Origin of the sequence: Aquimarina hainanensis (assembly GCF_042684685.1) — a bacterium.
Taxonomy (GTDB): domain Bacteria; phylum Bacteroidota; class Bacteroidia; order Flavobacteriales; family Flavobacteriaceae; genus Aquimarina; species Aquimarina hainanensis.
In genome coordinates this window covers 115,343-173,013 of the sequence record NZ_JBHULX010000021.1, presented here as the reverse complement: position 1 = coordinate 173,013, position 57,671 = coordinate 115,343, and the positions used below count along the sequence as shown (strand labels likewise).

Here is a 57,671-nt window from a genome sequence, read left to right as displayed (position 1 = left end):
CTGGTCCTGAATGGACTGCTTTGGTACTAGAAGGATATGCTAATCGCTATGGGACAAACAGTAACCAATATCAAGATCAGCTAGCGTTTTTAGGGAACCCTTCAGATGCTCCTAATTATGATTGGCAAGACCTTTTATTTACTACAGCATTAGTAAGTAATTATCAGCTTTCAGTATCAGGTGGAGCTGAGAGAACAAGATATTTTGCATCAGGGTCATATAATAAAACAGAAGGACATGTAATTGGTACAGGTTTCGAACGTGGAACCTTACGATTTAATCTTGATAATGGTTTGGGAACTAAATTTAGAACTAGTTTGTCTACTAATTTTAGTTTAACTCAGAATCAAGCAACTAGAGATGATGGTTTTTTCTTTAATAATCCTGCAATAGCGTCTGCTTTTATTGTTCCTACAAATAACCCTTATGATGAAGACGGTACTATAAGAGAGCCTCTTTTTGGATTATATTCTGAAAATCCACTCGTAAATAAAGTTCCTAGTTTGTTTGATGAATCCTCAACTACTTATAAAATTTTGAGTTCTTTCTCTTCAGATTATGAATTCTCAAAAAATTTCATCTATACATCAAAATTTGGATTAGATTTTCTTACTAATAATTATAAATATTTTGCTAGTCCCAAAGCCAATGTAGGAGCAAGTTCAAACGGGGAAATAGTAACAAGCAATAATAGAAACCTCAATTGGCAGATCGACCAACTATTGACTTATGACAAGATGTTTAATGATGTGCATAAATTTGATGCACTTGTTGGTGTAAATTATCGGCAAGAAAAACGAAACTTCTTTTCGGCTACCGGAACTGAGTTTATAGTTTCATCATTGACTTCAGAAGGAAATGCTTCTGTTCAGCAAATAGATGGTTTCGATACAGAATGGAGAATGGCTAGTGTTTTTGGAAGAATAAACTATGTCTTCGATGATCGATATATTTTTTCAGGAACTATAAGAAGAGATGGAGTTTCAAGATTTGGAAAAGACAATCGATGGGGAACTTTTCCTGCAATTTCTCTAGGATGGCTTATCTCTTCTGAAAAATTTATGAGCAGATTTCAAGATGCTATTACCGAATTAAAAATTAGAGGTAGTTATGGAGTTACTGGTAATGCTAATGTAGACAATTTTGCTTCAAGAGGATTCTTTGCCACTAGTACGTTTGTAGGAAGAGGTGTTTTGCTACCTGATACAGTAGCAAACCCTAATTTGGCTTGGGAAGAGTCTGAAACTTTTAATATTGGGTTTGATGCAAAGTTATTTGATGGGCGGGTTGAAGCTTCTGCGGATTATTATACCCGAACTACAAATGACTTATTGTTAGAAAGACCATTAGCAACCACTAGTGGCTATAATCGTGTTTTTGATAATGTTGGTGAAATAGAAAATAAAGGTATTGAACTATCTCTGAATATGATAAATATTAAAACCAAAAACTTTAGATGGTCAACAGGTTTTAATTTGAGTATGGTTCATAATGAGGTAAAAGCTTTATCTGGGGAGGTAGAACAAATTAATGATGATGATTTTGGTTTAGTTCATAGGGTGGGGGAATCCTTAGGATCATGGTATGCTATACGATGGGCAGGCGTAAATCCTGCTGATGGAAGACCTATGTACTATGATAGAAATGGAGAGCTTACTTTTAACCCAACTGATGATGATCGTATTGTAGTAGGAGGAAGTATCCCTACGTATTATGGAGGATTCACAAATAATTTTTCCTATAAAGGACTCAGTCTTTCTGTATTATTTCAATATTCAGGAGGAAATTATATCAGAAATCGTTTGGCATTTTCTACAAGAGCTTCAGGAAGTTTTGCTGATCGAAATCAACAGCGAAGTGAATTAAATAGGTGGCAAAAACCAGGTGATATTACTGATGTACCTATAGCTTTAAATGGCTTTGTTTATGATGCACGACCAGGTAATGCCTATAGCTCCAAACATATTGAAAAAGGAGATTACATCCGCATGAAACAAATAAATATATCATATGATTTTCCAGAACTCTTACTAAAAAACTTGAACCTTCAGAGTATGACGGTTTATTTAAGTGGTAATAATCTTTTTACCTATACTCCATATTCGGGAAGAGATCCGGAGCTTTTAGGAGGAGATGATACGGGAGATTATCCTCAAGCCAAATCATACATATTGGGAGTTAATATTGGATTTTAAAAAAGAATAATTATGAACACTTTATACAAGAATATTATTTGGTCTTTTCTATTAATGTGTATTTTGATTGCATGTGATGATGTTTTGGAAACAGAACCAAATGATAGAGTATCTAATGAAAGAGCAGTTAGTGATTTTGAAAGTGCAGAGGCTACTTTACTAGGAGCCTATGATAGACTTCGAAGAGTTGATTATTACCAACGGGATTTCATTGTGATTGCAGATGGATTAGCAGATAATATTAGGCAGACTATAAACAATACTTCCCGGTTAAATGGAATATCCCAAAATCAACCCTACGCACATTTTACATTTTGGCAAAACGCATATGAAACCATTAATTCTGCCAATTTTGTAATAGAAGGAGTAGATAATCTACCAGATGCTACAGAAGATCAAAAAAAACAATTAAAAGGCGAAGCGCTATTTCTAAGAGCATTAGCTCATTTTGATCTGGTCAGAGCTTATGCCCGTAACCCAAATCATTTGGTAGGAGAGCCATTGGGAATCCCCATTATTACAAATCCTTCGGATATATTTGCACTACCAGCCCGTAATTCGATAGATCAAGTATATCAACACATAATAACAAGTCTTACCAATGCTTTTGATTTAATAGGAGTAACCACAGGAGTATCAAATAGAGCTTCTAAAGTAGCTGTACAAGGATTGCTTTCTAGAATATACCTTTATCAAAAAGATTGGGAAAATTCTATTATTGCAGCAAATTATGTTATTCAAAATGTAGGTTTCGATATTGAAACAGATGATTATTCTTCAATATTTTCGGAAGCTTCAGAAACAATTTTTGGATTGTCTTACAGTGATATAGAGAACCCTGGGTTAAATGGTTCATTACAAGGGCTTTTTTATATTGATACCAATACTGGTATTGGATATGGTGATTTTGTAGTAAGAGATGATTTATATAGCCTACATGAAACTGACGATATAAGACTAAACTTATACGTTCCTGCTATTAAATCAGGAGAAAATGTAAATTTTATTGGAAAATATTTGGGGTATCAAGGTGCATTTGGTTTGGACAATATCCCATTACTACGTCTCTCTGAAATTTTCTTGAATAGAGCAGAAGCTTTGGCAGAAAATAATGACTTATCTGGGGCAATAAATGATCTGAACAAAATAAGAAATAGAGCTGGATTGCCTAATGAATCGGTGGGTTCTAAAGAAGAAATCATTAATGCTGTTCTTAAAGAAAGGAGAATAGAATTGGCTTTTGAAGGTCATAGAATATTTGACCTTAAAAGAAGAGGACTCGATATTTCTAAAGGGATACTAAACATAGATTGTACACAAGAATGTAATATTTCTTATGAAGATTTTAGGGTATTGGCAAATATACCTGTCTCTGAAACTGATGTTAATGACAATCTTATTCAAAACCCGGGTTACTAATCCAAAAACAATATATTATGAAAAATATATGGGCAATACTTTTAATTTTTATAAGCATATGTTCTTGTGTTAAAGAAGAAAATTACCTATATAAAGGTAATTCAATACTTGCCTTTTCCATAGGAGAAGCTACAGAAGAGTTTGCTTATGATGAGGTTTTAGAGAAAACAATTACAGTTGATATTCAATTAATAGGACAACAACAAGAAAATGTAATCACTTCAGAGATTAAACTAGATGAAACAAACCTTACTTTACCAGAAGAAAAGATTAGCTTTCCTTCCTCAATCAATATCCCTACAAATAGTAGTAGTACTAGTTTTGAAATTACTATTTACCCTGATAAATTAGAAGAAGAAGAAAGAGCTACAGCTGTATTTCAGATAGAGGCTAATGGTATGAGTATGGAATCCAGTAACTTAAGTACGTTTGTTCTCAATATTAAAAAATTACCTGTTCCTGATTGTAATGAGGATTTGACCTCTTATTCAGGAAAGTATAGTATTACTACAGGCGATAGTTTTGGATATTCCTGGAATTGGGATAATAGAAATGATTTGTGGTTACAGTTGGATCCTAATATAACAAATAGAATGTCGAGTACTAATTTTTATGGGTGGACTGATTCTCAACCTGTTTTCTTCGAGTTTTCGTGTACAGATGCCACTATAACTGTAGTGCCGATTACCTCTTATAGCACTCCGGGAGGCTATACCTTTGATATTACAGGGGGTAGTGGAACCTATACACCTGGAGGAGAAATTACAGTGACTTATCAATGTTCGCATCCCACAGATGGGGATTTTACAATTACTGAAAAGTATATTAAATCTGTATTTTAAAACATAACATACTTATAGTATCAATTTACTATATAGACAAGAAATAACTTCGAGTATTTATGAATTGAAGTAATTCAATCCGAATAAAATAAATTATCAGAACATTTACTACAAGCTATCCAAAATTTAAATTTTGTCAGGTGGGGTGGACACCAATTTAACACTATTAAACAATTATATGTTTAGTGTTCATAAAAAAAAACTGCTCTAAAAAACAATTCATACAAAACTATTTTTAAAACAAACGTAATGAAAAAAGCAACATTTTTACTAGCCATGGTCATATCGACCAGTATTTTTGCAATTCAATCACATCACACACACAAATTATTAGAAAAGAAAAATGAATATCAAGACGATGGTGATCAAAGTAGAGTTTTCAATTCTTCAAAAAATAATCATTGTTTATTAAAATTTCGAATTCCAATAGAATTAAGATATTTACCATACGGGTATAACACTTTATATTTTATAACCAACTATGTTGACCAAGATCCTAGTATAAACTCTATCAAAGATTGGGGAGGTGGAGAATGGACGTATGATAGTCATAGAGGTACAGATTTTGCACTGTGGCCATACCCGTGGCTTACAATGGATATGGGATTAGCATTTGCAGTGGCGGCAGAAGATGGAATTATTATTGAAAAAGTAGATGGAAACTTTGATAGAAATTGCGGTGTATTAGCTGATATTGACGAGAATGCTCCCTGGAATGTAGTAAAAGTAAGGCATTACGATGGTACAATTACTATATATGCACATTTAGAGAAATATTCATTAACAAGAAAAGCAGTAGGGCAAACTGTAAAAAAAGGAGAGTTTCTAGGGAATATAGGTAGTGCCGGATATTCTGATGCTCCTCATTTACATTTTGAAATACAAAAAAACGGAGAAATATTAGACCCCTATCTTCATGATTTGTGGGAAACAAAACAAAGTTATTTAAATCCTATTGTAATAGGAGGAGGCGTACATCGTCATTACCCAAAGCTTAACCCAGTAACAGTAGGAGGAGGAATTCCAAATGGAGTAGAAACTGTAGATGAATGTAGTGATCCAGAGACAATTTACTCACATTATAGGTTTAAAAGTGGAGAACAGATATGGGTAACTTCTTATATCGCAAATCAAACACCAGAGCTAAAGTTTGAAAATGAAGTTAGAAAAGTAAAAAATAATGAGCTTCTTTTTGGATGGGATCCAAGTATAGTAACAGAACCTTTGAGAAACAGGAATTTTTGGGGGTATGTCTGGGCTACTGATGGAGGGTGGTACTATTATGAAGCAAAACTTGGAGATACAAGTATTTCTAAGACTTATTTTTATGTTGAGTACAGGAAGATATTAGGGTTAAAAATATTGGATTTTGATCCTAATGGAGATTTTTTTCATAATACCACAACTGAGAATAGAGATTTTAAGGAAGGAGAAGAAAGAACATTTGTAACATATTTTCATGATGCAAATGTAGGAGATCAAATCCAGGGAGAAATATACTCCCCTGATGGAACTTTATATAGAGAATGGGGAGGGACTATTGAGAATAAGGAATGGACTTTTTGGTCTGAAAAAGTAACTTTTGATAATGGTGATTTTGGACCAAATAAATATTGGGTATTTAAATCGCAATATAATGAAGATGAACCTGAATATACTTTTTTTACGGTTTCTAATGATATAACCAATAAATCAGATAATAGTCTCGATGAAGATCAAACATTAGAAAAAGAAAAATTAATTATCTCTCCGAATCCTGTTAAGGATATTGTTCATATAAAAATTCCTGATAATTTTTATAAAAATGATTTAGAGATCAGTATTCATGATCTAAGAGGAAGAAAAGTATATAACACTCATCTAAAGACTAAAGAAGAAGGAAATAATACAATGTTAGATTTAAGTTTTTTAAATGAAAATTTATATTTCCTCCTTATTAAAGACCCTAATTCAGGAGGAATTGTTTTCAAAGAAAAATTAGTAAAACTAAAATAAAATAGTATTAATATAGTTACAGTTGAGTTTGTTAGTTAGGATAAAACCCTTGTGTATATAGTTGTTTACAAGGGTTTTATTTTTTTTGTATACAGCGTTTCAATAAATTGTTCCATAAAATGGATCTCACCAGATTACCGAAGATGATCTCCATTTTTTATTTACTTTTTTAATAAATTATAAAGATCTATTTTTAATAGATTCAAAGTTTATATCCCACTACTATCTATATTTTGGGAGCTAAGGCATTAATTTTTTTGTATCTTTTATTAATAATTTTAAAAAATGTTAGGAGCTTTTTTAAAACAATATTTTGATCCCATTATTAATCTAAATCTTCAAGTTTGGGAAAATTTTGCAACCTTAGGAGAAGTAATAGAATTCCCGAAAGAGACTGTTCTAAAAGAGTCGAACAGTATAGAAAGGTATTTGGGATTTGTTCTTGAAGGAAGTGGAGGGAATCTTCTTTGGGATAAAAATAATTTTGTTTGTACAGACATTAGCTTTAGAAATGATGCGATAAATGACTTTATTTCTTTTACTTTACAAAAAGCATCCCCAATAGAAGTAAGACTGTTTGAGGATAGTAAGATTTTTAGAGTTTCATATCAAAGCTTCCAACGGGTATTTGAAAAAGGAAACTATGGGGAAGAAGTTTCAAGGCTGGCACTTGAATCAGCCTATATCGAAAAGCAACAGCAACAGATAGATCTTTTAACCAAAACAGCTAAAGAAAGATATCTCGAAATTATTAAGAAAAATGGAACTGATAAGCATATAAACTTAAAATACATTGCTTCTTATTTAGGGATTACACCACAAAGCCTTAGTAGAATTCGTTCAGAATTAATTTTATGACAATTAACAAATGGTAACTTTTGTTTAATCATTACAAATTACATTTGACAAGAGAAGTTATTTTTAAACACAGTAACCTGTTAATATAAAGCAGGTTAAAAACAGCTTTTAGTGTCATGAATAGAATAGTAAAAAATAGATCTGTTATTCCTAAATCCAGATTACTAGTAATTCTTTTGGGCTTTCCTATAATTTCTTCAATAATTTCATTGCTCCTTTTAAGAAGAGACCTTCTTACTTTTAAACAGGTAGATTTTTTTAGTGTTTTTTGGGGGATTATTATAGTTTGGTATTTAGTTCAAATTGTCATAATAAAAAGAATATTAAATTCTTCATGTTTAAGTTTCAATGATATTGGCTACAGATTTAATAAAAAAGAAACTTTATATTTTATTCTGGGGTATCTGATTTTTGCCTTTATATTATTTGGTGTAATAGAATATTTATTAGCTTCTATTGATATTACCAGCACTAAACTGAATTCACTATCTGATTTTTCGAACCTTACTCCTAAAACATCTCTACAACGATTCATATTTATAATAGCGGGATTAGTTGCGGGTATTTCAGAAGAGTTTGTATACAGAGGTTTTGCGATTAATGGACTAGAAAATCATAACATAAATAAATGGAGTGCCATTCTGATAGCTGCTATTCCATTCGTTTTTCAACATGGTTTAAAATCCTTAGATCAGTTTTGGTGGTTTTTTATAACAGGGATAATTATGGGACTCATTTACGTAGTTTCTAAAAGAAAATTATACATCAATATTATTATCCATTGGTTGGTCATTCTTTCTGCAATGCTAGCTATACTACAGGTTTTATAACAATAATTAATTAGTATATCAGCTTTTGCATAGATCGTTTAATCATTTATTTCTTGATACGATTATGTGATTACAGGTAGAAACCATCTAATTCATGTTTTGCCTCGATTTTAACCTACAAGTCATTATAGGAGATTAAAATATACTCTGAAAAATCTTTATATCCCCCCTAAAAAAGAAAGAATAGAAAATAAAGTAAATGTTTCACAAATAAATTCAAAATACTCATGAGAAATTCAATAAATACCGTTTCGTTTTTTATGTTAACCGTCTGTTTTTTTGTTGGTTATGGTCAAAATACATTTCCGTCAAATGGGAATATAGGCATCGGGACTTTAAACCCACAACAAAAATTACATATTCATGGCAGTACTCCCAATATTACTTTAATCTCAGGAGCTGCTCCGGGGATTATATTTTCTCCGATATCTACCAACAATTTAAGTCTGGCAGGTATCGGATTATCTACTATAAATGGGCATTATCATACTACTTCACTAATAGGAGATTTTAATATTAGAAGTGGAGGAGGTAAAGACATTGTATTTGGAACTCTGTCAACAGCAAGTGCTACTAATGGAAATGAATGTATGCGTATCAAAAACGATGGAACCTTGCAATTAAAAGGAAACAAAGGTGTTGTTTTTTCTGATTATGGTGGAGGTTTTAAAATGATTGATAACAGTTGGATTCGAACTTCAGGTAATAAGAGCTTCTACCATAATCGAGGAATTATGAGAACTGATGGGACATTTCAAGTAGGACGAGCAGGAAATCGTTTTATTGTAAAAACTAATGGTGAAGTCGGTATAGGAGTTAACAATACCAATGGTTATAAGCTTGCAGTAAAAGGAAATATTATCACCGAGGAACTAAAAATCAGAACATATGAAAGTTGGCCAGATTATGTATTCTCTCCTGATTATAGTCTTAAAACCTTAAAAGAAATAGAAAACCATATCAAAAAAGAAGGCCACTTACCTAATATTCCATCAGCAAAAGAAGTAAAAGAGAAAGGAATCAATATTGGTGAAATGAATGCCAAACTTTTGCAGAAAATAGAAGAGTTAACATTATATCTTATAGAAATTAACAAAAAAGTTTATGCTCTGGAAAGTGAAAATGTTCAGTTAAAGGGTTTGATAAATTCTTCTAAAATTTAAAATTATGAATAGGTTATATAATTTTTTAGGAGTAATTCTATTATTGATATATAATTACTCTTTTTCACAATCCTCGGATTGTCCAGAAAATCTAACTGTAACAACTGATGTATTATCAGGTCAAACAAGATTGTTTCAGTCCAGTAACTCAATTACAGGTGTGAACACTATACAAACTAATGCGAATGCTATATATAATGCAGGAGTGGAAATAACCCTGTCCGATGGTTTTGATGCGATAAAAGGAGCTGATTTTGATGCATTGATAGATGGTTGTATTTCCAACCCTAATAGTTTGCCCAATGACCCTTTGTTTACCCTACAGTGGGGACATCATAATTTGGGTAGTAATAGTCCAGAAAACCATCCGTATGCATTTTCGTTTCACACAGATTGTGCCACAGCAGAGATAACTCCTCCTATTGGGGTAAATGATATAGATACTAATATTCTGGACGTATGGAAGGATATAACGAAGGGATCAGAAGATATTACCATAGCGATATTGGATTCGGGACTGGATATACATCATCCTGATATAAACCCTAATAGAATTGTAGCCCCACAGAATTTTACAGAAACCGGAACCATTACAGATGTCACGGATACTGGTGGTCATGGAACCCATGTAGCCGGTTTGATTGCCGCAGAAGTAAACAATGGAATTGGTATTGCAGGTATAGATCAAAATTGCAAGATCATGCCAGTTAAGATAAATCCCAGTCCTGGAAAGTTTATTCAAATTTCTAAAGGGATACGATATGCTATTAGTCAAGACAGAGGGAGTAATAAAGCGAATATCATATCTATGAGTCTTGGCAAATCAACCGATTTCACTAAAGAAGAAGAAGTGAAAAATGCTGTAAGTGAAGCTATTGAAGCTGGGGCAATCTTAATAGCTGCAACAGGTAATGACAATACTAATAAAGTAGATTTTCCTGCCCAATATTCAGAGGTTATAGGAGTGGGAGCTTTAAGTCCTTGTAATACAAGAAAAAGTAGAACCTCTTGTGATCTGGATACTCGTAAAGAAGGACGTAATTTACTTTCATGGGGAAGTAATTATGGGGTGGGAATGGATATTCTGGCTCCCGGGACTTTAATCCCTAGTACAGACATTACAGGTATAAATCAAGGGTTATCAGGTTTTTGTAATTGTGCTCTTGGTAGTTGTTATACCAGTTGCATAAAGACAAGTAATTCCAACATATTTACCAATATTAATGGAGATTATGTAATCGATGGCTTTGGTACTTCGATTGCTACCCCTTATGTGGCAGGAATTGCTTCCCTCATGCTGGCAGCTAACAAGGATTTAAAGAACTACCAGGTGCAGTATATATTAAAAGAAAGTGCAAAAATCACTAGTGATGGTTTTAAAAGAGTGGATGCCCTATCAGCTGTAGAAATGGCAAAAAACTTTGATCCCAATATCGATTTTTTATTGCCTGATTTAAAAATAGAAGTTCTGTCAGAGATATCTGATGAAATTGATTTTACGGATACTTTTCCAATAGAAATTAAAATAACCAATAGAGGAGATAAAGTCATATCATCTTCCTCTTTGCAACTCAGTTTTAAAATAATTACTGATATCAATGATAATATTTCAAAATCTTTTGATATATCTAGTATTAGTGTTACCTCATTAGGAATAAATCAAAGTCAAATAAAGAATGTTTCCATTCGACCAATTTGTACTGATATTAGTGGGGAAATTAATGATATTTTAAATAGACCATCTTTTTTATCCATTTCAATAAACAATAATAACGATGAAATTAGCAAGCTTAATAACCAAATTGATATACCAATACAGTTCATAGAAAACCAAAAACCTGATTTGGTAATTGAAAACGTGACTTTGGCAAACACTTTATCGAATAGTTTTCTTGTTGAGTTTGATATAAAAAATTTAGGACAAGGACATTCTGAACTTGTAGCAAATACAAGTGTTCAAAATAATTTTTATAATTATTATCTATCGGAAGATATTTTTTTAGATAAAATTAAGGATAGAAAAATTTTCCCTAGGTTTAATCAAGTGAATCCAATATATGGAAATTTCTCTTTATGTCCTAAAACTTCGCAAACCTTAAGACCAAATCGTTTTAACCATAGTCCTGAAGGGTACCTTTTTATTGAGATAAATGCCAATAACATAATTAATGAAATAGATAGGACGAACAATATAATAATGATCAACCTCACCCAAAGTAATTCTGCGACTTTAATTTTAAGAAGTAAAAATCCTGTTTTAAATCCTGGAGCTATACTATCCATTTCTCCCAACCCGTCAAAAGATATGGTGTCAATACTAGTTCCCAAAAAAGGAATCATCCGGGTATTGGATATTACAGGAGTATTAATTTCGTCTTATCCTATTACTGATAGTCTATTAAACATAAATATAGGTTCTTATAAAAAAGGGCTTTATTTAGTAGAATATATAGATATAGGAGGTAATAGATCAATAAAGAAACTCATAAAAAAATAATAAACGATCAAAAAGTTTGAACCGTGAAAGTTCGGGTTCATTTTAATATTTAAAATCTTTGTAAGTAGTACTACTTACAAAGATTTTTTTACGATACAACTTAGTGAGCGATCAACGAATTTCTATTACAGAGTGAGTTACACCTGGTATATCAGATGTATCCTTGTTTTATTATTAGGGTATTTCCTCTTCGTACATTAAGGTATGTTCCCGCTTTTACGTTACCCATTTAATTTGGTACTAATCTTACTACCGAATTTTGGTATAGGAGAGTTTCCACAAGTAGAATTACGTCTATACTTCCTTTTAAGGTTGGAAAAAGGTAATCTCAGTGTGTTTTGTAAAGAAGTATTAATTCTGCAACATACTTTAGGCTTATTTAGATTAGAGCTGTACCTGAAAAAAATATAAAAATATATTAATAAGTCATATTGTTAAGTTAAATGAAGAAAATTACTGTCTGTAAGTGTATAGGAAAGATACATTTGCGCGCTTCATTTTAACCCAAAATCTATTATGAAAAAAATTACTATTTACTTTATTTTATTCGGGATCTTACAATCCTTTTCTCAAACAAAGGTTTGGAATGTAGCTGATAGGTATCCTGATTATACTCCACAACAGGGAACAGCCTTGTTAAAACAAATTATTACAGATGCTAAGCTTTATTTTAAAAGAAATAATGGGAAGTTACGTGTTTTGTTTGATGAAAAAACATACGTTTTTTCACATGAGTCATCTCCTGCAATAGCAATACATAACATTAAAAGAGGAACATTAGAGCTATCGGGAAAAGGCACAAATCATACTGTTTTTCAATTTAATCAATTTGATCAATTAGGGCTGGAAATTACAAAATCAGATAATATCCATATAAACAACATTCACTTTACAAGGAAAAAACTATACGCCTCGCAAGGAACGGTTATCAATACTGATATTAGATCAAATATTATTGAAATGAAGTTGCATAAAGGGTTTTATGATCCCATTAGATTAACAAACCCTAAAATTTTTCCTAATATAGCTAATAATCATGTAACAGTATTGGCTTATACGAGTAATGCTAATGATCCTCGGTTAAGTCATAAAACGGATCATTTAAAAATCAAAAAAATAACTCTAAAAGACAAAGACAAATCGATTTATCGAATCGAATTAGAAAATACTTCTTGTTGTCCATTGCGATCAACTCTGGTTGGAGAATATATAACAATAAAAGCGAAAATAGGGGTGCCTACTATTTTTATTAAAGATTCAGATAATATGCAAGTAGATAATGTTTTGATTACAAGAGCTACTGGGGTTGCTCTCAAGTTAAAAGGAGATTGTGATCGAACCGTTATTAACAATGTTGAAGTTGGAAGAAGAACGGATGATCAGTTTCATGGAAAAAAAGCGATATATTCCAATTTAGCCGGAGGAGTTATCGTGGAAAACGGAAAAATAGGAGCAAAAATCAGTAATTGTTTAATTTATGGAACAGCTGATGATGGGATAACCTATCATGCGGGAAATACGAATATTCTTCCTGATGGAGGACAAATTTATAACAACACTGTCAGAGATAATCATGGAAGAGGAATTATTGTAAGTCAATCAAAAGGAGGGATACTATATGGTAATACCCTAGAGCGAAATAGAGGTCAGGCATTATTGATAAAAACAGTTATAAAAGCTGATAATGCTTTGGGGAATGTAGCGGTTAAAAATTGGGATATATATAACAATACTTTTATAGAGAATTATATTAATGAAGTTATTTGGCTTACCACAGAAAGTTCCAATAACGGTAAGCATACCAATATCGTTATTAGAGATAATCACTTTTATAAAGTTCCTAAAAACAACTACCTGATTCGAATTGATCAAACAAATTCCGTAACGTTAAATAATAATATAGTTCACTCTTTTTCTAAAAAAAATGATGCTAGCAGGAGTAATGGAGCAGATCAATTTTTAATTAAAGTTGGACAAGCTAATGAAATATCAGGACGAAATAATAAAATTTTAGAGTGTACGGATAGAGGTATTTTTGATATAGATACTAATTTAAACGTGATTAGCAAGTGGAAAAAAGAATGTTCCGGTAAAAAAAGAAATTTACCTGGTATAGGAAAAAGCAAAGAACTATTCTATAAAAGAAACAATAATGTCTCTTATATAGGAAGCCTTTCTGATAACGCAAAAGCATATTTAATTTCTGTGTTTGATATTTATGGATTTGAAATAAAAACGCTTTCTCATCATAGCAACTCAGAAATAATTGAGTTAGATCAACTTCAAAAAGGAATATACTGTATAAAAGTAAATGCTATCGGCGAAGAAGAAACACTAATAAAAAAAATAATAGTTAATTAACCTCTTTTTTCCTTTTTTATAATACACAGAATCAATCAATACCTTATTGTTTAATAATGTTATACGATAAGGTGTTGATTGATTTCATTGAAAAAGTTTAAACCACTTCATTTATACAACTTCAGAATCTTACTTCTGAAATTTTTATCCTAAAGTCTTTTGTTGTGATTGTCTGATATTTATAGTATTGGAGTTGATTTCTTGTGTTTAGCTGTGATGGTGTGTTTTTGAGATTGAAGACTAAAGATGTAGTAAAAGGAAATAGGGATTTAAGTATTCCCAAAAAGCTAAAAGGCAAGATCAATATAAAGTTTCATGGGGTTCTACGACCTTTAGTAAAGATGGAAAGACGGGGCATTTTAGAGGAGAAAGAAGTTGAAGAAGGGGACGACTTAGCAAAATTACTTTCATTAGAAGAGATTTATTTTGATTTGGATACGTCAAAGATCCGACCAAATGCTGAAGTGGAATTACAAAAGATTATTGCAGCGATGAAAGAGTATCCTCAATTACGTTCCATGTGCTACCAAAAAACATCAGGAAAACAGAAGAAGTGAATTTAGTATTGTGAAATAATTACATATCCCGATAATTATAATTAAGTGATAAAGCCAGTATTTATTTTTATAAATACTGGCTTTTTACATATTTTTTATGTTGTTTCCCATTACTGTCTACATAGCTTTTTAGATATTATTTAGGAAATAACATGTATTATTATGTATCTAATTTTATGGTATACAAAACCCTGTCTATAGTTTTATCGGGGAAAAAGCTAATACTTTTCCTGTAGGGGCAATCGGAACTATAATAATATCATTTTCGGTTAAATAAACAATGTCTCCTGATCCTTGTTCGGTATCAATAATCTTTGTCGTTACTCCGTTTTCAAATGTGAATATTTTACCTTCTATCCAATCAGAAAGTAAAAAACCATTATTATAAGGATGAATACCATCTAGGTGACCAATATTATCTTTTCCTATTTGTTCAAAAGACTTATTAGCCATATTTATCTTTAACACCGTTCCTTTTGATGCTCCTAAAGGGTTTTGGTCATCAAAAGAACCCCAGGCTGAAATATACATGTAATTATCTTCAATCCATAGTCCATTCGGATTTTGAAGGTTTTCATCTTGTAGCCAAAGCTTAAAGTTACCTTGTTTATCTAATCTATAAATAGCAGAGGTAAACATATCAGAAACATAGACATTGCCCGTATTATCTTTGGCAACATCATTAAGAAATTGAGCCCCTTCTCCTTCATATTCATTAATTATTTCTGCTGAAGGAATATCAATCTCAATCAATACTGTTTTATCACTTACATACAGCTTGTCATCAATTATTAGAATTCCTTTTGGTTCATCCATCCCTGTTATCCATTCTTTTTCGATAATGGTACCATTAGGAGATAAAATTCCTATTGAGGCCTCCCCGTTTTCTCCCCCTAATTTTTGATTAGAAACATATAATACATTACGCTTCTTATCAAAGGCTACACTTTCAGGGTTTGGCAAATCGTTAATCTCCCAAACTAAATCCCATTGTACAACTCTTGGTTCATTGTCATCGTTACAAGAAATAAATAGAATAGAAATGACTAACAAATAAGTTGTTAATAAGTAAAATTTCATTTAGATAAATTTTAAAAATTGTTTTTAATAATAAATTTTGTCTGCTTATATTTTTATATATAAACATCTCTTTATTAGGAGTTTTAGTTTGTAAAATTATGATTAGAAAAAGCGTGATCAAAATACTAATTAACTATGTTTATCATAGTTTTTTGTAATGGATATAAAATTATTAAACCCCTTTATCCTTGGTGCACGAAGAAAATATTATTATTTCAAACTTATATCTGCTTAATTTTTTGATAAGGTTTTTCACGCTTTTTATTCTAGAGGTAATTAGATCAAAAGAATACAGTTTTTGATACATAATTTTCAAACCCCTTCAAACAATCAGGAAGTTGTTCTTTTGTCTTTTGGGATACAGGGGGAATATCTATACTTTTTTTTCAATTCTGTTATGTAAAAAAGTAAAAGAAAGATCGGCTAGTTTCTGGTCAATAAACTTACAAAAATTAGGTGGGTAGAATAAAAAATTCTCTGTTGTTATGTGTTGTAAATCTCTGATATCTTCTTGTAAGTTGTTTTTGAGGTACATGTCTTGATTTTAAATAATAATAAGATTGTAAGTTGCTTGTTAACAGTTGGTTTTGTGTTAATTGTTTAAATAGGATCAAATAAAAGAAAGATTTTTCTTGCAACAAAGTTGCATTATCATAATATTAGTGTTTTGTGCAGTATTTTTATTTCTCTTCATCGAAAAACTTTTTTCGTTACGAATAATTTAAGAAATTAGAGTGTTTTATTTGAATAATTCAAAAAAGATAAAATAACATTAACTCAAACTCAACAACAATGAAAACAACTAACAAAAGCCTTATTTTGTTGAGGGGTTTTAATGAGCAAGTATTGCCAAAATTAAATATAGTTATTGCTTCTGCAATACTATTTTTATCTGGTGGGCTTTTCGCTCAGACCCCTTCGCAAAAGGCAAAGATTATTCAACAAAGTAATCTGGTAAAATTAAATCAATTACAGTCTGAACTAGCAAGTAAGGCAGCATTACAGAAGAAAGAAGCTGTGGCAGCTGCCAAAAGAAATGGATGGCAGGTTAAAATAGCGAATACAGACGGAAGCTTTTCTGAATTACAAAGATTAGCAAAGGATGGAGCACCAATCTATTACACTACATTTAATGTAGATGCAGCAAAATCTACACGAACAAATCACTTAAACTCTGGAGGTTCCTTAGGACTAAACCTGGACGGGCAAAGTATGACGGCCCATGTTTGGGATGGAGGAGCGACAAGACCTAGTCATCAGGAATTTGATGGTGCAGGAGGGAATAACAGAGTTATTATTAATGATGGTGTTACAATACTTAATGGTAATAGTTTTCATGCTCAGCATGTTACAGGGACGATAGTAGCTTCTGGGGTACGAGCCAATGCAAAAGGAATGGCACCTCAGGCAAAAGCTAAAACACACGATTGGGAAAATGACAGCTCAGAAGCGACGACAGCTGCTGCCAATGGAATGATATTGTCAAATCATTCTTATGGTTTTAGAGCGGATCGAATTCCCGATCAATATTTTGGGGCCTATATTGAAGAAGCTAGAATATGGGATGAAATTATGTATAATGCTCCTTTTTACCTTATGGTAGTAGCAGCAGGAAATGATGGAAATGATAATAGTTCTAATGGACGACCATTAGATGGAAATTCTTCGTATGATAAATTATCAGGTCATTCTGTTTCAAAAAATAATCTGGTGGTTGCAAATGCTCAAGATGCTAACATTAGTAATGACGGAACTTTAAATAGTGTTACGATTAATAGTAGTAGTAGTGAAGGTCCTACTGATGATTATAGAATTAAACCAGATATTACGGGTAATGGTACAGGAGTATATTCAACTTTTGATAACAGTGATACTGCTTACAGGAGCATCACAGGAACCTCAATGGCAGCTCCTAATGTAACAGGAACACTTTTATTGCTACAGCAACATTACAATAATAATAATGGAAATTTGATGAAAGCAGCCACCTTAAAAGGGGTAGCACTTCATACTGCTGATGATATTGGTCCTTCTGGACCTGACGCCGTTCATGGATGGGGATTATTAAACGCTAAGGTTGCTGCAGAAGCTATTACTAATAAAGGAACTGCTTCGAAAATAGAAGAACTAACACTTACTAGTGGGCAGACGTATACTATCACTGTTGATTCCGATGGTAGTAGCCCATTACTTGCTTCTATTTCCTGGACGGATAGAGCAGGGACAGCTGTGTCTGCAACCAATTCTAATACAGCTGTATTAGTTAATGATTTAGACATTAGAGTGACTAAAGGTTCTGCTACATTTAGCCCATATAAACTTACTAGCATTACTACAAATGGTACAGGTGATAATACAGTGGATCCATTTGAGAGAGTGGATATAGCCAATGCATCAGGAACGTATACTATTACAGTTACTCATAAAGGAACATTAACAGGAGGAAGCCAAAACTTTTCTCTTATTGTTACTGGATTAACAGAAACAACTACTGTATGTACGGCAACCGTACCTGCCGGAGTATCTTCTTCGGCTGTAGGCGCAGATACTGCAACTATAGGATGGACAGCGGTAGCTAGTGCTACCTATGACCTTCGTTACAGACAAACCGGAACAACAAATTGGACAACTTCTGCCGAAAATGGAACCTCTAAAGTGATTTCTGGATTGAGTCCATCTACAACTTATGAAGTTCAGGTAAGAAGTAAATGTGCTGATGGAACTACTTCTGACTATAGCGCTTCAGTGAATTTTACAACGACAGATGTACAGCTTAATTACTGTAATTCTAATGGTCAAAGAGTAAGTGATGAATATATTAGTAATGTAAAACTAGGTTCGATTGATAAAACATCGACAGGAGCAAGTAGTGGGTATAGTGATTTTACTGCCGAATCTACTAACTTGTCTAAAGGAAATGCTAATACTATTACTATTACTCCTACATGGACTGGAACCAGGTATAATGAAGGGTACAGTGTATGGATTGATTATAATCAAGATGGGGATTTTGCTGATTCAGGAGAACAAGTATGGACAAAAGCAGCTTCACAAACAACCCCGGTAAGTGGTAGTTTTACAGTACCTGCAACAGCGAAAAACGGAAATACAAGAATGAGAGTATCTATGAAGTATAATGGAATACCAACTTCATGTGAATCTTTTACTTATGGAGAAGTAGAAGACTATACTGTGGCTATTGGAGGTTCTGATGCGGATACTCAGGCTCCTTCTGCTCCAACCGGATTAACAGCTTCTAATGTTACAGAAACAACCCTTACATTATCCTGGAATGCTGCTACTGATAATGTAGGTGTAGTAGGATATGATGTCTATCAAGGAGCTACTAATCTTGGATCAGTAACTGCAACCACGAGAAATATTACTGGATTGACAGCTAATACAGCCTACCAGTTTACGGTAAAAGCGAAAGATGCAGCAGGAAATGAATCTGCAGCAAGTAATACACTAAATGTAACTACCGCAGGAGCATCTTCTACATATGATGTAAAACTGCGTATTACTTTTGATAATTATCCCGAAGAAACCAGCTGGGAAATTAAAGATGCTAATAATCAGGTAGTGCATTCAGGAGGAACATATGGAGCGCAACCTGATGGCTCTACACTTACAATAACCAAAACACTGGATACAGGATGTTATACTTTGGTATTTAAAGACTCCTATGGAGATGGAATTTGCTGTAGTTACGGAAATGGTTCTTATGAACTGAGTAATAGTGCATCTGGTGAAGTATTAGCTTCTGGTGGATCATTTACTTCTGAAGATACTAAAAATTTCTGTGTAGGTACGACGCAATTAAATAGTATCAATAGTAGTAGTACTATTGCAAAAACAGATCTGAGAATTTCTGAATTTGTGCTTTCTCCAGTTCCTGCAAAAGACTATATCATGATTCGAATGAAGAATGCTAAAGATTCAAACTATAGAATTATAAATCATATTGGTCAAGTGGTAAGAAGTGGAAAAGTATCTGAAAACAAAGTAACTTTAAACGGTTTGCCAAATGGAATGTATTTCTTTTCAGTGATATCTAATGATAAAACACTAACGAAGAAGTTCATCATCAAACAGTAACACACTTTCAATATTTTTTAGAGACCCGAAGCAATTTGCTTCGGGTCTTTCTATTTGTAATACTGTTCAGGGATAACAATATAGTAAGTTGGTGTATTTTGAGTGTTTTTCGGGTTATGGATAATGAGTTTTTAGTTATAGAGATCGTTTTAGTAATCATTCTGTCGGGTTCACCAAAAAAGATATGTTGATAAAAAGGGGGACTCTTGTCCTGTTTTGTACACATAATATCTGTTAATTGTGTTGCTGTTTTTTGTTAATAAGAAAATACTTTAAAAATCACCTTTTTCTTTAAGTTGGATTTTTACTGTGATATATTGAATTCCTTTTATCTCTTTGACTTTGGAAATCCAACCGAATTTTCCTGTTTTTTTTGAGGCACTATGTTGCTTCTCTGTAAGCATTGGATCATCAGATAAGAATACTTTTGGAGCCCATTGCCTGCCAAATTCTTTGGATATCGTGGTGAAATGGATATGAGCCCCTTCACGCCCTAAATAATCAGGAGCAGGTCTAATTGTTTTAAACTCAAAATTTCCGTTTTTATCGGTTTTTGCCCATCCCTGCAATCTCCATGTTGTTAGCTCAACATCGTTTTTTCCAAAATCAAACCCATTACCATCTCTGTGGTAAGAGTGCACGATGATTCCTTCAGCGGGAGTAGTATCAGGATTATAGATTTTTCCCTTTATAATAAGAGGAATACCTTGTTCGTCTTTGGCAGCAATCCTACTGGCAGCAGGAATTTCTATAGGCTTTTTTTTATCGGCTTCGTTCCAGTGACGTAACCATCTTGGGTCTACCTGTCCCTGAATACTGAAACTAAGAGTAAAAGGTATGATTAACCATATAGTTTTATAAACCTCGACCCATTTTCTCAATGTTTTCATAAATGTAATGTTTTGCCTCAAAATTATTGTGAAGGAAAGCTTTTGTCAAGATTATCAGTGAGGTTAAATGCTTTGTGGAGTGAAAAATAAGCTTACTGGAGTAGATGTTGCCAGTTTGCTCTGTAATGTCGGCTCAAACGAACGGTTTCGCCATTGGAAAGCAAGGCATCGTAATCTCCGTTCTTTCTCGATACAAGTTCTTTGACTATATGTGTATTAATGATTGTAGAACGATTAACCCGCAAAAATGTCGAAGGATTTAAAAGAGTTTCGAATACTTTCATTGTTCGAGTATCAAAATAACGATTGGTGCTCGTAGTAATAACAGTATATGGCTTGTCTGTTGAAATAGTTTCAATAGACTGGGAGCTTATAGCGATGGTTTTAAGCCCGGTTTTTACTTTGAAATTTTGGGAATAAATAAGATTAGATGTAGTTTTTGGAAGCTTCTTTTCTAAAAAAAATACCACAAAAGGAGCGATAAAATAGTAGAGTATCAAAGCACTAAATTCATTGGATAAAGCATTAGTAAAGATGCGTACAAAACGATGTGAAGGAGAGAAAACAAAATAACTTACCGATACAAAAAAAGAGGTGAAGATCAGAATGTGCAACAAAGATAGGATGCTGCTTATTGCCAATCTGTAAAGAACTAACCAGATATTGTTTTTGCAATGAAATAGTGTCAATATCCAAATTTCTAAAAATGTGAAGGGGACGAGAAAAAACCAAATACTGTTATAAAGTAAAGAATCTGAGATGTAAAATCCAGTACCGTGAATTTGGCTAAATAAGTAATCTTGTAAAACAGACAGACCAATGATCAGGAAGAACAATCCGATCCAAAGCTTACTTCGGTTAGGTTTTGAAAAAACTTCTGAAATTGGTCTTTGCATGATTATTTCATTGTTAGGAAACATCTCGAAATAGAGATGATCTTAGAACCAGCTATTAAAATTACTGGTAAAACCAGACGATTTGATCTGTAAATATTGTAATAACATTCCCGGTTTAGATATCCAAAACTAATGAATTTTCTTTTTTTAGAAGCGATAGATCATTGATGCTCCCGAAAAAGATACTTTAAAAATAAGAGGGATGAATAAGTTTTGATAATATAGTGTATTGTGTGTAGGTGTGAGATGTGTGGAATTTGATAAACGCGAAGACCCTAGTTGTTTTATTGATATAGAACTATACAGGTTTGTACAGACCTGTATAGTTCGTTTTAAATATTAATGAGCGGTACAAGCTGATGATTGTGGATGCTCACAGCAGTATAAATCCATACCGGTTAAACCTTCACAAAGTTCAAGAGAAGTACTGCCAATTCCTCCTCCAATTCGTAAATTACCAGCAGCAGTTCCTCCAGTGATTGTTTGTTGTTCTTTTTTATTTAATTTTCTTGTTCCGATTAAGTTTAGAATGTTTTTTTTCATTTTGATTAGTTTTATATTTATTTCTGTAGCCATTTATAGACACCTACAGTTTGTGTCTTTTATTCTTCGCGAAAGAATGTTCTTGAGGTGTTGTTACACAGGTGTATTTTTTGTAATTATTAGATGTAGTATTAATGTCAGTGATTTAGTGTGCAGGTGCAATTACTGTTATTAAAAAGACTTGGTTTTTGTGTCATTTTATTTATTCGATAATTGAGGTTACTGCTTATTGTCTATAGCATTTTCTATATTCTTAAACTATGGTAGTTTATAAAAAAGAAATCGGGAGGTGGAATGATTGTCTTTGTGTTCAAGAAAATACCTTTGCTGAAATATCTTGGGGTAGTATCCATATGAATAGTACAATTTTTGTTATCTAATGTTTTGATTTACAAAGACAAAAATAAAAGAAGAATTTCTGAGACAATGGATAGATGTATAGCCGTAGATAAATACTTGATAAGCGTAGAAAGATAGCTTATAATAGTTAGATATGGAGGTTAATTAAGTCAGAAAGCATGTTTCTGTTTCGAACGGATACCTTTATACTTTCGTTATTACTAAGTATAAGTGTCTCTCTTTTATGGATTCGGGTAATATGAGCGATATTAACTAATGTAGAACGATTAGCCTTAAAGAACTGTCTTCCTTCCAAAAGCTCTTCATAATATTTTAAAGGTTTGGAGGTGAGGTGGTTTTTGTTACTAAAGACAATTGAACAATAACTGCCCTCGGCTTTACAGGCAACAATATCTTTTATTGGGACAAAAAGATTTTCATCCCCTAGATTAATGATGATTCTTGGGTTTTCTTTATCAAGAAAAGCATGTAACAGTTTTTTCTTTTTATTGATTGTCGCAGGAGGGAGCACTTTTTTAAATTTTTCTATAATAGGGGATAGCTTTTCTGCAGTTATAGGTTTTAATATATAATTAAAAGCACAGTATTCAAAAGCTTTCTGGTAGAAGGTGTCGTGGGCGGTTGTAAAAATAATTTCGAAATCAGTATATGAAGTACGTTCTATTACTTCAAATGATACCCCATCTGATAAATAAATATCTAAAAAAATAAGATCAGGTCGATAGGTTTCAATTGCGGATAAGGCTCCCGAAATACTAGTTTCAATGGCTAAAACTCGAATTTCAGGAAAAGCATCATTAAGGACGCTTTTCAGATAATTACTGGAGCATTCTTGATCTTCGACAATTATAGATGTAATAATACTGTTCAATTATTCTGATTATTTTTGAGATAAATATAATGTTTTCACATAATGATTAGAAAAAATCTATTAATAAGCGTTTTGTTAGTTGTTCTTTTTTTTTCGAAAAACAGTTTCTGCCAGAAAAAATATACACAACAGGAATTGGATACAATGACATTAAAACGACCTTTTAAAGCTGCAAAATTTAATCATTTTGAAAAGGCATTAAAATCCGATACGACCTTAATTGGATGGACATATTTTTATACGAGAAAAGCATATTTTTATCAAATAAACAGACGGCATGATTCTACTTTGTATTATGCGAATAAAGCCATAATGGTTTATGAGAAATTAAAGACGCCTCCTAAATCAGAAATTAACTATGCTATCATCTCTTACTACATAAAAGGCGTAATGCTGAATAAGAAAAAAGAGTACAGCGCATCCACAAGGAACCTGATTAATGCATTAAAAATTGTAGATGTGTATAGTCCAGCTCATAATTACAAAGGCTATATCGCTTATTTGATCGCATCAAATCAGCATTTACTGGGAGATGCTAAACTAAGATATAAATACGCAAGAATAGCGTTGGAGGATACGACCTTTAAAAAGTTGTCCAAAGATTATGGAGGGGGGTATCAGTTTTTGGCTTTTACAAAAGAAGATGCAAAAGAGTATGATTCTGCAGTTTACTATCATCGTCAGGCACTTTCTTTTGTGAAAAAAATAAATAATACCAGAAGCATCATTGCGAGTCACAATAATTTAGGACACTTATTTCTTCTCAAAGAAAATAAAGACTCGGTTAGATATCACTTTAATAGAGCAAATGAATTGCTGAAGCAATTCGGACTAGATAGTCTCGAAGAGGGAACTGTATATCAAGATAAGTTTGTAAAAGCTAATATGGCTTATTTGGATATTCTCGAAGGAAATTTTGTAGAGGCAGAAATGAAATTAAATGAAGTTTTAAAAAGTTTGGAAAGCAAGAAAATAGATAATTATACCAAAGAATTGAAAAATACGTGTTATGACTATTTGATTGAATGCTATTATAAAAAAAAGGATTTTAAAAGCATCATAGCAGTATCTGACAAAAAAGATGAACTTCTCAAAGCTTATGAAAATGAATTTGTAGCAGGAAAGTTACAAGAATTGGAAACGATTTATGATGTAGAGAAAAAGAAAAAAAGAATAGCAGTACTTTCTGAAAAGAATAAAGAACAGGAAATTATCGTTAGTCAGCAAAAAATTATTATTGGGGTTATAGGGGGATCTTTTATCCTTTTATGCCTGACAGGATACTTGTACATACGAGAACGAAGACTGAAAACAAATTATGAAAAAATATTGTTAGAGCATAAGTTATTGCGTTCACAAATGAATCCTCATTTTTTATTTAATGCGTTGAGTACTTTGTGTAACATGATCCGGGAGCAATCAAAAGACAGTATTCCTTATATCAATAAATTATCACAGTTATTACGAATGATTTTAAAAAACTCCAGGCAGGATTTTATCACTCTTGAAGAAGAAAAACAACTGTTGCAGGATTATCTGGACCTGGAATCAAATTTTAAAAATAATTTTGCTTTTGAGTTGAAGATATCTGAAGAATTAGATGAAGAAATGACCTGTATTCCACCTATGTTAGTACAGCCATTTGTAGAGAATGCCATTCAACATGGGATCTCAGGATTATCAAAAAAAGGAGTAATTCATGTTCATATAAAAAAAGCAGAAAAAGAAGAAACACTGCATTGTATCATAAAAGATAATGGAAAAGGATATTATTCTTCTAAAAAGAATTCTAAAGAAACTTCTTTTTCTGAAGCTATTGTAAAAGAACGCTTAGCGGTTTTTAAAAAAGAATTTAATACCAATTGTAGATTTGAAGTATTGTTGGGAAATGAAACAGGGACAGAAATTCACTTATTTATGCCTTTTGTAATGGATGAATAAATGAATGTTTTAAATAGTGAGAGCAGGGGTAATTGATAAGGAAGCTAAGGGCTTATGTATTGTGATAGGTTTTTGTTCCGGATTTCCGGGTGGTTTATAAGGTGATGAATGGGGTAAGTTGTTGTTACATAGGTTTTAAAGAATGTGTGTTGCGTTGTTTGTTTGATTGGATACAGCGTATTTATTACTACATTTGTAGTTATTAGATTTTGGAATTATATGGGGACAAAAAAGGAAAAAATTAAAAAATTGGTTATTGAATTATATCAGGAACATTATGGTATAGATCAATCGGAGAGTGATATTCTTTCTACAGATCCCAATGGTTTTGATAGGTCACCAGAACAATTTTATGAAGCAATTGAGAATACTTTTTCAGTACAGGCAGATTATGATGAAAACCCATATTATGGAGGATTAGGAGGAACTATTACCGAATTAATTGCTTTTTTGGAAACCCACGGAACTATTCCTGGTGAAATAAATGGACAAAATGAATTTATTCATGCCTTTTTCGAGAATTTTCATCTGAATTGTAAGAAGCTGGATGCACATCATGTTAATGCATATTTCGATATGTATGGAATGATGGAAAGTAATAGAAAGGAAAAAGAGATAAAGAAAAAATTCAGAATAGCGTTAAAAACCAATAACTGGGAAGATCTACTCTCTATTGGAAAACAGTATTCAGGACCGTTTGATATTACAGGGCTTACAACTATTGCAGAATTAATTGATTAAACCTCCTTGTGATACCATGCTCTAAATGAATTTTATAGCGTAATATTACCATTTTTTTACAAATACAATCAAACCCCTTGGTATATGCATTGCCTAAAAGAGATATGTAGGTAAGTAATATAATGACAAAGGAAATTTTGCCGTTCTCTAAGATGAAAAAGATGATGCCTCTGTCTACTTAGCATAAAACCACTTTTATCAGTGATGTGGTGCGGTGTAGTGTGCTAATGCTTAGTTAAATTATCATAAAAACACATAAAAAATAAAGTTTAGATCGATTGTTTGTTGGTTTCATATTTGTGTTTTTTTTGTGGTTACTGTGACTGTGTGGTAGGTTTTTTTGTATTTGTGTGTTAGTTTTAAATAATAAAGGTTTTTAAATGGGGTAACTGTTAGTGTGGGTTGAGATGTGAATGTCGAATGACTTTTTCATAATTTCGCCAGAATTTTTTTGAACCCTCTATTTTAAAATCTTTATTTTATGAAAAAAAATACATTTATACTTTTATGTGCCTTTATTTCGATGTTAGGGTACATTTCTTGTTCTGGTGATGATGGAGAGCAAGAAATACGATTAAGTAATGAGAATACCATTCTCTCTTTTTTGCTAACTGTTAATGAGGAAAACTTCCCATTATCATTTGAAAACGGAGAAGCCTCCCTTTTAGTACCAGCACTTACTGATATTACAAATTTAACCCCATCTATTCGAATATCGGATAAGGCAAAGATTAAACCTGCTTTAGGAACTCCTCAGGATTTTACAAAACCAGTAACATATACGGTGACGGCAGAAAATGGTGATGTCAAAAAATTTACGGTTCGTATTTCTATAGAGAAACCCAGTGCAGACAATAGTATTACATCATTTGAGTTTATCAATTTACCGGAAAACACCACTACTAATAAATTTGAGTTGTTAGAGAACGATCTTCCGAACACAGATGTTTTATCGATTAAAGTACCCTATTTATCTCCAATAAATGAGCTAAAGACCCGAATTGTTATTAGTGAACATGCTGTTATTGAACCAGCCTCAGGGGAGATATTAGATTATACAAAGCCTGTTGTTTATACTGTTACTGCACAAAATGGAGATATTAAAAAATATATAGTAAAGGTAGATGGCAGCCTGGATCAGGTGAAATTTAAAGAAGGACTCGTTGATGCTTTTAAAAATAAAAAACCAGGGGATCTTATCACTTTTAATGTCAGTGAAGCACATCAAATAAAAGATCGTATTCACGTATACCTTACGGATCTTCTTACACAATCAAAAATAACTATCCCTGTACAAGATGTTCAGGAAATTGATGAAGATACTCATACGATCACTACCAAGCTACCAGCTACTTATATAAATAGTGATTATCGATTAGAAATATCGATCGAAGACGGTAATAATGATGTTAGCGAGATATTTCGACTAGATAAGGGAATACCAAATTTTGTACAAGTGGAACCAGTAGATATGAATGGAAATTTTTCTACCATAGAAAAGTTGTTCTCTACTCATAGTACTAATTTTACTAAATGTGGTGATATAAGAAGCAAGTTTATAGCCAAAATGTATATAGACATCTCTAAGCGCATTTCTCATAATTTTTATTTAAGACAAAATGGGAAAGATTTTGTAGTTTATCCACAGTTTTATGAAACATGGAATGAAGAATCCTCTACAGTTGAAATAGACATTGTTTGTGATATGTTACAAGATGGAGCCGTTTCAGGGACTAATTATACATTTATTATAGAAACACCAGATGATGGAGTAAAACATGAATTTCCATTTGTCAACCATCAGGGAAATTCGATAGAAGTTATCCCTCTGGAGCCTCTTGTTATTCAGGGTATTGATAAAGAGGTTTATACCAAGGGAGACGAGATTTCTATGACGATAAGTGGCGATCTACATATAAATACAACATCAAGTAATCTGGTTTCTAAAGAGAATGAATTATCAGTGTCATTTTTTAAAATTGAAGGTGAAGGTGATCAGGAAGAGGTTAAGGAAAGATATGAAACGACAATTTCTTCTATAGAAAAAGCAAGTTTTAGAATACCGGATAATATTCCTGTTGGAACATACGGTATTCATTTAACATTTACGGATAATATAGGGAATAAAAGTTTTAAATCACTTGCTGATATTGTTATAGAGTAAACAATTTCCAGAATCATTTATCCATGATTATCAAGTTCGGTTATAGATAATGCTTTTTGAAATATAAATAGTTGATTTGTGTATAACTACTCTGGGATAAAATAAATGAATCTTGTATTAGAAAATAGAATAAAAGCAACATCAAAATGACAGATGTTGCTTTTTGTTTTCAAAAAAATAATTGACTTTCCAATAGTTTTCTAAATAAAACTACTTGTTCTCTTAAATAAAAAAACAGAAAGATTATTTATCTCGAATTCCTGAAGAAATAAAATAAATCCTTTATAGTATTTTGAAAGATGTTATTTTACCTTCTTTTACAAGAGAAGAAAGAGCTTCTTCAGTTACTGCAAGTGCTTCTTTATGTAGGTCATTAGTTAAGAAGTCATTGTTCACATTTTGATCTCTCTTAAAAACGAAGTTTAACCCGGTAGGAGTCACGGTTATTTCCTGTAAAATAAAATTTCTATTTTCTATTTTACTATTAATATATGCAGTTAGTGGTCCGATTACAGTGCTTGCTATATATATTCCTGCATATACTATTGCTGCAGCGATTACAGTTTCTAAAATATCGTTGTCAAGTTCTTTTTTTAACGTGTTTTTCATAGGATAATAAATTTTGTTAGTATTTATATTGAGGGTTTTATACCCTGTGTTTTTTAAAATTAAGGTGTTTTTTTTCTATAAATATTTCATTCTATTGCACCGGTTTATCCCTATTTTTTTGATAATAAACTTGTTTTTGTGCTGTGTGTTTACAATAAAAAAGGAAGGTTTTAAAATTTTGTAATAAGAAGAGAATACCGGGTTTTATGGAGTGCTGTGATTAAGATATTCGGGTTGCGGTATAATACATGTATATTTTAATTCTTGGGGCTAAGATTTATGTTCTAAAAAATGTTCCTGTGTTTGTGTTGAGCTTGTTTACGTTCTTTTATTTTTTGTAGAGGTTTCTTAATACACGAATAAAAATTCAAAAAAACGAAACTTTATTATGTAGTGTTTTGAATTTTGTATAGAATACTTTATCAATTATTTAAGAGGGGTAGTGAAAAAAAAACGGAGGAAACTCCTCTGTTTTTGGGGCTCAAAACCACCTCTTTTTTAAAAGCAAAAGATGTACTTTCGTTATAGTGTTAGCAACCGTAACCTGTTCATATATACATGTTTTTTTTAAGATAGGAAGATGATTTGGTATTGTGCTTATGATTGTATTGGCTTCTTTTTTTTAGGAAAATGAAGAAGAGTGGAGTGAGTAAAGACTGTATATAATAATAGTTGAATGGTTATTTTAGTAGATAGGGGGTAAGGGCTAAATGTTCTGAAGTAAGAATCAAAATTAATATTCATTTACTGAATAAAGCATCTTGTAGTTCTAGGGGAGAAGTTTTTATATGGTTGTTATCAGTTTACAAAATTGATCAAAGACAACCCAGAACATGTAGTTTTCTGGAAATACTAACTATAAAACAATTTTCAAAAATGAAAAAATTAATGATTTCGGCAAGCTTTCTTATTCTTATCGGTATTGTTACAGCAACTGCTCAATGTAGATGTTATGAAAAAACTTCTGTATACTACAGTGGGAACCCTGAAGGAGGAAAAGAAATAGGGTTTATCTCTAACAATAGATTCTATCAGAAGACAAGTGTTTATTATAGTGGGAACCCTGAAGGAGGAAAGGAAATAGGATTTGTTTCTAATAATAGATTCTATCAAAAGACTTCGGTTTATTACAGTGGAAATCCTGAAGGGGGAAAAGAAATAGGGTTTATGTCCAATGATAGAGCCTATGAAAAAACTTCTGTATACTACAGTGGGAACCCTGAAGGAGGAAAAGAACTTGGGTTTGTTTCTGGAGAATACGGATATGAAAAAACTTCTGTGTATTATAGTGGTAATCCCGAAGGAGGAAAGAAAGTTCTAATCACTAATGGATGTAATAATACTGAGAAAACAGCTGCTTTACTAGCATATCTGTCAATACTTAGAGGATGATTTTTAAAATCCCTAAAATAGGGCTTTACCAAAAAGTGGTAAAGCCTTATGGATGAAATTCTAATCTGACAGTAACATCAGGAAATTGAGCTGTAATAGCAGCTTTATCCTGTAGCCTCATTCCGGTCCGGTTATAAGCTTTCTTAATACCTCCATTTTTCATAAAATAGATTTGCGATTGATCACTATGTTGAAATCCTATAGTATGAGCTAACTCATGAGTCATGACTAAAAACCTTCTACAGGACGACCTGCTTTATCAGAGAAATCAGCCCTTACAGGAGAAAAACCGAACCCGATTTCAGTTTTCCCAGATATGATAATATCAGCTTACCCTCCGTTAGTTGTTCTGTGTATACTGATTCCAGCAAAGGAAGAGTTCCATTCATATTGTTCAGAAATACGCTGATACTCCCTAGCCTTAAAAACAGCTGAAAACCTAACAAAATGTTGCCCTTTTTTGAGTGTTAGCAGAATCTAAAAATGAAATATCCCTATTCCCTTTTTGAAGCACTTCCAGCTCTTCAATAATTACTGTTTCCTGATTACCTTTTCACAAGAAGTAAATAAAGCTGCAATGCACATGATGGCAGGTAATAATATGGTTGAGGATTTTAAAAATGTAGTTTTCGCTGTAAATTAAGTTTTAAGAGTTTGTTTTCATTTTATAAGATATTAAGTAATCTTATGCTTATCTGTATTTTTCGAATTAACATCTGTTTAATGGATGTTGATTTTATTCAAAAAAAGTAGTAACACTAAATAAAAATAATACATGATTGTATAGTAAGTTATTACAATAGTTATTGTTTAAATAACTCATATGGTTTAGGAATAAATATGTACTGGATAGGAATGGTAGGATTTTAGTAAAACATAAGGAATAGAAGATGACTGAGACAAACTAGAATAGAAAAGAATGCTAAGAAAAGAATACGGACAATACCGGAACGCTACGAAAGACATGTTTTGAGTAACAAGGGGGCATTAATTTGATGTAAAGATTTAAAAACGAAAGCCTTTTTTGATTTTATGTGTTTTCCGAATATTTTTGTGGGATAAAATAAATAAGAACATAGAGAAGCATCTGTATAAATTGTTGAAATGTTTAGATCTGATTAAACAGGTGATTCTAAAAAGAGGGTGTTGTTAATTAGTAAGTCGAATGATGAAGATTTTATATGGCTAGGAGCTCATTTTATGATAATAAAATTGTGATGTAAAATCAATTTTATCAGGGAAGAACTTAGCCAAAACAAGTAAAATTTATACATGGGGTGCAATAAAAAAGTTTAAAAACATAAAAGATTTACTAATTTAGCTACCCGCACAATAGAAATATTGTAGGAGACAGTGTCAGATTGTAAGCGGCGGCTGTTATCAACTGAAATCTCGTTTAACCAAAACATTAGAAATATAGACTATATGGAGGCATTAATTAATTTCACATGTAAGAGTAAACTTATAGATTTTTCCTTAATGCCCAAAAGATAATTTTTTTATGCACAGATATATTGAATACCTCAAGGAAATTGAAGAGCGAAAAAGTCAGGGACTTCATCCGAAGCCGATCGATGGAGCAGAATTACTAAGTGAAGTTATAGTACAAATCAAAGATGTAGCAAATGAACATCGAAAAGATTCTCTCAATTTCTTTATTTATAACGTATTGCCAGGAACCACTAGTGCTGCTGGTGTTAAAGCTGAATTTTTAAAAGAAATTATTCTTGGCGAATCTATTGTAGAAGAGATCTCACCTGCTTTTGCCTTCGAACAATTATCACATATGAAGGGAGGTCCCTCTATTAAGGTGTTATTAGATTTAGCTTTAAGTGATGATGTTTCTATCGCCAATGAAGCAGCAAAGGTACTAAAGACACAGGTATTCCTTTATGAAGCAGATACAGAGCGCTTAGAAGAAGCGTTCAAAAATGGAAATGAAATAGCCAAAGAAATTATCGAGAGTTATGCAAAAGCAGAATTCTTTACAAAATTACCAGAGGTTGCAGAAGAGATTAAAGTTGTTACTTATATAGCAGGAGTGGGAGATATTTCTACAGATTTACTCTCTCCAGGAAGTGATGCGCATTCCAGATCAGATCGTGAGCTACATGGTAAGTGTATGTTCGAACATAATAAAGAACGACAAAATGAGCTCATGGAACTCCAGGAGAAACATCCTGATAAAACAGTGATGCTCATAGCAGAAAAAGGAACAATGGGAGTAGGGTCATCCAGAATGTCAGGGGTGAACAATGTAGCTCTTTGGATAGGGAAACAAGCAAGTCCATACGTGCCGTTTATTAATATAGCTCCAATCGTTGCAGGAACCAATGGAATCTCTCCTATATTCCTTACGACTGTTGGGGTTACCGGAGGGATTGGGATCGATCTAAAAAACTGGGTAAAAAAGTATGATGAAGCAGGAAATCTTGTACTGGATGAGGATGGAGAACCAGTTCTTGAGCAGGCGTATTCTGTAGAAACAGGTACAGTGCTTACTATTAATACTAAAAAGAAGAAATTGTATAAAGGAGATGAGGAATTAATTGATATTTCTTCATCACTGACTCCTCAGAAAATGGAGTTTATAAAAGCAGGAGGGTCATATGCTATTGTATTTGGGAAAAAGCTTCAGACTTTTGCGGCTAAGGTATTGGGAGTAGAGATACCACCAGTATTTGCAGCTTCCAAAGAAATTTCTCACGAGGGTCAGGGACTTACCGCTGTAGAAAAAATATTCAATAAAAACGCTGTTGGAACTTCAGGCGCAACATTACATGCAGGATCCTATGTACGAGTAGAGGTAAATATTGTAGGTTCACAGGATACTACAGGATTGATGACTTCTCAAGAGTTAGAAATGATGGCGGCTACAGTGATTTCTCCAATCGTTGATGGGGCTTATCAATCAGGTTGTCATACAGCTTCTGTATGGGATTTGAAAGCGCAGAGAAATATTCCAAGATTGATGAAGTTTATGAACGACTTCGGTCTTATTACAGCACGTGATCCGAAAGGAGCATATCACTCAATGACAGATGTAATTCATAAAGTATTAAATGATATTACCGTAAATGATTGGGCAATAATAATAGGAGGAGATTCTCATACAAGAATGTCTAAGGGGGTTGCATTTGGTGCAGACTCAGGAACTGTTGCACTTGCACTTGCTACAGGAGAAGCTTCCATGCCGATACCAGAGTCCGTAAAAGTGACTTTTAAAGGAAAAATGAAGGATCATATGGATTTCCGGGATGTAGTACATGCTACTCAGGCACAGATGTTAAAGGAGTTTGGAGGAGAGAATGTTTTCCAGGGAAGAGTTATTGAAGTACATATCGGAACATTACCTTCTGATCAGGCTTTTACTTTTACCGATTGGACAGCAGAAATGAAAGCCAAAGCCTCTATTTGTATCTCTCAGGATGATACACTTATCGAATCTCTGGAGATAGCCAAAGGTAGAATTCAGATCATGATCGATAAAGGAATGGATAATGAAAAACAAGTACTTCAGGGACTAATTGATAAAGCAGATCAGAGAATTGCAGAAATCAAGTCTGGTGAAAAACCAGCTCTTACACCTGATGATAATGCTAAGTATTATGCAGAGTTTGTTGTTGATTTGGATATTATTGATGAACCAATGATTGCAGATCCTGATGTACATAATGAAGATGTTTCAAAACGATATACTCATGACACGATTAGAGCACTCTCTTTCTATGGAGGAGACAAAAAGGTAGATCTTGGTTTTGTAGGATCTTGTATGGTGCATAAGGGGGATCTTAAGATCGTATCGCATATGCTTAGAAATTTAGAAAAAAAACATGGAAATGTAGAGTTTAACGCGCCTCTTGTGGTGACTGCTCCAACCTACAATATTATTGATGAACTCAAAGAAGAAGGAGATTGGGAGCTTCTTCAAAAATATTCCGGTTTCGAATTTGATGATGCCGCTCCCAAAAGTACTGCACGTACAGAATATGATAATATGATGTACCTGGAGAGACCTGGGTGTAATCTCTGTATGGGGAATCAGGAAAAAGCAGAAAAAGGAGATACAGTAATGGCTACATCTACACGTTTATTTCAGGGACGTGTGGTAGCAGATTCAGATCGTAAAAAAGGAGAATCATTATTGGCATCAACTCCAGTGGTAGTGCTTGCTGCAATTTTGGGGCGAACTCCTACAATAGAAGAATATGAAGCGGCAGTAGAAGGAATTAAATTAACTCAATTTGCTCCACCGTTAAAGAAGCTAACTTCAGGTCCAGGTCATAAAATTTCTTATTAGGATTTGGAATTTAGTGTTTCTCCATCTGTATTCTTGATATGAGTGGAAACATAAAAAATAGTAAAGCCAGATAGAAATATCTGGCTTTACTATTTTTTATATACGGGAGTATTCTGTATTCCATACACAGTATCAAATATCACCACCCAACCACTTTTTGAAGGTGCCGATTTTTTCGATAGCGACTGTAACCTGTACTTCCTTAGTAGCCGGAGTGAGGTGTAAGATAATTTTTGATTTAGAGGAATAATACATTTTAGAAATAGAAGAAGTATGAATAATATATTTTCTGTTTACTCTATAAAACTCTTTTGGGTTTATCAGATGTTCAATATTTTTTAATGAATATTCAATAGGTAATCGTTCCGCGTTTTTTAATTTAATAAATGTCATTTTATCCTCTGAATAAAAATAGGCGATATCTTCTATTGTAATTGTTTTTAGCTGGTTTCCTGTTTTTACCAGAAAACGTTTTTTGTAGGAGTCTTATTGAGAGGATTAGTGATCTCTTTAAGAAAAAAGAAAAGAGGTTGTCCAATCAGGACAACCTCTTTTTAGCATTATAATTCACGTTATGTGGTATTGGCAGATTACTTTTTCACAAAAGAAGTCGTATAATTGGCTCCGTTAGAAGTAACCTTTAACGTATAAGTACCAGCGTTTAATTCTGAGATATTTATAGTAGACTGGTATTTTCCTTTGATAACAGTTCTACCAAGCATATCAACGATTTTAAACATTGCATTTTCTGTTGGATTAAAAACAATATTTAGTTCTTTGTTAGAAGGAACTGGATACACACTGATTTTATCTATTGGAGGTGCAATTCTACCAGATTTATTACCATTACAAGATGAAATGAATTTCCACCCTCTATACGTCAGTTCCCAAAGGTTTCCTCTGTGAACAACTTTATCTCCTACGCGATAGCGAACCCCCCATCTCCATGGAGCTACTCCATCACAAACACCAGTCGTATCTCCTGTAGTTGTTGCCGTAGCGGTGTTACTGTATCTTGATTTATTTCCTGCAGCGTCCATCGCTAATACTTTGAAAGAATATCTGGTATTAGCTGTTAATCCTGTTACCTGGTATCGTGTACCTTCTACAGTTGCGATCATGGTATTTTCCTGGTATACACCATATCCGGTTACACCTACATTATCAGTAGAAGCCCCCCAGCTAAGGTCAATGGTGGTTTTAGTGGCATTTCCGGCAGTTAAGTTAGTAGGAGCTGTAGGAGCTTGCGTATCCGAGGTATCTCCTGGTAGGGTAGTTGCTCTGGCGGTATTACTAAACCTTGATTTATTCCCTGCGGCATCCTTAGCCAATATCTTAAAAGTATACGCTGTCCCAGCTGTTAATCCCACAGCCTGGTATCTTGTTCCAGATACTGTTCCGATCATGGTATTTCCTTGATATACCTCATATCCAGTTACACCTACATTGTCAGTAGAAGCAGTCCAGGTAAGATCAATAGTTGTTTGCGTTACATTTCCTGCTGTTAGATTCGCAGGTGCTGTAGGCGCTTGTGTGTCTGAACCTCCTGTTTCTGTATAAGGTTTAATTCCTGTTTGTCTTTCGATCCAGGAAGCTGCGTTAGCAACATTCCCCCAAAAACCATAATCAGTACATGGAGTTCCTTCTCCACCACTTACTGCTCCAACTAAAATTCTTTCTGACTTGTCACTGTTGTATACAACTAGTGGACCCCCACTGTCTCCTCTACATACCATTCTTCCTTCTGTTTCCTCTACTCTGATGCGCTCATCAGATAATTGAACTACTCCAAACTTCAATAAGGCTCCTTGTAAGTGGTCTGGACTACCTGAATTAGGACCTAAAGCTCCCCATCCAGTAGCGTAACAATCCTTTCCTTGTTTAACATACCCTTTTGTAAAAACATCTGCAGAAGCATACCTGATAGATTTTGCATATTTTCCTGATAGATCTAATGGAGTGCTTAATTCTAAAAGACTCAAATCACATCCCGAACATGGAAAATTAATCACTCTTTTTACTGTTGATGTTTGCCCGGTAGAACGATCACTTCTTTTGGTGTACCCAACTCCAATTCTTCTTCCGACCATTCCATTAACACAATGTTTCGCGGTAAGAATCCAGGTTGGTCCGAGAATAGTACCTCCACAACCTCCTAAGTCTGCTTGATATGGATGGTTCTCAATTAAAACATCTTCCCCATTCTTAATTTTCATAGTTGGGTTTTTCTTAGATCCAGGTTTTCCCTGTGCTTGTAGTTGCGTTGTGATCACACAACATAACAAGCTTAAAATAAGTACATAAAACTTTTTCATGATTTAGTGGTTTTAAAAAAATTAAAATGATTTGTTCTTTTTAAACACCGCTTATTGCAAAATATTTTGAGGGCAAAATTGCATATTCGAACAGGAAAAATGTAAGATTTAACCTCTAAACCCAAAAAAAAGAGGTGCTAATGGGTATTTGTCTATAATTCATGTGCTTACGTCTGAATTTTAAAAATGAGTTATTGCTGAAATACAAATGAAGATTTATGTGTAATTAACTATATTTTAGCTTTTTAGGGGTTTCTTACAATAATTTTGTTAAAAAAATTACAACAAATTTTTTACCCTCTAGAAGACCTCAAAAATAAAGGAAGTAAGACAATTAATTCATCATGAGGTTTTCTTCTCCCTTATTTGAAAAGGAGTTGTCTTTTTGTTAATGTTAAACAAACAACTCAGGAGACTTTATATAATGCTTAATCAAAGAATTTCAGTTATTTAATAAGTGAGGTATCCCATGTCTTAGGTGTAATTTTATAACATATCCCTATAATTTTAACATACTACTATCCATTGAAAAAGGCAATCAAAACCATTATTGTTCAGACTCAATGTCGATTAGAAGATAAAAGTGATGAGATGTGACTTTTAAATGAGCTAAGTATAAGATTTATAGTTATATATGTTTTTTTGAAATAGGAGAAAATTAAAGGAAACATGCTATTGCAAAAGAGTCTCTTTTAGGGTCAAAAACTATGGTTTTATGATCTTGAAAAGATGTTAACTGGTTGATTTTGTGTTAAAATAGCATCTTAATATTAACATTTTTTTAGCCTATAAGTTTTAGGGGGGTATTCGTTTTTTGATGTCTTAGGGGGTAATAATACTTAATTAAACACAAATTAAAACAACTTATGAATCATGCGAAAAATTAATCTCATTTTAGCTATTGTAGCTATATTTTTCACAGGTGTATTAAAGGCTCAGGAAGTTTTTACTTCTAAAGAAAAGAAGCTGATAATAGAAAAATATACAAAAGGCGATAGTAACTTTAACCCATCACCTGCAGAATTAGAAGTTATTTATAATTATATAAAAAACAAGAAGTTAACAAAAGAAGAATTAGAAGAATATAAAGAGAAAAGTAAACGTAAAATAAGTAACGATGAATTAGAAAAATATCGAAAGGCGAATAGTAAAAAATCGCGAAGCTCGGCAAGTAATGCCACTATGGAACTTCCTGCTGATGCTAGATTTCCGGGAGAGTTCGAAGAAGTTCAAGGAATCTTTGTGACGTACCCTTATCATGCAAATGCTCCTGATTTTACATATTATGGAAAATTTTTTAGAGAATTGATCAATGGAATACAGCAAGCAGGAGTTAAGGTGTATATAAACGTACGAAAACAATCGGATAAAGATATTCTAATTCGTCATTTTAGAGAACAAGGAACACCACTTACTAATTATCAGTTTTTAGTGAACCCTTCAGATCAGTTTTGGACCAGAGATTTTGGTCCGATTAATTTTTACTATGGAGCTGATGATAAAATCGGTTGGGTAGATTTAAATTATGGAGGTAGAGGTAAGGATGATCAGTTAACCCCACTATGGGCCAAAGAAATGGCTATAGACTATACTTATATGCCGATCAGATTTGAAGGAGGAAATACCCTGATGGATGGACAACAGACATTAACTACAAGTAGTGCCGTGTTTGAAAATAATGGTTTGGACTATTCTAAAGCAGAAGTTGAAAATATGTTAAAAAAGTCATTTAACTTAAAAAAGTTATATGTTTTAGATAGGCTTATAGATGATGGAGGAACAGGGCATGTTGATTTATATTTGGATATGACGGATGAGAACACTTTCGTGTATACAAAGCAGCCTATGGAAATGGCTAATATATCAGAATATGTAGATTATCAAAATGTCCTGAATAACATTGAATTTTTAGAAAAACAAACAAGTTCGGCAGGAAAACCTTATGCTTTTAATACCATCCCTTTTCCGACTCGTGATGATGGATCTATATTTGATACAGCCAAAAGTATTAATGGGACCAACAGAACGTATAGCAATCATTTAATTGTTAATAAAACAATCATACAACCAGTATTTAACGATGGTCAAACCGGTAATATAGAAGGAGATAGAGCGGCATTGGATATTTTGAAAAAGAAATATCCTGGGTATAAGATTATTACTGTTGATGGTCGTGTTCTACAAGGTTTAGGAGGCTCTATACACTGTGTAACAAAGGAGTTTGCAGCAGAAAACCCTGTTAGATTTAAGCATTACGCATATAGAGGTGAAGTAAATAGATGTCAATCTTCGTATCCGATTGATGCTGTGATTACTAATAAAAGTGGAATAAAACAGGCAACATTGTTTTCAAGAGTAAAAGGAACAACTACCTGGACTCAAACAAGGATGACAAAAGAAGCAGCTAACCATTGGAAATCTGCTATTACATTATCTTCGGCTTCAAGCAATGACATGATAGAGTACTATTTGTCTGCTACCTCTAATAATGGAAAGACAATGACATATCCAATGACAGGTGCAGAAGGTGGGGCATATACGTTTTGGTGTGCTTCCAGTTGTTCGAAAGAAATTACTGCACATCCATCATATAAAGAAAGTTTTGAAAGTTCTTTAGGAGACTGGATTCAGGATACTGCGGATGATTTAGATTGGAAATTGAGTACAATGGGGCAAACAGAACCAATCAATGCTGCTGATGGGGATTATTATTTATTTATAAATAATTCAGAAGGGACTTCTAATAAACAAGCAATTCTCAAATCACCTTGCCTTAATCTATCAGGTGCTAGTTTTGCAAAGCTTACCTTTAAGCATTATAACTATGGAGGGAATGATACCGGTTCTTTATACCTGGAAGCTAGTGATGATAATGGATTTACCTGGGAGAAAATATGGCAAACACCAAATAATCAGACTACCACTTGGTCTCCTGTAACAGTTGACCTGAAAGAATACATTGGAGAAACAGTACAATTACGCTTTAATCGCACTACAGGGACAAATTCCCGTGCAGGAATTGCTATTGACGCGATATCTATTTCCACATTGGAAACACAGGCACCAACAACTCCGCTTAACTTAGCAGTATCCAATGTAGCAGCAACCAGTTTGACATTAACGTGGGCAGCAGCTACAGATAATGTAAAGGTAACAGAATATTTAGTGTATGAAGGGACAAAAAAGGTGGCAACGGTTAAGCCAGACTATACAAAGTTTAATGCGACTGCTCTAACACCAGAAACAGTATATACATATACCGTAAGAGCAAAAGATGTGGCAGGGAACATTTCTTCTGCTAGTAACATAGTGAATGTGACTACTTCCAGAGGAACTGCACCCAATACGGCTTGTGATAAAGTTCCTGATGCGGATGAAACACTGTTTTATGAGATAGGAGATCGTGCAAAATGGAAACCTTGGAGAGAAGAATATAAATCAGTATTTGAATTTACCAAGGCAGGCTGGGAAAGACAGTTTAAATGTAACGCAACAGGATCGGACACACAAGCGCCTACAGCACCTGCGAATCTAACAGCAGGCAATGTTACTAAAACTACCATTGACCTTAGCTGGGGGGCTTCTACTGATAATGTAGGTGTAACCGGATATGAGGTATACCAAGGAAATACCATGATCGGAACGGTTACTGGAACAAGATACCAGGCTGTGGGATTAACAGCAGGGACAGCGTATACTTTTAAGGTATTGGCTAAGGATGCTGCAGGAAATAAATCAAGGTCTAGTAATACTGTTACTGCCACGACAATATCAGAAGACACACAAGCGCCTACAGCACCTGCGAATCTAACAGCAGGAAATGTAACGCAAACAACTATTGATCTTAGCTGGGTTGCTTCTACTGACAATGTAGGTGTAACTGGATATGAAATTTATCAAGATGATGTTTTGAAAACTTCGGGAACTACTACCAGTTATCAGGTAATGGGATTAACACCTAATACTTCATATCGTTTTAAAGTCAGAGCAAAAGATGCAGCAGGAAACTATTCGGCATTTTCTAATATCGTTTCTGTTAAGACAATAGGAGATACGGGAGGTGATTGTCAGAAAGTAACAGGAGTAGTAGCTTCTGATATAAAAGATGTGTCAGCTACTATTGATTGGAATGTTGCAGATGGAACGACTACTTATATTGTGGAATATAAAAAGACTACTGCTAATGCTTATACAATAGTTGAAGCTACATCAAATACTTTAGGGTTGAGAGATCTTAGTCCGGAAACAACCTATCAGTTACGTATAAAATATACTTGTAAAGGAGCTACAGGAGATATCTGTGACGGGGTTGCCCCATGGAGTTCAGGAGTAGTATACCAACCAGGAGATAAGGTAGTATATAATGATACCTTGTACCAAAAGAATAGTTCGAATGGTTGGGATAATTTAGGGAGATGTGGTACTACAGGAAATGTACAAGGAACAGATGCTCCGTATTCGGATATAATAACATTTACAACCAAGAAAACTCCCGGAGGAGGAATTTGTGATGGAGTAGAGCCATGGAGATCAGGAGTTGTATATCAACCTGGGGATAAGGTAGTATATAATAATACCTTGTATCAAAAAAATGCTTCAGGAGGTTGGGATAACCTAGGTGCATGTAATGGAAGTAAGAAGCTAACTTCTCTGGCGTCATACCCGCCATCAGCAATAGAACTGATAATTTATCAGGAACCATTCTCTGGTACATTATCAATTTCTCTGCCAGAAGCACTACTTAAATCATCATCATATCGCATATTTGATGTAACAGGAAAGGTTATTATGAGCGGAGAAAAAGCTAAGAAAATAGACGTAGAAACAATAGAGAACGGAATGTATATTTTAAAAATAACATCCGGAAAGAACAGTTATGTAAAACGTTTCTTAAAACATTAATATCGTACTACAATAAGTAAATTAGGAAAGCGCCTTTATTAAAAAGGCGCTTTTTTTGTCTTTTAAAATTTAAAAGTACACTCATGAAAGTCAAAAAAATCAGGTCAGGTCATGATAGCCATTTATTCAGAAATCCAGGAATCATGTAACCATTTTTCTGTAATTCTGATTTTATCTCTATAGTTCCATTTAATATTCCGCTCAAATGTGATTATCGATCCATCAAAACCAACAATTACCCAGGCATAATCATCTTTAATTTCCCGGTGACATTTATATTTCATTCCAGAAATTGTCAACGGCTTCCCATTGACAACAATCTTCTCGTCGTGTTGGGCAATCCATAAATTTCTTACATTTATTGCTAGGGTAGAGTCAACTTTAACCAGAAATTCAATAGCAATTGCTTTAGTTTGTTCTTTAGAAATCATTTTTTGAGTTGCATATTTTGTATCCATATGGGTAAAACCTAAAATTTGCTTTTCCTTTTCAGAGATAATAAAGGAAAAATGCTCTTCACTGATTAATTGTTCTCCATTTTTCTGATATCGGAATAGGTATGCAGAAACTTTGTCCGTCATAACTTTTTTTACCGAATGAAAATGATAGTCATTAGGAATGCTTAATTTTTCTTGAAAAACCTCAATATAGGGCTTCATATCATTAAAAGAAATTTGCTGTGATATTAATTTAGTATGCATGATAAAAACAATTGTAATTAGTAATAATATTTTCATAAATTATCTCCTTAAAATGTAAATAAATGACATTTTAAGGAGATAAACAACATTTTATAGAGTAGATTTTTATGGGGAATGAGACACCTTAGGTGATTTGTTATTATACTTTTTTAACAAGAGGTTTTGCTAACAAAAAAGAAGTTATTAGGGGGTTACTTGTCGTTTTTGTTATTCTTTAGTGTCTTTTTTGTTTCATTGAGTAAGGTGGTTAGGGAGGAAGTTCCAGAAAATTAGCAATGTATTAACAATTTTAAGAGTTGATATTTCTTAAAATCCGTAAGTATCTAAGGGATAGGTGCTAATAAAATACAAAATATCTCATAAAGGGAAATTTTGACTAAATATGTATGTACCCCTCCGGCTAATTTTATACCTGAACTTTTAAAAACATAAACTCATATGAATTTATCAAAAATTAAAAACGACATGTTCCCGAAAAGCTGTGCATTGCTTTTATCAGCAGCTTTAACTTTTACATCTTGTAATAAAGAAGAAGATGGGATAGATCCAACATTAGGAGAAGAAAGCAACATTCAGATCGTTAAGGGAGAATACATTGTAGTATTTCACAATCAAAGTATTAAGAGTAATGCAGTAAAACAGGAGTCTTTAGGATTATTAAAAAAGTATGGAATTACCAGTGATCAGATCAAAAGTGATTACCAAAGTATATTCAAAGGAATTGTACTTCATGATATTTCAGAAGATACGTATAATCAACTTCAGGAAGATCCGGCTGTAAAAAGTGTAATTAAAAATATCCCGATGGAGTTTAATTTAACACCAGTTAACTTACCAACTCAGGAAAATACAGGGACAAAAATGAATGACCCTATTTTTGATAGGAGATTACCCAACGGAGAGATTGTACCATATGCTAATCAAAGGGTAGGATATGCTGATGGTCGAAGAGAAAAAATTTGGTTTTTTGATGGCGGAATAGCTGAGGTTAATGAACTGAATATTGATCGTAGATTAAGTCGTAATTTTATTGCTGGGGAGCCAGCAAATGCATGGCAAGATACACGGGCAGATAGTCATGGAACTCGGGTAGCTTCCATCGCAGCTGCAAAAATGAACGGATCAGGAATTGTAGGAGTAGCTTATGGCGCTACAGTTGTGTCTATAAGAGTATTTGGCACAGGGGCAACATTAGCATCGATTACTGAGGCGTATGATTATGTAGCCAGAAATATCGGTCCTAATGATGTTTGGAATATGAGCGGAGGACCTACCTCTTCATACCAAGGCTTGGTTCGTAGAGGGTTTAAAGATCAGGCAGATTTATTAGCGGCTGCTATTGCAAATCTGGGAAGGATTCGTCCCGGGGCAATTGCAGCAGGGAATGATGGAATCAATTTAGATCTAAACCCCTTCGTAGAATCTATGAATAGTACTGCAAATGATAATGTGTACATTGTAGGAGCGATAAATAATAGAGATCAGGTGTGGAATTCTTCCATGTTTGGAAGGGTGATTGATTACTGGGCTCCTGGAGTGGAAATGACTTCTATCGACCGTTTTGGAAATGTAGATGTAGGAGGACCTGGTGATTCAGGAACATCTTTTGCTTCTCCTGTAGTTGCTGCGGTTATTGCATTGACAAACAATAATCCAACAATCAACAGAAACCAAAATATTACAAGAAATGGTCATACCAAACCTGTACCATTGGCACAAATAATAAACATAATAGGTAGATAATATTTTCATTTCTTTTTTTTATAATTCCGATACTTATGAGGTGTTAATCAGCAGCTCATAAGTATCGCTTTTTAGAAAAACTTCTAAAATATATAATACTATACTGTATTTTCCGAGAAGGAATAAATGATGAAGAAGGATAATGGATGCAATAACATTAGCAAATGTGTTTTCTCTCTGGATAGGGATGTAAATTCTTATTCTTTTATGAAGAAATAAGCTTTGGGATATTATATATTTATATTTTATTACTTGATAATCGAGATGTGTAGGCTCTGAGTGGGACTCGAAATTAAAATTACATCTTACTATTATATTTTGTGCACTAGTAACAAAGGTAGTAGAAAGATTAAGTACGATATAGATGGAATATTTACAGGAATTTATTAAGTATTATCACATTACAGAAGAAGAGTTGATTTCTGAATTAAAAGAACATGCGTACAGCACTATTTTAAAAAAAGGAGAATATGCGATTAAAGAGGATGAGTATATCACACTTCTTAAAATTGTTGTCAAAGGAAGAATAAGAGTTTATCAGCAATATGAAGATAAAGAAATTTTAGTATACTATTTAAGAGCTATGGAAACATGTATTCTATCACTTTCTGCGTGTTTTGAGCATTGTAAGAGTAATGTGAATGCAGTTGCAGAAGAAGATACTGTTTTATTAAATATCCCTGTTCGCTTTGTAAAGGAGTGGAGTTTTAACTATCGATCCTGGCATGATTTTACGATTAATACATTTAGGGAAAGTCTTACTATCATGTCTTTTAACTATTCCAAATTGGCATTTGAACCACTCAAAAATCGCTTGTTAGACTACATTATCCAGGAATCTTCAGACAGTACATTATACCTTTCTCATTCGCAGTTAGCTAAAGAATTGGGGACGACAAGAGAAGTTATTTCTAGGATTTTAAAAAAACTGGAGCAAGAGAAAAAATTAGTGTTAGGGCAAAAAACAATTAAAGTTTTAATATAAACTTTTCAATAAGAAGAGAACCATATAGAAGCCCCCCTTTTTTACATCAAAAATAGAGAACCTGTTTTGCTAATGGTTGGGAAGACCTTAGCAGGAAAATTTCTAATTACTGAGTTATTAGACCTTGTTTTTATTGCTTGTGACATTTGTCACAGGTTTATCATTAAAAAACCCAGTTATTTTGCATCATAATAATAATGAACAACCTAATTTAAGTTTAAAAATTATGATGATGTATCTGAATAAATTAATGGTATTGACGGGGGTATTTACTCTATTTATAGGATCTTGTGTAGGACAGGAGCCTAAAAACCAAAAGATAAAAACAGCACAAAACTATATAGAACAGCCTCCGTTAGCACACCATCAGGTAGCGCTAGAAGTATTGACAGCTAGCAAAAAATGGATAGAAGAATTTAATAAAGGAAAAGGAGAAAAATGTGGGAAGAGCTATGCAAAAAATGCTTACATGCGTGTGATTCCGGTAGGGGGTAAAAATGGAAATAAAAATATATCACAGTTTTGGATTGATTTTATTAAGTCAGGAGCTTCCAATCTGGTATATACTGATGTCAATGTAGCAGTGATACATGAAAAACAGGTACTTTTATCTGCCAATTGGCAGATGAATGTCGGAAGAGGGGTAATCTATCAGGAAAAATGGGAAAAAGTAAATGGAACATGGGTAATTACCTATGATGATTTTGAAATCTTAGAACACTTTAGAGCTCCCAAAACAATACAAACAGACCCATTGGCAAGTCACAAAGCATTAGAAGGAGTTATTAAAGCGTCTATGCATTGGACAACAGGATTCAATACCCAAAATATTCAAACATGTAGTGATGGCTATACAAAAAATGCAACTTTAAACCCTTCTCCTTTTCCTGAGGTAATAGGGAAGAAAGGCATACAGACATTTTGGACAGAACTTATCAAAGGAGGTGCTAAAAATTTAATTTATCACTCCCCTACATTTACATCCGTAGCAGAAAACCGAGTAGTACTTTCATCTAATTGGTCGATGAATATAGGAGAAGGAAAGATTTATCAGGAGAAATGGATTTTAAAAGATGGAAAATGGTTATTGGATTACGACGATTTTCAGGTTTTAAAACAGTATTAATCGATATTATAAATATAACAAGAATGAGGTTTAATATATTTTTAAAGCCAGTTCTTTTTTAAGAGAAATAAAATGAAGTTTAAAGGTTTTTCATTACATATAAACCACCCAGAAGAGACACTCTCTTTTTATCAGGATATAATAGGGTTCAGACTTGTAGAACAATACCAAGTTGAAAATCATACCATTTTTTGTCTGGAAAGTAAAGCAAGAGGATATGATCTGGAGCTTATCTATAATCAGGAGAGTGAGAATATAAATTATGCACATGAGATGCAGGATAATTATTGGAAGTATAGTTTATTTGTAGATGATATTAAAAGAGTATATCATCGATTAAACCAAATAAAACACGCTACAGGAGAGGCATACCAATTCGGGGATATCGGGTATTTAATGCACACCGCGGATACAGAAAGTCATAAGATAGAATTTATTCAGAAAACATTTGAACAACATAGCAGGCAGACAGTATCTAATGATTTGTTCTTTTTAAAAGAACAACCGGTTTTAGGCCTACTGACGATTCGTACAAAAGATCTGGTAAAAATGCTGCGTTTTTTCGAGAGCATTCTAGGACTAAAGCTATTCGTACGAATGTATGTAGAAAAGGGAGAAGGGTTTACACTTTACTTTTTAGGAGATAGAGAATTAGTACCTCCGAATCCAGACATTGATGCTATAGAAAATAGAGAATGGATGTATCAACAAAATCATTTGTTTATTGAAATTCAATATTATTGGGGGAGTGAATATAAAGAAGGTTTTGATTTATGCCGAAATAAAAGAGGTCTTAAATCAATTAATTTTGTAGGGAATTTAGAAACCGTAAAAGAAAAGTTGTTACTCTATGAAGTGCAGTTTGTAGAAAGAGAAACCAGCATTATTTTTAATACACTTGATGCACATGAAATTATAGTAACCCAAGCAATATAAATATATGCGCGTATATAGGTTTTTAAATTTTTTCTCTATGTTGTACACTGTTTTTTACGCGGTTAGATATAAGTTGTAAAATTTATTCTTGAAGGTTAATATAGATTTTTTCGAAGGTTATACTATATATTTTATAACTTTTTAAGAAAACATTATTCTTTTTTAAAGAAAAAAAAATCGTGAGTTTTTCTTCCTTTATTCCTCACAAAATCAACTTAATATGAAACTTTATAGGAAAAAAACTTTTCGCCGATTAAGGACATACTGTTTAACTTTCGGGGTATTGACTACCGGACTTACAGGAGTTGCACAACAAACTCAAACAAGATCGTCTACTAATACTTTTTCAGGTTTTCAAGGACAGGTTTCTTTGAAGGATTCTCAAACATCTCCTCGGGACAACCCTAGAGCTCGTTGGGAATATCATATGGAAAAAATAGTAGATCCTTCTACAAAAAAGCTTCCGGAGGATATTCGAAAAAAGGAAATAGCTTTTGTCAAAGGAATTTTAGAAGGAAAAGAGTTGTCAAAATCGGTTGCAAAACAACAAAAATCAGGAAAACATAATTATTACTACTGGAAGCAACGAGGACCTGCAAATGTTGGAGGGCGTACGCGTGCATTGGCAGTTGATCGAACGAATGAAAACGTAATTCTGGCAGGAGGAGTTACTGGAGGATTGTGGCGATCAGAAGATGCCGGGAATTCCTGGAGACAAATTTCAGGTTTCTATGATAACCCTGCTATAACCAGTATTGTTCAGGATCCAAGACCAGGTAAAGAGCATATCTGGTATTATGGAGGAGGAGAGCGATATGGTTCAACCGGAGATGGCATCTCTTTTGAAGCAGGGGGGATTTATAAATCGGTGAATGGAGGAAGAAGTTTTTCGGTACTATCTTCCTCTGTAGTGCCTATGACTAAAAAAGCAAAAAAAGAATTTGCTTTCGTAAATAGTTTAGCAGTTGACGCTACTACCGGTAATTTGTATGTGGCTTCTACAGAAGGCGTTTATCGCTGGGAAGAAAACACTTTTGAAACCATTCGAACAATTGATCCTGTAAATCAACGTTTTGGATCAGGGTATAATATTGCCGTGTCTCCTACCGGTCAGGTATATGCGGCATATAATGGAGATTCTTCTTTTTATCAGAATCCTGACCAACCCTTTTTTTTCTCTTCAACAGATCAAGGAAATACCTGGAAAGATATTTCGCCACCTCTCGAAATGACTAAAAATTTTAATGGAAGAGCAATTATTGAAATAGATCCTTCTGATGAGAATCGAATCTATTTATTTGTTACCACGATGAGAGAGGATTATAACTCAGCAAACGTTTACCGATATCAGGCAACTGATAGAGAACCCTGGACAGATTTGAGTCAAAATCTATTAATGAATCAAGGTTTTGTAAATAGTTTAACCACGCAAGGAGGTTATAATATGGTCTTTGAAGTCCACCCTACAAATCCAAATATCATTTTTGTAGGAGGCGCCAATTTATTTCGTTCCGAAACGGGACTTACAACTCCTTTAGAGATAAAAGACAGAGTCGGGGGGTATTGTTCTGATACAGGAATGGAATACCATCATGCAGATCAACATGCCTTATGGTTTTATGAATCAGATCCTAATAAAATGCTTTCTGCAAATGATGGAGGAGTTCACCTCACGAATAATCTTATGGGCAAAGGATGTGAAGGAATGAAATGGAAATCTTTAAGTAATGGATATTATACAACACAACCATATCATGTTTCATTTGACCCGAATTCTAAAAAAGAAGAACTATTAGCAGGTTTTCAGGATAATGGAAGCTGGTATAGTGACTCCAGAAGATCAGATCATCCTTGGGATTTTATTCATGGGGCAGATGGAGGATACAGTGCGATTGCTGATCATGGAAAAACCATGTATGTTTCGACGCAAGGAGGATATGTGATTAGATATAAAAAGGATAATAATGGCACTGTAATAGACTCGGGAACAGTGGTGTCTCCAAAAGAGGCTAATCTTCATGGTTTTATTGTTCCGTTTATGTTAGACCCGATCAATGATAACATCATGTATTATCTGGGAAGGAAAACAGTGTGGAGAAATAATAACCTGGATAGTATTCCTGCTACCGGTAATCAGGAACATATAACTATCAACTGGGAGGGGTTAGAATTAGGAGTGTCAGGAACGCCATCGGCTATTGGATTATCAAGATACCCTGTAGGGAATCGAATGTATATCGGAACTAAAACCGGAACTATATATAGACTAGATAATGCCAATGTAGCCAATGGACCGGCAAAAGATATTAGTTCCGGAAAGGGGTTACCTCAGGGGTATATTAATCATATAAATGTAGACCCATCAAATTCAGATCGCGCAATAGTAACTTATTCTAATTATGGAATTCCCAGTCTTTTTATTACAGAAGACGGAGGAGAAACCTGGACTGATATCGGAGGGAATCTGGAAGAACAATCGGATGGAAAAGGAAATGGTCCTTCTGCTAAAGCATCTGCTTTTTTGGGAGGTAGTAATAGTGCTCTAGGAGTGAATTTTCAAACTGTTTTTGTGGCGACTAGTACAGGGTTGTATTATACTCGTCATTTGAAAGGAAAAAACACCTACTGGTATAAAGAGCCTTTTGTAGTAGGAAATGCATTGACAACAACAGTACAAACCAGAAAAGATGGATTTATAGCAATATCATCTCATGGAAATGGAATGTTCTCTGCTAAGTTCCCGGTATTTTTTAATCCAATTCCAGAACCTACGATACACGTGGCACAGATGCTGGATAATATTGAGGTAGATTATCGGGATAATTATACAACTTCTATAGATGTATCCAACGTATTTGAGACTGATGATGGAAACCCTCCTTCCATATCACTTATCAATTCTAATCCAGCATTAGTGACAGCAGCATTAAACGGAGATTTGTTAACGCTGAACTATAAAGGAAATACAAATGTGGGAAGTGCTACAATTACACTGATAGCCAAAAAAGGAGAAGAACAAACTTCTGAAGGTTTCTCTTTTATATCTAAGGAACCAATGTTATATGATCAGAAGCAACGAGGAACAGTGAACTCCTTTTTAACATCGTATACTAATGATCAAGGATATGCCTCACAAGGAGCAGACGATTTTACGATCCCAGCGGGAGAAATTTGGAATATTAGAAGAATTATAGCTTTTACACATTCTAGTGAATATATACCTTTTGCCGTTGAAGATATTAGTTCTTTGAAAATTCAGTTGTATAATGATCAAAATGGAAAACCAGGAACATTAAGAGAAGAGTATTCTGTAGATAAGCTGGATTTTCTTGATAAAGATATTTCTATAGTGTTACCTTCAATACTTCAATTAGAAGAGGGGACCTATTGGATAAGTATTATACCTCACCTAAAGAATGAGAAGTCTCAGTGGATTTGGGGAACATATGACATATATAGTTCGGATATAAAAGGAGCTCCCGCTCATTATTTAGGTAAAAACTTTTTTTCAGATCAACCTGATATAACTACCTGGACACCTGTTCATGAGATAGAGAAGTATGCTCCTTACATCGAGAAATGTGATGCAAGATTTCAGTTGTTTGGAGTAAAAGAAGGGGAAACGTCTAAACGACCGGAAGAAACAACAGAGTTACCATTGTTATTATGGCCTAACCCCTCTCATGATTTTTGTCAGATAGATTTCAAAACGATTCGCAAATTTGATAAAAAAGTAACGATAGACGTATTTGATGCATTAGGTAATAATATCAAGAAAATAAATCAGATCAGAACACAGATCGGACAGTATTTCTTAAATATTCAGAGTTTACCCAAAGGAACTTATATCGTTAAAATTACAGGTAAAAAGACAAATAAAACATTTAAGATTTTGAAAAAGTAATAAAGAAATATCACTTGCTGTTGCATTAGGAGGTGATACCTGTTTTTCAAACAAATTCCCTGGATGAGTCTGGGGAATTTGTATATAAGACATTTTTTATTCAAAAACCGGTAGAAGAATATCAGATAATAAAAAGAACTAAACCTATTGAATTGATATATAATGGATAATTGATCAATTGTTCTTAGAAATAAACGAGGAAGTGTTTTCTTTATGAGTAGTATAGAAAATGACAGATGACATTAGGGAATAAGAAGGTTATTCACATACTCTTTTCATCCTCAACACCATTTTTTAAAATACCAATTTCAGGAACACTTACTGTAACGATATCTCCAGGAGCTAAATAGATAGGAGGACTGAATCTGGCACCAGCTCCATTAGGTGTTCCTGTCGAAATCATATCACCTGGTTTTAAAGTCATAAAAGTACTGAGATATGAAATGATATAAGCGAATGAGAACATAAGATTAGCGGTTGTGTCCTGTTGACGTACTTCCCCGTTGACACGAGTTTCTATAGTTAGGTTCGTATAATCTGTAATCTCAGTAGCGGTCACAAACCAAGGACCGATTGCACCCGATTTCTCAAAGTTTTTTCCTTGTGTAACATTGAATTTTGCATGTCGAACCCAATCGCGGATGGTTCCTTCATTCATTAAGGTCAAACCTGCTATATGTTCCAGTGCTCTATTTTCAGGGATACGTCTTCCCGGTTTACCAATGACAATGACAATTTCTCCCTCATAATCTAGTTGATGAGATTCAGGAGGGCGAACCAGGTTTTGTTGATGTCCGGTAAAAGAATCCAGATATCGCAAGAACAAACTTGGATATTGAGGTAATTCAGAATTGTCTTTGTACTCAGCATTTCTATTCGTATAATTAACCCCGATACAAGCGATTTTTTCTCCAGATAGTATAGGAGGAACATATTCGATCTCCTGTTCTGTATACGCAATTCCAGTATTCCGGGCAATATCTTCTAATTTTTCTAAACGATCCGTCTGGATCCAATGACATAAGTCAAAACCATGATCTTTTCCAATATCTGTCAGGAAAATACTGTTTCCCTTCTCTATTATTGATCCATAGGTAATCCTGTTATTGATCTTATATGATGCAAATTTCATAGTTAAACGCTCATTTTAGAATTCCAAAAATAGATTTGAAATTTCTTTTTGTATTGCATTAAAGTGTAGCTTTTCTTTAACTTATATGAAGCTCTTTTCTTGTTTAAATAAAAAATAATTTACATAAAACTATAAGGATTAATACACTTTTTGTAAAACATGATTCTAAATAAATAGCGAACTATGTACAATACAAAAAAGATACAATATGCTTAGTAAGAAGCAAATAAAAGAAGAAGCTGTTCTGTTACATCAGGCAGAAAAAAAAAGACTACAGTTAGAAGCAACTACAGTGAGATATCCTGAAATGCAAATAGAAGATTCCTATGCTATCCAAGAAGAGTGGATGCGAATTAAAAAGAACGAAGGGCAGAAGGTAATAGGGTACAAAATAGGGTTGACTTCAAAAGTGATGCAAGCAGCTATGTCCATAGATGAGCCGGATTATGGGACATTGTTGGATAGTATGTACTTTGAACATGGCTGTACAATCAAAGCTTCTGATTTTTTAGACCCGAGAATAGAAGTAGAATTAGCGTTCGTATTAAAGAAACCGTTGTTTGGAAAATACCTGACGGTCGAAGATGTTATAGCGGCTACAGATTATGTCACTCCTGCATTAGAAGTAATCGCAGCCAGAACTTATCGAGTACATCCAGAGAATGGATATACACGTACGGTTAGGGATACTATTGCAGACAATGCAGCGAATGCAGCAATTATTCTTGGTCAGGAGAAGGTGAAACCGACAACAATAGACCTGAGATGGGTCAGCGCGCTTTTATATAAGAATAAATGTATTGAAGAATCCGGAGTAGCAGCAGCTGTACTAGATCATCCTGCAAAAGGCGTTGTCTGGTTAGCTCAGAAGTATGCGAATCACGGTATAGCCCTAGAAGCAGGTCAGATCATTTTATCAGGATCATTTACGAGACCTATAAAAGTAAGTAAAGGGGATCGTGTTACAGCAGATTATAATGAACTCGGAAAAGTTGAATGTAAATTTTTGTAAGGTATGAAGCAACTGGAAGATAATATATTGAAAAAAAAGGTGGTAAATAGAGCACGTACCTATGGAGTTTGGAATGGTCTAGTAGATACAGTTGTTGCCGAGATCCTCGCTTGTGCCGATTTTGACTGGATATTGATAGATGGAGAACATGCTCCATTCGATATCCGAAAAATACAATTACAACTTCAAACTTTATCAGCGTATGATACTCAGGTAATCGTAAGACCTCCTGTAGGAGATACTGTATTAATTAAGCAATTGATGGATATAGGTGTACAAAATGTAATGATTCCAATGGTTGAAACAGCAGAACAAGCCATGCAGTTAGTAAAAGATATGCGTTATCCACCCGAAGGGAATAGAGGGGTTGGTACGGCACTTGCAAGAGCTTCAAAATGGAATCGATTGGAGAATTACTTTGCTAAAGCAAATAGTCAAATGTGTTTAATCTGTCAGGTAGAAACAATCAAAGGATTAGATAATCTTGATGAAATTTTAGCAGTTGATGGAGTAGATGGAGTCTTCATCGGTCCTGCAGACCTGGCTGCCTCTATGGGGCATTTAGGAAATCCAGCGCATCCCCAAGTAAAAGAAATGGTTGCTAAGGCTCTTACCAAAATCCGAGAAAAAAATAAAACGGCAGGTGTACTGGCATTATCCAGTGAATTGATTGCTTTTTATAGCAGTAAAGGAGCTAATTTATTAGGTATAGGAGTCGATACATTGTTACTGGCGAATAGTGCGCAAAAACTCATGAATACAATAAAATAACACGCATAAAAGTATAATAATTCTTACATAAAAATGCAAAAGTGTTTTTTCTGACTAAACTACTTTTATCAAGTAAGTAACCTCATACAAATCTAATTTTTCAAAACATAATGTTAGATACTAATTTAGAAATACTGAATCAACTGTTACCCAGTCTTAAGAAAAATGGGATTCAAAACTTTATAGAAGGAGAGCGAACAGCAGCCATCTCCGGAGATACCTTTGATGTGCATTCTCCTGTTGATAGTGAATTTATAACTAAGGTAGCCTTGTCAGGTAAAGAAGATGTTGATCAGGCGGCAAATGTAGCTCAGAAAGCTTTTGAATCCTGGAAAAAGATGCCACATCAGGAGCGTAGAAATATATTGTATGCTATTGCAGCCAAAATAGAAGAACATGCCGAAAATATCGCGGTACTGGAAAGTTACGATACTGGACAGCCTATCCGTTTTATGAAAAAGGCTGCTATTAGAGGGGCCGCAAACTTTAGATACTTTGCAGATAAAGTGATTGATGCTCCAAACGGATTGTCTACCCCCGATACTCATCATATTAATTATACTATTCGACAACCCATCGGACCTATAGGGGTGATTACTCCTTGGAATACTCCATTTATGTTGAGTACCTGGAAAATTGCACCTGCACTGGCATCAGGGTGTACGGTAGTCCATAAACCGGCCGAATTTAGCCCAATAACTGCAGACTATTTGGTGAAGCTTGCTCACGAGGCAGGTTTACCCAAGGGAGTTTGGAATGTGATACATGGTTTTGGAGAGACAGCAGGAAAGTCACTAACAGAGCATGAGGCTATTAAAGCAGTAGCCTTTATAGGAGAAACCACCACAGGAAGCTTGATCATGAAACAGGGAGCAACTACCTTAAAAAGAGTTCATCTCGAACTGGGAGGGCAAAATCCAATTATTGTTTTTGATGATGCAAATCTGGATAGGGCGTTGGATACAGCCGTATTTATGAAGTATAGCCTGAATGGAGAACGTTGTACTTCGAGTAGCAGGTTACTCCTTCAAAAAAAGGTGTATGATGAATTTGTAAAGAAATTATCTCAACGGGTAAAAAATATTAAGGTAGGGAATCCATTGGATCCGGTTACAGAGGTTGGTCCCATGATACATCCTACCCATCAGGAAAAGGTGTTACGATATGGAGCAATTGGAGAAGAAGATGGTGCCACTCTTGTAGTAGGAGGAGGAACTCCAGATCAACTTAAAAAGGGATGTTATGTGAACCCAACACTTTTTATCGATGGAGCTCAAAACATGCGTATTGCTCAAGAAGAAGTTTTTGGACCGTTTCTTACCGTGATTCCTTTTGAAACAGAAGAAGAAGCGATCACAATAGCTAATAGTGTAAGGTATGGACTTACCGCATATATATGGACTAAAGATGTCGGAAGAGCTCATAGAGTAGCTCAGGAAGTAGAAGCAGGTATGGTTTGGGTTAATTCTCAAAATGTAAGACATCTGCCAGCTCCTTTTGGAGGAGTAAAATACAGTGGAATTGGTCGTGATGGAGGAGAATATAGCTTTGACTTCTATATGGAAACTAAAAATATATCAGTTGCACTTGGTGATCACCTCATTCCGCAACTGGGCAAAAATCAATAGATATGGATACAAAAAAACTACGACAGGTAGCAGGAGGATTTGTGACAGGGATTACCATAGTGAGTTCCGGGGATGCAGATGAAGAAGTGAGAGCGATGACAGCAAATTCGTTTTTGTCAGTTTCATTAGCTCCTCCATTGGTATTATTTTCTGTAGATACAAGAACCCGATTGTTCGAAACACTTGAAAAAGGGAAAAAGATAACCATTAGCATTTTGTCTGAAGAGCAAGAAGAAATCAGTAATCATTTTGCAGGAAAAAACCATCTGGATCACAATCTCTTATTTGAGAACATAAAAAATTATCCGGTAATCAAAAATGCGCTGGGGTATTACTTGACTAAAGTCAATCAAATCATCCCTGCAGGAGATCATTATTTGGTCTTATGTGAAGTGAAGGATTTATATAGAAATGAACAGCTAAACCCTTTGATGTATTATTCGGGGGGCTATAAAACATATACAAAAACATTAATCTAAGATATCATGATTACAGAACAAAACACTGCGAAAAACAGACCATTTTCAAAAGAGTATGAAAATAAGATTTTTACTGGGCAGGAGTATCTCAATTCTCTGGATGATGGTAGAGAAATTTGGTTTAATGGAGAGCGAATTACCAATATAGCAGAACATAAAGCTTTTAGGAATTCAGCTAGAAGTATTGCCAGATTTTATGATGCAATGCATGATGAACGTTATCAGGATGATCTGTTGCTGGTAGATAAGAATGGTATTGTTACCCATAAGTTTTTTGCACCTAGTTATACTCCTAGAGAATTGGATGAAGCTCGAAAAGCTATTGAGGTTAGTCAGCGCATAAATTATGGATGGATGGGAAGAACTCCAGAATATAAAGCAGCATTTATGGCGCATTTACAGGATAATGCTGGGTTTTATCAAAAAGAGTTTCAACAAAATGCTATTAACTGGTATAAAAAAACAGCAGAAAAATGCTTGTTCCTGAATCATGTATTAGTAGATCCTCCAGTTGATAGATCCAAAGACAGGGTTAATGTAAAGAATGTTTTTGTGAGTGTAGATAAAGAGGATGACAAAGGGATTTATGTCTCAGGAGCCAAAATGGTCGCTACAGGTTCTGTATTGACGCATGGAACATTTGTAGGGCTTACCGGTAATATTACTTCTATGATGGAAAAAGACAGAGATGAAGATATGGCTGTCATATTTTTTGCAGATATGAATACACCGGGACTTAAAATGATTTGTAGACCATCTTATGAGCATGATGCAAATAGCGCATATGATGCACCATTGTCTTCTAGGTATGATGAAAACGATTCTGTAATCATTATGGATCATGCCTTCATTCCCTGGGAAAACGTATTGGTATATAGAGATATTGATCGATGCAAACAGTTTTATAAAGAATCTGGTTTTTTTAATCGGTATAATTTACAGGCAGCCGTTCGATTAGCGATTAAACTGGAGTTTTGTATAGGGTTATTTTCAGAAGGAACCAAGGCATCTGGTACAGCACAATTTAGAGGGGTACAAGCAGGAACGGGAGAATTAATAGGAATAAAAAACACACTGTGGTCGCTTACTACAAGTATGGTTAATGATGTAGTCTCTTGTGGTACTGGAGTTGTTCCAAATGCAGAGGTAGCAGCAGCCTTACGTCTATATATGTCCAATTGCTGGGATCGGGTACGCGAAATTTTTGAAAGCGTCCTGGGAGGCGCACCAGTGTATACGATTTCTAGTAATAAAGACTTATTGAATGTGGAGTTACGACCATATATAGAGCAGTATTATGTAGGAACAGGGTTAGAGGCTACGGATAGAATTAAATTATTCAAATTAATCTGGGATTCCATGTATTCTGAGTTTGCAGGGAGACACTCTTTGTATGAAAGAAATTACTCCGGAAGTCAGGATTTACAACGATTAG

Annotated in this window: 38 protein-coding genes (2 of these 38 running past the window's edge); 27 read left to right on the top strand and 11 right to left on the bottom strand. The window is 33.9% G+C overall.

The genetic code is table 11. The features are described from left to right. The 10 genes from ACFSTE_RS11495 to ACFSTE_RS11450 form a co-directional block, all read left to right on the top strand. Positions 1-2,195, top strand: the 3' portion of a protein-coding gene (locus ACFSTE_RS11495) for a SusC/RagA family TonB-linked outer membrane protein (protein WP_378256979.1). Its footprint begins 1,159 nt before the window's first position; only the last 2,195 of its 3,354 coding nucleotides appear in the window; its start codon lies beyond the left edge, outside the window; its stop codon occupies positions 2,193-2,195. Positions 2,196-2,207: 12 nt separating this feature from the next. After that, a complete protein-coding gene (locus ACFSTE_RS11490; RefSeq protein ID WP_378256977.1) occupies positions 2,208-3,614 on the top strand; it encodes a RagB/SusD family nutrient uptake outer membrane protein in 1,407 nt (468 codons plus the stop codon). Between the two features lie 17 nt (positions 3,615-3,631). Then, entirely contained in the window at positions 3,632-4,456 is an 825-nt protein-coding gene (locus ACFSTE_RS11485) for a hypothetical protein (RefSeq protein ID WP_378256975.1), read from the top strand. Positions 4,457-4,705: 249 nt separating this feature from the next. After that, entirely contained in the window at positions 4,706-6,451 is a 1,746-nt protein-coding gene (locus ACFSTE_RS11480; RefSeq protein ID WP_378256973.1) for a peptidoglycan DD-metalloendopeptidase family protein, read from the top strand. Positions 6,452-6,736: 285 nt separating this feature from the next. Continuing rightward, the gene (locus ACFSTE_RS11475) at positions 6,737-7,309 is read left to right on the top strand and encodes a Crp/Fnr family transcriptional regulator (protein WP_176028916.1); all 573 of its coding nucleotides are present in this window, start codon (positions 6,737-6,739) and stop codon (positions 7,307-7,309) included. 116 nt (positions 7,310-7,425) lie between these two features. Continuing rightward, positions 7,426-8,139 carry a CPBP family intramembrane glutamic endopeptidase gene (locus ACFSTE_RS11470; RefSeq protein ID WP_176028917.1) on the top strand — a complete coding sequence of 238 codons (714 nt, stop codon included), beginning with the start codon at positions 7,426-7,428 and terminating at the stop codon, positions 8,137-8,139. Positions 8,140-8,366: 227 nt separating this feature from the next. Beyond that, positions 8,367-9,302, top strand: coding sequence for a hypothetical protein (locus ACFSTE_RS11465; RefSeq protein WP_378256969.1), 936 nt, complete (start codon positions 8,367-8,369; stop codon positions 9,300-9,302). Between the two features lie 4 nt (positions 9,303-9,306). After that, positions 9,307-11,799, top strand: coding sequence for a S8 family serine peptidase (locus ACFSTE_RS11460; RefSeq protein WP_378256967.1), 2,493 nt, complete (start codon positions 9,307-9,309; stop codon positions 11,797-11,799). A gap of 516 nt (positions 11,800-12,315) precedes the next feature. Beyond that, entirely contained in the window at positions 12,316-14,160 is a 1,845-nt protein-coding gene (locus ACFSTE_RS11455; protein ID WP_378256963.1) for a right-handed parallel beta-helix repeat-containing protein, read from the top strand. A gap of 227 nt (positions 14,161-14,387) precedes the next feature. Further along, the gene (locus ACFSTE_RS11450) at positions 14,388-14,717 is read left to right on the top strand and encodes a hypothetical protein (protein WP_378256961.1); all 330 of its coding nucleotides are present in this window, start codon (positions 14,388-14,390) and stop codon (positions 14,715-14,717) included. Between the two features lie 195 nt (positions 14,718-14,912). On the opposite strand, the gene ACFSTE_RS11445 is transcribed toward ACFSTE_RS11450, so the two are convergent. Then, complete coding sequence (locus tag ACFSTE_RS11445; protein ID WP_176028921.1) at positions 14,913-15,797, bottom strand: SMP-30/gluconolactonase/LRE family protein; 885 nt, start codon at positions 15,795-15,797, stop codon at positions 14,913-14,915. Positions 15,798-16,589: 792 nt separating this feature from the next. Between ACFSTE_RS11445 and ACFSTE_RS11440 the strand changes: the two genes are divergently transcribed. Continuing rightward, the gene (locus ACFSTE_RS11440) at positions 16,590-19,895 is read left to right on the top strand and encodes a GEVED domain-containing protein (protein ID WP_378256959.1); all 3,306 of its coding nucleotides are present in this window, start codon (positions 16,590-16,592) and stop codon (positions 19,893-19,895) included. Between the two features lie 272 nt (positions 19,896-20,167). Here ACFSTE_RS11440 and ACFSTE_RS11435 read toward each other — a convergent pair whose 3' ends face one another. The 4 genes from ACFSTE_RS11435 to ACFSTE_RS11420 form a co-directional block, all read right to left on the bottom strand. Next, the gene (locus ACFSTE_RS11435) at positions 20,168-20,785 is read right to left on the bottom strand and encodes a dioxygenase family protein (protein ID WP_378256957.1); all 618 of its coding nucleotides are present in this window, start codon (positions 20,783-20,785) and stop codon (positions 20,168-20,170) included. A 92-nt stretch (positions 20,786-20,877) separates the two neighbouring features. After that, positions 20,878-21,681: a LytR/AlgR family response regulator transcription factor gene (locus tag ACFSTE_RS11430; RefSeq protein ID WP_378256955.1), complete on the bottom strand. Its 804-nt coding sequence runs from the start codon at positions 21,679-21,681 to the stop codon at positions 20,878-20,880. Positions 21,682-22,020: 339 nt separating this feature from the next. Then, the gene (locus ACFSTE_RS11425; RefSeq protein ID WP_176028925.1) at positions 22,021-22,224 is read right to left on the bottom strand and encodes a hypothetical protein; all 204 of its coding nucleotides are present in this window, start codon (positions 22,222-22,224) and stop codon (positions 22,021-22,023) included. A gap of 487 nt (positions 22,225-22,711) precedes the next feature. Then, entirely contained in the window at positions 22,712-23,455 is a 744-nt protein-coding gene (locus ACFSTE_RS11420) for a LytR/AlgR family response regulator transcription factor (RefSeq protein ID WP_378256953.1), read from the bottom strand. A gap of 144 nt (positions 23,456-23,599) precedes the next feature. Here ACFSTE_RS11420 and ACFSTE_RS11415 point away from each other — a divergent pair, with 144 nt between their 5' ends. The 3 genes from ACFSTE_RS11415 to ACFSTE_RS11405 all read left to right on the top strand — a co-directional run bounded on the left by ACFSTE_RS11415 (position 23,600) and on the right by ACFSTE_RS11405 (position 28,301). Beyond that, on the top strand, positions 23,600-25,396 hold the full coding sequence (locus tag ACFSTE_RS11415; RefSeq protein WP_378298152.1) for a sensor histidine kinase: 1,797 nt from the start codon (positions 23,600-23,602) through the stop codon (positions 25,394-25,396). Between the two features lie 219 nt (positions 25,397-25,615). Then, a complete protein-coding gene (locus ACFSTE_RS11410; protein WP_378298150.1) occupies positions 25,616-26,137 on the top strand; it encodes a hypothetical protein in 522 nt (173 codons plus the stop codon). 481 nt (positions 26,138-26,618) lie between these two features. Continuing rightward, the gene (locus ACFSTE_RS11405) at positions 26,619-28,301 is read left to right on the top strand and encodes a DUF5018-related domain-containing protein (protein WP_378256947.1); all 1,683 of its coding nucleotides are present in this window, start codon (positions 26,619-26,621) and stop codon (positions 28,299-28,301) included. Between the two features lie 282 nt (positions 28,302-28,583). Here ACFSTE_RS11405 and ACFSTE_RS11400 read toward each other — a convergent pair whose 3' ends face one another. Then, the gene (locus tag ACFSTE_RS11400; protein WP_176028930.1) at positions 28,584-28,910 is read right to left on the bottom strand and encodes a hypothetical protein; all 327 of its coding nucleotides are present in this window, start codon (positions 28,908-28,910) and stop codon (positions 28,584-28,586) included. Between the two features lie 876 nt (positions 28,911-29,786). On the opposite strand from ACFSTE_RS11400, the gene ACFSTE_RS11395 reads away from it, so the two are divergent. Further along, positions 29,787-30,302, top strand: a complete 516-nt coding sequence (locus tag ACFSTE_RS11395) for a hypothetical protein (RefSeq protein WP_176028931.1) — start codon at positions 29,787-29,789, stop codon at positions 30,300-30,302. 46 nt (positions 30,303-30,348) lie between these two features. Here the strand turns inward: ACFSTE_RS11395 and ACFSTE_RS11390 are convergent, their stop codons facing one another. Beyond that, complete coding sequence (locus ACFSTE_RS11390; protein WP_378256944.1) at positions 30,349-30,528, bottom strand: hypothetical protein; 180 nt, start codon at positions 30,526-30,528, stop codon at positions 30,349-30,351. A 1,275-nt stretch (positions 30,529-31,803) separates the two neighbouring features. Between ACFSTE_RS11390 and ACFSTE_RS11385 the strand changes: the two genes are divergently transcribed. Next, positions 31,804-34,602, top strand: coding sequence for a bifunctional aconitate hydratase 2/2-methylisocitrate dehydratase (locus ACFSTE_RS11385; RefSeq protein WP_378256936.1), 2,799 nt, complete (start codon positions 31,804-31,806; stop codon positions 34,600-34,602). Positions 34,603-34,734: 132 nt separating this feature from the next. Here ACFSTE_RS11385 and ACFSTE_RS11380 read toward each other — a convergent pair whose 3' ends face one another. Both ACFSTE_RS11380 and ACFSTE_RS11375 read right to left on the bottom strand, forming a co-directional pair. Beyond that, positions 34,735-35,037, bottom strand: coding sequence for a LytTR family transcriptional regulator DNA-binding domain-containing protein (locus tag ACFSTE_RS11380; RefSeq protein ID WP_378258943.1), 303 nt, complete (start codon positions 35,035-35,037; stop codon positions 34,735-34,737). A gap of 155 nt (positions 35,038-35,192) precedes the next feature. Next, positions 35,193-36,917 carry a trypsin-like serine protease gene (locus tag ACFSTE_RS11375; protein ID WP_378256934.1) on the bottom strand — a complete coding sequence of 575 codons (1,725 nt, stop codon included), beginning with the start codon at positions 36,915-36,917 and terminating at the stop codon, positions 35,193-35,195. Between the two features lie 873 nt (positions 36,918-37,790). Between ACFSTE_RS11375 and ACFSTE_RS11370 the strand changes: the two genes are divergently transcribed. Beyond that, positions 37,791-41,819, top strand: coding sequence for an agmatine deiminase family protein (locus ACFSTE_RS11370; RefSeq protein WP_378256932.1), 4,029 nt, complete (start codon positions 37,791-37,793; stop codon positions 41,817-41,819). Between the two features lie 122 nt (positions 41,820-41,941). Here ACFSTE_RS11370 and ACFSTE_RS11365 read toward each other — a convergent pair whose 3' ends face one another. Next, positions 41,942-42,556 (bottom strand): hypothetical protein, encoded by a 615-nt coding sequence (locus ACFSTE_RS11365; RefSeq protein WP_378256930.1) that lies wholly within the window; start codon positions 42,554-42,556, stop codon positions 41,942-41,944. A gap of 402 nt (positions 42,557-42,958) precedes the next feature. On the opposite strand from ACFSTE_RS11365, the gene ACFSTE_RS11360 reads away from it, so the two are divergent. The 5 genes from ACFSTE_RS11360 (at position 42,959) to ACFSTE_RS11340 (ending at position 51,214) form a co-directional block, all read left to right on the top strand. Next, positions 42,959-44,263: a S8 family peptidase gene (locus ACFSTE_RS11360; RefSeq protein ID WP_378256928.1), complete on the top strand. Its 1,305-nt coding sequence runs from the start codon at positions 42,959-42,961 to the stop codon at positions 44,261-44,263. 364 nt (positions 44,264-44,627) lie between these two features. Next, positions 44,628-45,248 (top strand): Crp/Fnr family transcriptional regulator, encoded by a 621-nt coding sequence (locus ACFSTE_RS11355; protein ID WP_378256926.1) that lies wholly within the window; start codon positions 44,628-44,630, stop codon positions 45,246-45,248. Between the two features lie 181 nt (positions 45,249-45,429). Then, on the top strand, positions 45,430-46,374 hold the full coding sequence (locus ACFSTE_RS11350; RefSeq protein WP_378256924.1) for a hypothetical protein: 945 nt from the start codon (positions 45,430-45,432) through the stop codon (positions 46,372-46,374). A 72-nt stretch (positions 46,375-46,446) separates the two neighbouring features. Beyond that, a complete protein-coding gene (locus ACFSTE_RS11345) occupies positions 46,447-47,310 on the top strand; it encodes a VOC family protein (RefSeq protein WP_378256922.1) in 864 nt (287 codons plus the stop codon). Positions 47,311-47,593: 283 nt separating this feature from the next. Beyond that, positions 47,594-51,214 carry a T9SS type A sorting domain-containing protein gene (locus ACFSTE_RS11340; protein ID WP_378298148.1) on the top strand — a complete coding sequence of 1,207 codons (3,621 nt, stop codon included), beginning with the start codon at positions 47,594-47,596 and terminating at the stop codon, positions 51,212-51,214. 262 nt (positions 51,215-51,476) lie between these two features. Here ACFSTE_RS11340 and ACFSTE_RS11335 read toward each other — a convergent pair whose 3' ends face one another. Next, complete coding sequence (locus tag ACFSTE_RS11335) at positions 51,477-52,346, bottom strand: fumarylacetoacetate hydrolase family protein (RefSeq protein WP_176028941.1); 870 nt, start codon at positions 52,344-52,346, stop codon at positions 51,477-51,479. Between the two features lie 208 nt (positions 52,347-52,554). Here ACFSTE_RS11335 and hpaH point away from each other — a divergent pair, with 208 nt between their 5' ends. The 5 genes from hpaH to ACFSTE_RS11310 form a co-directional block, all read left to right on the top strand. Then, on the top strand, positions 52,555-53,358 hold the full coding sequence (hpaH, locus tag ACFSTE_RS11330; RefSeq protein WP_176028942.1) for a 2-oxo-hept-4-ene-1,7-dioate hydratase: 804 nt from the start codon (positions 52,555-52,557) through the stop codon (positions 53,356-53,358). 3 nt (positions 53,359-53,361) lie between these two features. After that, the gene (locus tag ACFSTE_RS11325) at positions 53,362-54,129 is read left to right on the top strand and encodes an aldolase/citrate lyase family protein (RefSeq protein WP_176028943.1); all 768 of its coding nucleotides are present in this window, start codon (positions 53,362-53,364) and stop codon (positions 54,127-54,129) included. Between the two features lie 110 nt (positions 54,130-54,239). Then, on the top strand, positions 54,240-55,757 hold the full coding sequence (hpaE, locus tag ACFSTE_RS11320; RefSeq protein WP_378256917.1) for a 5-carboxymethyl-2-hydroxymuconate semialdehyde dehydrogenase: 1,518 nt from the start codon (positions 54,240-54,242) through the stop codon (positions 55,755-55,757). Positions 55,758-55,759: 2 nt separating this feature from the next. Further along, on the top strand, positions 55,760-56,236 hold the full coding sequence (locus ACFSTE_RS11315; RefSeq protein WP_176028945.1) for a flavin reductase family protein: 477 nt from the start codon (positions 55,760-55,762) through the stop codon (positions 56,234-56,236). A gap of 6 nt (positions 56,237-56,242) precedes the next feature. Further along, on the top strand, positions 56,243-57,671 hold the 5' portion of the coding sequence (locus ACFSTE_RS11310) for a 4-hydroxyphenylacetate 3-hydroxylase family protein (protein ID WP_176028946.1). Its footprint extends 113 nt past the window's final position; 1,429 of the gene's 1,542 nt are visible here — the first part of the coding sequence; the start codon lies at positions 56,243-56,245; the stop codon falls past the right edge of the window.

What these genes read in the sequence shown, in the direction of transcription:
- ACFSTE_RS11365 (WP_378256930.1), bottom strand. Translation starts at nt 42,556, where the DNA reads ATGAAAATATTATTACTAATTACAATTGTTTTTATCATGCATACTAAA.
- ACFSTE_RS11480 (WP_378256973.1), top strand. Translation starts at nt 4,706, where the DNA reads ATGAAAAAAGCAACATTTTTACTAGCCATGGTCATATCGACCAGTATT.
- ACFSTE_RS11470 (WP_176028917.1), top strand. Translation starts at nt 7,426, where the DNA reads ATGAATAGAATAGTAAAAAATAGATCTGTTATTCCTAAATCCAGATTA.
- ACFSTE_RS11465 (WP_378256969.1), top strand. Translation starts at nt 8,367, where the DNA reads ATGAGAAATTCAATAAATACCGTTTCGTTTTTTATGTTAACCGTCTGT.
- ACFSTE_RS11370 (WP_378256932.1), top strand. Translation starts at nt 37,791, where the DNA reads ATGCGAAAAATTAATCTCATTTTAGCTATTGTAGCTATATTTTTCACA.
- hpaH (WP_176028942.1), top strand. Translation starts at nt 52,555, where the DNA reads ATGCTTAGTAAGAAGCAAATAAAAGAAGAAGCTGTTCTGTTACATCAG.
- ACFSTE_RS11475 (WP_176028916.1), top strand. Translation starts at nt 6,737, where the DNA reads ATGTTAGGAGCTTTTTTAAAACAATATTTTGATCCCATTATTAATCTA.
- ACFSTE_RS11430 (WP_378256955.1), bottom strand. Translation starts at nt 21,681, where the DNA reads ATGCAAAGACCAATTTCAGAAGTTTTTTCAAAACCTAACCGAAGTAAG.
- ACFSTE_RS11405 (WP_378256947.1), top strand. Translation starts at nt 26,619, where the DNA reads ATGAAAAAAAATACATTTATACTTTTATGTGCCTTTATTTCGATGTTA.
- ACFSTE_RS11355 (WP_378256926.1), top strand. Translation starts at nt 44,628, where the DNA reads ATGGAATATTTACAGGAATTTATTAAGTATTATCACATTACAGAAGAA.
- ACFSTE_RS11345 (WP_378256922.1), top strand. Translation starts at nt 46,447, where the DNA reads ATGAAGTTTAAAGGTTTTTCATTACATATAAACCACCCAGAAGAGACA.
- ACFSTE_RS11395 (WP_176028931.1), top strand. Translation starts at nt 29,787, where the DNA reads ATGAAAAAATTAATGATTTCGGCAAGCTTTCTTATTCTTATCGGTATT.
- ACFSTE_RS11385 (WP_378256936.1), top strand. Translation starts at nt 31,804, where the DNA reads ATGCACAGATATATTGAATACCTCAAGGAAATTGAAGAGCGAAAAAGT.
- ACFSTE_RS11460 (WP_378256967.1), top strand. Translation starts at nt 9,307, where the DNA reads ATGAATAGGTTATATAATTTTTTAGGAGTAATTCTATTATTGATATAT.
- ACFSTE_RS11445 (WP_176028921.1), bottom strand. Translation starts at nt 15,797, where the DNA reads ATGAAATTTTACTTATTAACAACTTATTTGTTAGTCATTTCTATTCTA.
- ACFSTE_RS11425 (WP_176028925.1), bottom strand. Translation starts at nt 22,224, where the DNA reads ATGAAAAAAAACATTCTAAACTTAATCGGAACAAGAAAATTAAATAAA.
- ACFSTE_RS11360 (WP_378256928.1), top strand. Translation starts at nt 42,959, where the DNA reads ATGAATTTATCAAAAATTAAAAACGACATGTTCCCGAAAAGCTGTGCA.
- ACFSTE_RS11490 (WP_378256977.1), top strand. Translation starts at nt 2,208, where the DNA reads ATGAACACTTTATACAAGAATATTATTTGGTCTTTTCTATTAATGTGT.
- ACFSTE_RS11455 (WP_378256963.1), top strand. Translation starts at nt 12,316, where the DNA reads ATGAAAAAAATTACTATTTACTTTATTTTATTCGGGATCTTACAATCC.
- ACFSTE_RS11325 (WP_176028943.1), top strand. Translation starts at nt 53,362, where the DNA reads ATGAAGCAACTGGAAGATAATATATTGAAAAAAAAGGTGGTAAATAGA.
- ACFSTE_RS11485 (WP_378256975.1), top strand. Translation starts at nt 3,632, where the DNA reads ATGAAAAATATATGGGCAATACTTTTAATTTTTATAAGCATATGTTCT.
- ACFSTE_RS11400 (WP_176028930.1), bottom strand. Translation starts at nt 28,910, where the DNA reads ATGAAAAACACGTTAAAAAAAGAACTTGACAACGATATTTTAGAAACT.
- ACFSTE_RS11315 (WP_176028945.1), top strand. Translation starts at nt 55,760, where the DNA reads ATGGATACAAAAAAACTACGACAGGTAGCAGGAGGATTTGTGACAGGG.
- ACFSTE_RS11375 (WP_378256934.1), bottom strand. Translation starts at nt 36,917, where the DNA reads ATGAAAAAGTTTTATGTACTTATTTTAAGCTTGTTATGTTGTGTGATC.
- ACFSTE_RS11415 (WP_378298152.1), top strand. Translation starts at nt 23,600, where the DNA reads ATGACATTAAAACGACCTTTTAAAGCTGCAAAATTTAATCATTTTGAA.
- ACFSTE_RS11335 (WP_176028941.1), bottom strand. Translation starts at nt 52,346, where the DNA reads ATGAAATTTGCATCATATAAGATCAATAACAGGATTACCTATGGATCA.
- ACFSTE_RS11390 (WP_378256944.1), bottom strand. Translation starts at nt 30,528, where the DNA reads ATGACTCATGAGTTAGCTCATACTATAGGATTTCAACATAGTGATCAA.
- ACFSTE_RS11410 (WP_378298150.1), top strand. Translation starts at nt 25,616, where the DNA reads ATGGGGACAAAAAAGGAAAAAATTAAAAAATTGGTTATTGAATTATAT.
- hpaE (WP_378256917.1), top strand. Translation starts at nt 54,240, where the DNA reads ATGTTAGATACTAATTTAGAAATACTGAATCAACTGTTACCCAGTCTT.
- ACFSTE_RS11435 (WP_378256957.1), bottom strand. Translation starts at nt 20,785, where the DNA reads ATGAAAACATTGAGAAAATGGGTCGAGGTTTATAAAACTATATGGTTA.
- ACFSTE_RS11440 (WP_378256959.1), top strand. Translation starts at nt 16,590, where the DNA reads ATGAAAACAACTAACAAAAGCCTTATTTTGTTGAGGGGTTTTAATGAG.